This is a genomic window from Edaphosphingomonas laterariae, assembly GCF_900188165.1.
Taxonomy (GTDB): Bacteria; Pseudomonadota; Alphaproteobacteria; order Sphingomonadales; family Sphingomonadaceae; genus Sphingomonas_E; species Sphingomonas_E laterariae.
On sequence record NZ_FZOS01000014.1, the window covers coordinates 1 to 56,983 of the forward strand.

Sequence of the window (56,983 nt, forward strand, 5' to 3'; positions counted from 1 at the left end):
CCCGTTACGACAAGCTCGCCGCCAACTTCCTCGGCTTCGTCAAACTCGCCAGCATCATGCTCTGGATCAAATAATTAAATCGTCACTACAGCCTAACGCTTCAGGCGTGCCCGATCTCGGGCGCGAGCAGGCGAACGTCGACGCCGGTCGCCGCGAAGGCCGCCGGCCAGCGTTGCTCGACGGGCGTATCGAACAGCAGCTTTTCACTGGCGGGCGCGGTGAACCAGGCGTTGCCGGTCATCTCCTCCTCAAGCTGGCCCGGGGCCCAGCCGGCATAGCCGAGCGCCACCAGCCAGCGCGACGGGCCCTTGCCAGCGGCAATGGCGCGCAGCACGTCCAGCGTCGAGGTAAGCCCCCAGGCCCCGCCGACATGCAGCGTATCCTGCCCGCCCCAATCGAGGCCATGGAGCACGAAGCCCCGCTGCGGCTCCACCGGCCCGCCGGCATGGATCGCCGCATCGGGCGCTTCGCCGGGGTCGATATCCAGTTGCGCCAGCAGATCGTGCAGGCGGATGCGCGGCATCAGCCGGCCGATACCGATGCCCAGCGCCCCTTCCTCGTCATGCGCGCACATCGCGATGACGGCCCGGGAAAAACGCGGATCGCCCATTCCGGGCAGCGCAAGCAGCAATTGGCCGCTGAGAAAGGCAGGCGCGTTCATCCTGTCATCTACAAACATGGACGAGGAAAGGTCCACTGCCCACGCCTCCGCTCACCGCAACTTCCGCACCGTGCCGCATGCGTCCGCGTTCGACCCCGCTTCAAACTGCAACCCCACTGGCGTAGATCAATCCCGACTCTTGACCAGAAAGGATGCCGATATGACGATCAAGGCGGGCGACAAGCTTCCCGAAACCACCTTCACCAAGCCCACCGAGAACGGGCCGGAAGCCGTGCCCAGCACCGATTTCTTCGCCGGCCGCAAGGTTGCGCTGTTCTCCGTCCCCGGCGCCTTCACGCCCACCTGCTCAGCCAAGCACCTGCCCGGCTTCATCGACAAGGCCGATGAACTGAAGGCCAAGGGCGTGGACGAGATCGCCTGCACGGCCGTCAACGACGTGTTCGTGATGGGCGCCTGGGGCAAGGGCGCCGGCGCCGAAGGCAAGGTGACGATGCTGGCCGACGGCAATGGCGACTTCGCGAACGCGGTCGGCCTCACCATGGACGGCAGCAAGTTCGGCCTCGGCACGCGCGGCCAGCGTTTCTCGATGATCGTCGACAATGGCGTCGTGACCGAGCTCAACGTCGAACAGCCGGGCGAGTTCAAGGTCAGCACGGCGGAGCATATGCTCGGCCAGCTCTGACGGTGATCGGGCCGCCGCCTCGGGGTGGCGGCCCACAAGATATGGGAGAAGGGCCATCGCGACCAAAGCCAGCCTCGCCCTCGTCGATCAGCTCAACGCCCATTATCGCGCCTCGGTCGAAGCGTTGCGCACCGCGCTCGGCCGCTATGTCGCGACGGGCGAAACCCCGGACGCCGCCGCGCGCGCCGCAGGGCTTTTCGCTTATCCCGAACTCCATCTGCGCTATGACGGCGCGACGCGGCATCATCCGATGCGGGCCTTCGGGCGCCTTACGGCCGCCGGCCATTACGCCATTTCCGTCACCCAGCCGGGCATGTTTCGCGAATATCTGGCCGAACAGATCGACCTGCTCGTCGCCGATTTCGGCGCGGCGGTGGAAGTGTCGCGCGGCCGGCAGGAAATCCCCTACCCCTATGTGCTCGACGCCGGCCACGACGTCGATCTGACGGGCGCCGCCGCGGCCGAACTCGCGCGCGTCTTCCCGTCGCACGAACTCCGCCATATCGGCGATGAAGTCGCGGATGGCCTGTGGCGTTCCGTCCCTGGCGAGCCGCGTCCGCTGGCGCTGTTCGATGCCCAGCGCGTCGATTTCTCGATCGCGCGGCTGCGCCATTATACCGGCACGCCAACGGCCCATGTGCAGAACTACATCCTGTTCACCAATTACCATCGCTATGTCGATGAATTCGTGCGCTGGGCCTGCACTCAGCTAACCGAAGACGGCCCCTATCGCCTGTTGAGCTGCGCGGGCGGGCTTGAATTGAACGCCGGCAATGCCGATCCGGATCGGGCGATCTCCGACAGTGCATGGCGCCGGCACCAGATGCCCGCTTATCACCTCGTCGCGCCGGATCATTCGGGCATCACGCTGGTGAATATCGGCGTCGGCCCGTCCAACGCCAAGACGATCACCGATCATCTTGCCGTGATGCGCCCGGAAGCCTGGCTGATGATCGGCCATTGCGGCGGCCTGCGCCCCAGCCAGCGGATCGGCGACTATGTGCTCGCCCACGCATATCTGCGCGACGATCATGTGCTGGACGACGTGCTGCCCCCCGAAATCCCGATCCCCGCGATCGCGGAGGTTCAGCAGGCCCTGTCCGCCGCCGCCGAGCAGGTATCGGGCGAACCCGCCGAACAGCTGAAGCGGCGGCTGCGGACCGGCACAGTCGTCACCACCGACGATCGCAACTGGGAACTGCGCTACACCCGCTCCGCGCTGCGCTTCAACCAGAGCCGCGCCGTCGCGATCGACATGGAATCGGCGACGCTTGCCGCGCAGGGTTATCGCTTCCGCGTGCCCTATGGCACCCTGCTCTGCGTGTCCGACAAGCCGATCCACGGCGAAATCAAGCTACCGGGCCAGGCCAACCGTTTCTACGAACGGGCGATCAGCGAACATCTGCGCATCGGCATTGCCGCGATCGACGAACTGCGCCGGACGGGTGAGCGCCTCCACAGCCGCAAGCTGCGCGCCTTCGACGAGCCGCCCTTCCGATAGGTGATGAAGTCCGCTGCGGAAGCATCGGATATGTGGCGCGACTCGCTGTCATTCACTCTTTAGCGAATGTCCCGGCGCGCGCACTGCCGCTTGGGACAATGCCAACCGTGCCAAGCTGGGGCAGCGCCGGAGGCTCCGTTATATAACCGATTGACTCGATCGGAAATTTATCGCCCCAAACGAATGCGACGCGCGGCACATCGAACAATGCACGCCCCAAGCCCCTAGAAAAAAACCAACATCAAATAAGACTCGCGAATGAATATCCGCGCCGAATTGCAACGAATATCTCCCTCGCCTCCTTGGCGTTGACAGCCGGCTTCGTCGATCTGGAAACGAAATAATCCTGTCGATCACCATTGGCATGAATGTTACATTTATCGGACGACGCAGAAGGGATGTCTGATGATGTTTACACGTCAATTCAAGGCATTGCGCCTCTTGTCCGTTGCCGCTTTGCCGATCGCGCTGCTCGCGGCAGCCCCCGCGCAAGCCGAAGTCCGCCAAGTCGACGGGCACCTCTGGACGAAATCCACGGCCGAGCAGAAGCAGGCCTATCTCGTCGGGGTGTCGAACGTCCTGGCGGTCAACCATGCGCTGCAGGTGAAGAAGGGAACGGCGGACGATCAGGCGCCGCTATCCCAATATCTTCGCGCCGTGGATGCGGAATCGATGGCAACGATCCAGCAGCGGCTGGACAGCTGGTATGCATCGAACCCGTCGCGCCTGGATACGCCTGTTCTGGGCGTCTTCTGGATGGGGGTCGTCAAGGCCGGACGTTGAGGCCGGGCGCCGGCTTCGGCCGACACGCTTAGCTCTCATCGCAGGATAGGGATACAAGGCCATGAAGAAACCGGTCAAATCCATCATCGCCGGCACGTTGCTGCTGGTCCTCGCCGCCTGTGCCACCACCAAGGGCGCAGCCGTCGGCGCGGGCATTGGCGCCATCGCGGGCGATGCCGGCAAGGGCGCCGCGATCGGCGCCAGCGCGGGCGCGGTTGTCGACATCATCGATTGACGGCGGAAACCGGGCGTCGGCCATTGCCGGCGCCTGACTGCCGCTCGCACACGCCCATCTGTCCCCTTGCCTCGCCGCCAGCGCGGCCCTAGCCAGACGCATATGCTGGCGGGCACCCGCCCGTGCCGGCAAGTGCGGGGGCAAGATGCGCGACTGGGGCGAAAACGACATACCTGACCTTACCGGCAAGCGGGCGCTGATCACCGGCGCTGCCAGCGGCATCGGCTATGAAGCGGCACGGGCGCTTGCCGAACATGGCGCGGAGGTGATCGTCGTCGATCGCAACGAAGAACTCGGCCGCGCCGTGGCCGAGCGCATTCGCCCGCTTCGCTCCGACGCCCATGCCTCCTTTCGCATGCTCGATCTGGGTCGCCTGGAGTCGGTGAAGGATTTCGCCGCTGCGCTGGTCGCCGAAGGCCGCCCGATCGACATCCTGATCAACAATGCCGGCATCCAGCCGATCAGCCAGCGCCGCACCAGCGCCGACGGGTTCGAACTCACCTTCGCCATCGGCCATCTCGGCCATTTCGCGCTGACCGGCGGGTTGCTGCCCTTGCTGCGAGCCGCACCGGCGCCGCGCGTGGTGACGGTATCCAGCATGGTGCACGGCCGTGGCCATATCGACTGGGACGACCTTCAGATCGAGCGCGGCTATCGTTCCCAGCGCGCCTATAACCAGACCAAGCTCGCCAACCTGCTCTTCGCGCGCGAATTCCAGCGCCGCATCGATGCCAGCAACGCCGGGATCAGCAGCATGGCGGTGCATCCGGGCGTCGCGCAAACCTCGATCGGCGCCAATCGCAGCCAATTGGGCAAGTTCAGGATGGGCGACCATATCGTCAGCTCGATCCTGTCGGTGGTGATGCCCTATCTTGGCCAGCCGGCGTCGGCCGGCGCGCTGCCGACGCTGTTTGCGGCGACCGCGCCCGAGGCAGAGGCCGGCGGTTTCTATGGCCCCAACGGCGTCGGTGAAATGAAGGGGCCGCCCGCCCCCGCCACCATCAAGCGGCCGGGACAGGACATGGATGCCGCGCGGCGCCTGTGGGACGTGACGGAACAGATGACCGGCGTCAGCTTCCCACTCTGATCGGCCACGCCGATCGCCCGCACTGATCCGCCCGCCGTGATCGGTTACGCCCGCTTCAGGCCGCCAACCGCTGCGCGTCGAAGCGGGAACGGGCTTCCTGCAATTCGGCCAGATTGTCCTTCGTCCACTGGCAGATCACGCGCGCCGCCGAAAGAAAGGTCTGCCCCAGATCGGTGAGCGCATATTCCACTTGCGGCGGCGCGGTCGGCAGCACGGTGCGATCGACCATGCCGTGGCGCTCAAGCCCACGCAGCGTCTGCGCCAGCATCTTCTGGCTGATCGGCATGGCGCGGCGCCGCAGTTCGGAGAAACGCAGCGGCCCGTCGCCCAGCGTATAGACCAGCAGCAGCGTCCACTTGTCGCCCACGAGATCCATGATCTCCAGCGTCAGCGCCGGATAATCGTCCTGCATCATCGGTCGCATCCCATGGTTTCCAAAAAGTAACCTTCACCCCAAAAGGTGCCTAGTTGCCACTGGTTCGTGCGTAGCATAGCCTCCCGGAAAATACGAACAGTCCTATCGGGAGAGTCATTTTGATCGACTTTGCGGGAAAGATTGCGCTCGTCACGGGCGGCGGCGTCGGCATCGGCCGCGCCACGTGCGAAGCCTTCGCCAAGGCCGGCGCCACGGTCGTCACGATCGAGAAGGATGCAGAGCGCGCGGCCGACGTGCGCTCGGCACTGGGCGACAGCCATGTCGTCATTGAAGGCGACGTCACGGTGCAGGCCGATGTCGACGCGCTGGCCAAGACGATCACCGATCGCTTCGGCGGGCTGGACGTGCTGGTCAACAATGTCGGCGACTTCCTGATGATCGTGAAGCGCTTCGAGGATCACACGGACGAGGATATCGAACGCCTCTACGCCACCAATATGCGCCAGATCTTCTCGGTCACGCGCGCGATGATCCCGCTGATCCGCAAGCGCGGGCCGGGCGGCAGCATCATCAGCGTTTCGTCGATCGAAGGCTTCCGCGGCATTCCGTTCAACAGCGTCTATTCGGCGTTCAAGACCGGCGTCACGGGTTTCACCAAGAGCCTCGCGCTCGATCTGGCGCCCGAAGGCATCCGCGTGAACCTGATCGCGCCGGAAACCACCGATACGCCGCAGGTGGCCATCAGCCAGTATATCAAGCCGGAGTTCAAGGACTCGATCAAGCAGTGGATCCCGCTCGGCCGCTTCGGCACGCCGGAGGACATGGCGGGCGGCATCCTGTTCCTGGCGAGCCCGCTCGCGTCGTGGATGACGGGCACCGCGCTCAACATCGATGGCGGCGCGCTGGCGGCATCGGGCTGGTACCGCACGGCGGAAGGCAAGTGGACCAACGTCCCCGTCATTCCCACCGACGGCCTTATTTTCTGATCTGAACACCGGAGACAAAGCAATGAAGATCCTCGTCGTCGGCGGCGCCGGCATGATCGGCGGCCACGCCGCCCTGCACCTGAAGTCCAAGGGCCACGATGTCAGCATCGCCGGCCGCACCCCGCCGACCCCGGGCACGCCGCTGGGCGACCTGCCTTTCATCAAGGTCGACTATATCAACGACACCGCCTTCCCCGCCGGGTTCGACGCGCTGGTTTTCTGCGCCGGGCAGGACGTGCGCCATATTCCGGAAGGCGAGGATAACGAAACCTACTGGAAGAAGGTCAATTCGGTCGCGGTGCCGCGCTTCTTCAAGCTGGCGAAGGATGCCGGCGTAAAGGTGGCCGTGAACGTCGGCAGCTTCTATCCGCAGGCAGCCCCCCATCTCGTCGCCGGCAACCGCTATGTCGAATCGCGCAAGGACAGCTGCGAAGGCATTCGCGCGCTGAACGACGCGGGCTTCAAGACGGTCAGCGTCAACGCGCCCTTCGTGGTCGGCACCGTGCCGGGCCTCATCGTCCCGATGTTCGTCGCCTACACCCAATATGCGCAGGGCAAGTTCGCCCCGATGCCGGAATTCGCACCAGGCGGCGGCGTCAACTTCATCTCCACCCAGTCGCTGGCCGAAGCGGTGGAAGGCGCGCTGGAACGCGGCGAAGGTGGCAAGGCCTATCTGGTGGGCGACGAAAACCTCTCCTACCAGGATTATTTCGGCCTGTTCTTCAAGGCGGCCGGCCGCGATGTGCCGCCGGTGCTCGATCAGGAACATCCGATGCTGCCGGATGCGGCGATCTTCGCCGGCCGCGGCAACGATCTGTTCTACGAACCCGATGCCGCCGAAACCGCGACGCTCGGCTACCGCCGCAACGACATCGCGCGGACGGTGAACGAAATCGTCAACCAGTATAAGGACATGTAAGCGATGGCCGGGCGGATCGCAGGAAAGACGGCGCTGGTTACCGGCGCCAGCGGCGGCATCGGCGCGGCGACCGCGATCCGCCTAGCATCCGAAGGCGCGGTCGTGGTGTGCCACGGCCGCAACGAAGGCCGCACCGTCGCCACGGCGGAGGCCATTCGCGCCCAGGGCGGTACGGCGCATGTGGTGATCGGCGAGCTTTCCGGCGATGCCGGCCCCGCCGCGATCGTCGATGCGACGCGTGCGGCCGTCAGCGACGTCGATATCCTCGTCAACAATGCCGGCGGCGAATCGGCAGGCGGCGGCACGGCCGGCTGGTTCGACACCAGCCCGGCCGACTGGCTTGCGACCTATGATTCCAACGTCGGATCGATGATCCGCCTGATCCACGCCTTCACGTCCGCCATGCGGGAACGGCGTTGGGGCCGGCTGATCCAGCTTTCCAGCGGCGTGGTCGACGTTTCGATGCCGATCATCCCCGATTATCAGGGCGCCAAGGCCGCAATCCGCAACCTCACGGTCAGCCTGTCCAAGGCCCTGTCGGGCACGGGCATCACCGCCAACAGCGTCAGCCCCGGCTTCGTGCTGACCGACGGCAACCGGCCGTGGATCATTGGCATGGCCGAACGCAACGGCATCACCGGCGGCTGGGAAGAAATCGAACGCTGGGCGGTGCGCAAGTTCGTGCCCAACCACAGCGGACGCCTCGGCCGGCCGGAAGATATTGCCAACACCATTGCATTCCTTGCCGATCCCGCTTCAGATTACGTCAACGGTACGGACATCCTGGTCGATGGCGGCCACTGACGTTTGAAGAACCGCCACGGCCTCCAGCTCCGGCCATAACGGGGAGAGGCGAATGACGGGCGTTCTGGAAGGGCTGAAGGTCCTCGATCTCACGCGCGGTATTGCTGGCGCGATGGCGACGATGCTGCTGACGGATCATGGCGGCACCGTCACCCGCATCGAACAGGCGGGCGCTGATCCGGGTGAAGACGTCCTCCAGGGCGGCCGTATCTGGCATCGTGGCAAGGCCAGCGCGGTGTTCGATTTCCACGATCCCGACGATCTGGAAACCATCCGCCGGCTAGCGATCGCCGCTGATATTCTGGTGGAGGATTTCGCACCGGGGCAAAGCGCCGAATATGGGCTGGAACCTGCTGCGCTGGCGGCCGCCAATCCGCGCCTGATCCATGTTTCGATCACCGGCTATGGCCCCGACACCGCCGATGCCGAGCGGCCGGCGATCGACGCGCTGGTCCAGGCCCGGCTGGGGTTGATGCACGAAGCGCGCGGCTGGGATGGCGGCTCCATCCAGCGCGTCATCGGCCGCGATGCCGATCCATCCGGCGTCAAACCGGTTCCAGACGCGATCCGCACCGGCTCCGCCCGCTCCGGCCCGATCTTTTCGGCAAGCCCCGCCCCCAGTGTCTCCGCCGCCTATCTCGCCGTGCTGGGCGCGTCCGCGGCGCTGCGCGCACGCGAGCTTTGCGGGCTTGGCCAGCATGTCGCGACGTCGCTGATGCAGGGCGCGATCCTCTATCAATCCTGCGGCTGGCAGCGCCCCGAGCGGCCCGATGCCCCCGGCTACATGCTGCCCGCGCTCGATCGCCGGCAGGGCTGGGGTATCGTCAAGACCGCCGATCGCTGGGTCTGCACATGGACCAACCCGCCCGACTGGGCGATCGCCGCAGCGCAGGGCGACGAACTGGTCCGCCCCGACCCGGAGGAGGTAAAGGCCCGCGTGATGGCGCGCAACGGCGCCGCCGGGCGTACGGCGGGCATGCCCAGCCTGGACAACCAGCTTGCGGCACTGGCGGAAGCCGCACCTTATTATGCCAAGTTCCCCGCCGCCGATTGGGCCCGCCTAGCCGCCGAATGCGACAGCTGCGTGCAGCCGATCCGCCCGGCCGAGGAAGCCCTGCTCGATCCGTTGCTGATCGCCGACGGCTCGGTCGCGATCGTCGAGGACGAGGAACTGGGGCCGCTGCATCAGGCCGGCATCCTGTTCAGGCTCCACGACTGCCCGGTTCGCCTCAAGGCCCCTGCCCGGCCGCGCGGCGCCGACACCCGCGCAGTCCAGATGATCGCCGGAACCGCGATGCCGCCGCCCGTGCAGCCGATGAAGGCCGATCTGTCGCGCGGGCCGTTGACCGGCATCCGCGTCGTCGATCTCGGGCTGGCCGTCGCCGGCCCATGGGGGGCGCAGTTGCTCGGCGATCTTGGCGCCGATGTCATCAAGATCGATGGATCCCGCCAGGGCTTCTGGATGCCGACATCGATGGCGCTGGCGATGAACCGCACCAAGCGCAGCGCCCGAATCGAACTGAAGGACGCCGAAGGCTATGCCGCCGTCCGCCGCCTGATCGACGGCGCGGACGTGGTGATCCACAATATGCGCAAGGGCGTCGCCGAACGACTGGGCGTCGATTATGCGACGCTGAAGGCCACCAATCCCGGTCTGATCTATTGCCATACGCGCGGGTTCGAGGATGGGCCGCGCGCCGGACTGATCGGCCATGATCAGGCGGCGAATTCGCTCGGCGGCTCGGTTTGGGAAGATGGCGGCATGGATAATGGCGGCCGCCCCTTCTTCGGCGCATTGACCGGCGGCGATCTCGGCAATGGCTATTTCGCGGCGATCGCCATCACCCTCGCGCTCTATCATCGCCAGCGCACCGGGCGCGGTCAGATGGTCGACACCTCGATCCTCAACGCGTCGCTGTTCAACAACAGCCGCGTTTTCACGACGCCGGAGGGTCGCCGGTTCGATCGGCCCAGGCTGGATGCGGACCAATTGGGACTATCGGCCCTCTATCGCCTCTATCGCGCCGCCGATGGCTGGTTGTGCCTGGCCGTGCTGTCCGACGCCCATTGGCAGGCGCTTACCCGCGCCATCCCCGGTTTGGCGAGCGACCCGCGCTTCGCCACGGCGGGCCTTCGTGCCGATAATGACGCGATTCTGGCGAACCGGCTGGCGGACTGGTTTGTCGACCAGCCATCCGACACCGCCTTTGCCCGCCTCGATGCGGCGGGCGTGCCCTGTGAGATCGCCGATGCCGAATATTCGCGGCGTATCTTCGACGATGCCGACCTGATGGCGCGCGGCTGGGTCGCCCGCACCGAAGGGCACCCCACGCTCGGCACGCTCGATCTGTTCGGCATCGGGCTGGATTTTTCACGCACGCCGATCCGTCCGGGTGGCGCACCGCCGACTTTCGGCCAGCAGACACGCGAAATCCTTGCCGAAGCAGGGTTGGACCAAGGCGCGATCGATGGGCTCTATGCGCGCAGCGCGGCGGGTGGGTGATCCCCACCCGGCGGGCGTCGTGCCATAGGCACATCACCCATCTTTTTGCGCTACTGCGTTTTCCCGGCCAGCAGACGATTCCATCCGCCGCGGAATCGCTCTAGAGATTGCCGCGCACCATGACCGACACCGATCCCGCCCTTGCCGATCCGACAACCGACGCCCCCGCGCGCGTGCTGATCGTCGAAGACGATCCGGGCATGCGGGTGCTGCTCGTCCGCGCACTGCACGGCGAAGGGATCGAGGCGTTGGGCGCCCGCGACGAGAAAGAAGCGTGGCCGCTGCTCGATGCCGGCGGCATCGATCTCGTCATGCTCGACGTGATGCTGCCCGGCCGGTCCGGGCTTGATCTGATCGGCGACATCCGCGCCCGCCACCCGGGCATTCCGATCATCATGGTCAGCGCGCTGGGTGGCGAGGCGGATCGCATCGCCGGGCTCGATCGCGGCGCGGACGACTATGTCGCCAAGCCGTTCAGCCGGGGCGAACTGCTCGCCCGCGTCCGCGCCGCCCTGCGCCGCGCCCGCACGCCGGTGGTGACGACGGCGTCGCGCGGCGATATCGCCCGCTTCGCCGGCTGGACGCTCGATCTGCGCCGTCGCACCCTGCTCGCGCCCGATGGCGCCGCCGTCGAACTGTCGGGCGCAGAGCATGATCTGCTCGCCATCCTTGTCCAGCAGCCGCATCGGATCATCGGCCGCGAACGCCTGCTCGAACTGTCGCGCGCGCGCCGCGCGCAGGCATCGGACCGCAGCATCGACGTGCTGGTCAGCCGGTTGCGGCGCAAGCTGGGCGACGTTGACAATGGCGAGGATCTGATCCGCACGGTGCGCGGCCGCGGCTATATGCTGGCCGCCGACGTGGAACGGAGCTGACGCGCCGGTGGGAAAGATCACGCGCCTGCTATCCTTCGGGCTGGCAGGGCAGATCGCGCTTGTCGTGTTCGTCACGACGGCCTTGTCCTTCTTCGGCAGCGAATTGCTCTACAAACGCGCCGAAGCCGATCTGGTCGCGTCCAGCCAGGCGGAGCGGATCGCCGGCCGGCTCGTGCTGGCCGACCGGCTGATCGGCGCGCTCCCCCCGGAACGGCGCAGTGCCGCCGCGACCGAATTGTCGACCGACAGCCTGCGGTTGCGCTGGCCGGCGGAGGCGACAACCATCGGCGCCACCCGGCCCCACGGCATCGGCGCGCGCCTCACGCAGCTCGAGCCGCGTCTCGCCGGGCATGACATCCATCTTGCCGAGCAACCGGGCGGCGGCGTCGGCGGAACCATCCGGCTGGCCGACGGATCGCGCCTGGGCTTCCGCACCGAAGGCCGCACGGCGCGCGTGCCGACGCTCGGCAACCATCTGGTTTCGCTTCTGATGTTGACGGGCGGCGTGCTGCTGGCGACGCTGCTGCTGCTGCGCGCGCTGGCCGAGCCGTTGCGCGCGCTGGCCCGCGCAACGGCCCGCGCCGGGCTCGGCGAACCGATCACGGTGCCGGAGGAAGGCCCCGAGGAGGTGATCAGCCTCGCCCGTGCCGTCAACGCCATGCAGGCGCGGCTGATCGCGCTGGTCGACGATCGCACGCAGGCACTGGCCGCCGTTTCGCACGACCTGCTGACGCCGATCGCCCGGCTGCGGCTGCGTGCCGGTGCGCTGGAACCGGGAGAGACGCGCGACGCGATCCTGCGCGACGTGGACGAGATGCAGGCCTTCATGACCTCCGTGCTCGGCTATCTGCGCGGTGCGGAGCCGGAAGCCGCGCGACCGATCGACCTTGCTTCGACGATCATGACCATCGTCGACGATGCCGCCGATACGGGCGCCGATGCCGAATATGACGGGCCCGATCGCCTGTCCGCCACGCTGCCGCCGCTTCGCATCCGCAGCGCGGTTGCCAATCTGGTCGAAAATGCGCTGCGCCATGCCGGCCAGGCCCGCGTATCGCTGGCACGCACCGACGATGCCATTCGCATCACCGTGGACGATGACGGGCCGGGCATCGCGGAAGGCGAGATGGAAAGCGTGTTCGAACCCTTTCGCCGCCTCGATGCCTCGCGCAGCCGGGAAAGCGGCGGCGCCGGCCTCGGCCTCGCCATCGTGAAGCGCGCGCTGGAAGGGATCGGCCGGGTCACGCTGGCCAATCGGCCGAAAGGCGGCCTGCGCGCCACGATCGTCATTCCCGTCGTCAAATGATAGCTGCAAACGTCGCCGCAAAAGCAATCCCATGTGGCGGCGCTGCCATTTCCTCTGTTAGCAAGGAACCATGCCCGGAATGACAGCAACCTCCGCCGCCCGTGAAATCCTGACGCGGCTCCATGACGTGATGGCCGCGCGCACCAATGCGCAGGCCAAGCTCAACCAGGTCGTGAATATCATCGGCGAGGCGCTGTCGAGCGAGGTCTGTTCGATCTATCTGCTGCGCGATGGCCTGCTGGAACTTTATGCGACCCGCGGCCTGAAGCAGGAAGCCGTCCACGTTACGCGGCTGGCACTGGGCGAAGGCCTTGTCGGCCACATCGCGCAGGAAGTGAAGACGCTCAACCTGGACGAAGCGACGAGCCATCCCGACTTCGCCTACAAGCCGGAAACCGGCGAAGAACTTTATCACAGCTTCGCCGGGGTGCCGATCGTCCGGCGCGAGCGCGCGGTGGGCGTGCTTGCGGTCCAGCATGCCGAACCGCGCCGCTATGACGAGGTGGAGATCGAGGCGCTGCAGACGGTCGCCATGGTGCTGGCCGAACTGATCGCCGGCGCCGAACTGATCGACGAGGCGGTGCGCGGCGGCAGCGCGCGCGATGCGGGGCCGGTGCGGCTGGCGGGCCTGAAGCTCGTCGAAGGCATGGGCCGTGGCCACGCCGTGTTCCACCAGCCGCGCGTCCATATCGAACATACCGTGGCGGAGGATACCGAGGCCGAACGCCAGCGCGTCTATGCCGCCTTCCGCCAGATGCGCGAACAGATCGAGCGCATGACCAGCCAGGCCGAATTCGGCACGGCGGGCGAGCATCAGGACGTGCTCGAAACCTACAAGATGTTCGCCTATGACGAAGGCTGGAGCCGCCGGATCAACGAGGCGATCGACAGCGGCCTGACCGCCGAGGCGGCGATCGAACGCGTCCAGCAGCGCACCCGGATGCGGATGCGCGAGATCAGCGATCCGCTGCTGGCCGATCGCATGCACGATCTCGAAGATCTGTCGAACCGCCTGCTCCGCATCGTGTCCGGCCAGCTCGGCACCGCCGCCCAGATGGGTCTGCGCCAGGATTCGATCCTCGTCGCCCGCAATCTCGGCCCCGCCGAACTGCTCGAATATGATCGGCGGCGGCTGAAGGGCGTCGTGCTTGAGGAAGGCTCGCTCACCGCGCATGTGACGATCGTCGCGCGCGCCATGGGCGTGCCCGTGCTCGGTCGCGTCCGCGATATTCGCCAGGTCGTTCAGGAAGGCGATCTGATCCTGCTCGATAGCGCGCAGGATACCGTGTTCGTCCGACCGACATCGCCGATGGAAGAGGCGTTCGACGCGAAGCTCGTCCTCGGCCAGAAGCGCCGCGCCGAATTCGCCGCGATGCGCGATCTGCCGCCCGTCACCGTCGATGGGCGGCGCATCACCCTGATGGTCAATGCCGGCCTGCGCGACGACGTGGCCGCGCTGGACATCACCGGAGCGGACGGCATCGGCCTGTTCCGCACCGAATTCCAGTTCCTCGTCTCGGCAACGCTGCCCCAGCGCGAACGCCAGCAGCGCCTGTATCGCGATGTGCTCGATGCGGCGGGCGATCGCCCGGTGATCTTCCGCACGGTCGATATCGGCGGCGACAAGACGCTGCCCTATATGAACCAGGGCGATCTTGCCGAGGAGGAAAATCCGGCAATGGGCTGGCGCGCGATCCGCCTGGCACTGGATCGCGATGCGCTGATGAAGGCGCAGGCCCGGGCGCTGATCGAGGCGGCCGCCGGCCGCGTCCTTTACGTCATGTTCCCCATGGTATCGGAACCCTGGGAATTCGATGCCGCGCAGGCGCTGTTTGAAACGCAGCGCCGGTGGATCGCAGATCGCAACCGCCTTCTGCCGACCGCCATTCGTTACGGCACGATGCTGGAAGTGCCGGCGCTCGCCGAAATGCTCGACGTTCTGCTTCCCCGGCTCGATTTCCTGTCGATCGGCACCAATGATCTGACCCAGTTCCTGTTCGCTGCAGACCGTTCGCACCCCAAGCTTGCCGAACGGTTCGACTGGCTCTCCCCCGCCATATTGCGCTTCCTGTCGCGGGTAACGAACACCACCGATAAGGCGGGCATCCCGGTCGGCGTGTGCGGCGAAATGGGCGGACGTTCGCTCGAAGCCATGGCGCTCGTCGGGCTCGGCATCGAACGGCTGTCGATCACCCCGGCGGCGATCGGCCCGGTCAAGGCGATGATCCGCACGCTCGACGCAGCAAAGCTCCGCGCGGCCATGGCGGGCTGGCTTGCCGAAGGCGCCCATGACATGCGCGATCGGCTGACCACCTGGGCGGATGCCGAAGGCGTCACGATCGGCTGAAGCCTCACGATTATTGGCGGCGTCAAACCGGATTTGGATTTGACGTCGCCGTTCGCATTTGTGACAAGAGTAACGGGTGGCGCTCGATTTTTGGGCCGTCGGGACGTTGCACCCTGGAGGTCGCATGAATGAAACGGCCGGCGATTTCGCCGTGGATGCTCCCTTTACCGTAGGCGCGCGGCTGGCGGAGGCGCGCAAGGCGCAGTCGCTTGACCTCGCAGATATTGCGCAGCGAACCCGCGTGCCGCTGCGCCATCTCGAAGCGATCGAGGCGGGCGATTATGCCGCCCTGCCCGCCATCCCCTACAGCGTCGGTTTCGTTCGCGCCTTTGCCCAGATCGTCGGTCTCGACTCCAGCACGCTCGCCCGTGAATTCCGTGAGGAAATGGGCGGCGGCGCGCCTGAGCGCGTGATCCCGGAACCGTTCGAACCCGCCGATCCGGCGCGCGTGCCGTCGCGCTTCCTCGTCACCGTCGCCATCGTGCTCGCGCTGGTGCTGGGCGGGGCTTACACGCTGTGGCGCAGCGGCATCTTCGGCGGTTCGTCGGGCGATCGCGCCGAAGCCGGTAGCAGCACCCCGCCGGTCGAAACTGCCGCTCGGCCGGCGACCGCCCCGGTGGAGCCTGCGGCGCCCATCGCAGCAGCAGCCGGCCCCGTGGTCATCACCGCGCTCGAACCGGTATGGGTCCGCGTCTATGAGGCCGGTGGCACGCCGCGCCTGGTCGAAAAGAACATGGCCGTCGGCGAAACCTGGACGGTGCCCGCAACCGCCGTCGATCCCCAGATCCTCACCGGCCGGCCGCAGGCGTTGCGCGTCACCGTGGGCGCAACCGTGATCCCGCCGCTCGGCGCGCCCGAACGCACGATACGCGATGTCAGCCTGAAGGCCGATGCGCTGCTCGCCCGGACGACGCCGCAAGCGGCCACCACCGCCACGGCACCCGCCGTTCAGCCCATTCCTTAAGACGATCCGACGGATCGGGGCTTGCTTCATCGCGGCGACAGCCGCCATGTGCGATTGCATCCGACACTATCAACAGAATGCGAGGGGTTACATCATGCGTTTGGCGATCACGGCAGCTCTGCTGCTCGCGACGACGGCCGCGCCCGTGCTGGCACAACAACAGCCGGCCCAGCTTAGTCCGCGCGTCGACAAGCTGGAACGCGAGATGCGCGCCGTGCAGCGCAAGGTTTTCCCCGGCGGCAACCAGCAATATTTCGAACCGGAAATCGCACCGACCGCCCCCGCAGCGCCCGCTGGCGGCGTTCCGGCCAGCAACCCCGTGGCCGATCTGGCCGGCCGGGTCAGTTCGCTGGAACAGGAACTCGCGCGCCTGACGGGGCAGATGGAACAGAATAGTTTCAAGCTGCGCCAGCTTGAAGAACAGATGAACCGGTTCAAGGGCGATGCCGAATTCCGGCTGAACACGCTGGAAGGCAATCCGCAGCCCGGCGGCGCAGGCGCCACCCCGCCCGTCGTCGCGCCGCCCGCACCCGGCAAGCCCGCGCCCACGCCGACAACTGAAACCCCGCCCCCGGCGACATCCACCCGCCCGTCCTCCGGCGATGCTGGCGAAGACGCCTATCTTGCCGGCTATGATCTTTGGGCCGCGAAGAAATATCCGGACGCGGAAAAGTCGCTGCGCGCCTTCATCGCGAAATATCCCAGCCACAAGCGGCAGACCTTCGCCCGCAACCTGCTCGGCCGCACGCTGCTCGACAGTGGCCAGCCGGCCAAGGCGGCGCAGGAGTTTCTGGAAAATTACAAGAAGCTGCCGCGCGGCGAACGCGCGCCCGACAGCCTCTATTATCTCGGCCAGTCGCTGATGACGTTGAAGCCGCCAAAGGCCAGCCAGGCCTGCGAAGTCTATCGCGAGCTTGACGATGTCTATGGCACCACCATCACCGCGCCGCTGAAGGACCGGGTCTCCAAGGCGAAGACCGCGGCCAAGTGCGCGGCTTAGCCCGATCGCCGCGATGGCGGTGGCGCCGGACCTGATCGATCGCTTCCGCGCGGACCTTGCCGCGCTGGTTGGCTGGCAGGACCATCTTCGCCTCGGCATCGCGGTTTCGGGTGGGGCCGACAGCCTGGCCCTGTTGCTGATCGCCAGCGAAGCCCTGCCCGACCGCATCGCCGCCGCCACCGTCGATCACGGCCTGCGCGCTGGGGCGGCCGAAGAAGCCCAATTCGTCGCCGCCATCTGCGCCGAACGCGCCATCCCGCACACGACCTTGACGGTAGCCGTCGAGGCGGCGGGCGACGGCCTTCAGGCGGCCGCCCGTCACGCGCGCTATGTCGCGCTGGAAGCCTGGCGCCGCGAAAGCGGTCTGTCGCTGGTCGCCACCGCCCATCATGCCGACGATCAGGCCGAAACGCTGCTGATGCGCGCCAGCCGTGGCGCCGGCGTCTCCGGCCTTGCTGGCATTCGGGCCGTCAACGGCACGCTCGTCCGCCCGCTGCTCGGCTGGCGGCGGGCCGAACTTGAGAGCGTCGTCCGGGCGGCCGGGCTCACCTTCGTCGACGATCCATCGAACCGCGACCCGCGTTTCGACCGCAGCCGGATGCGCCAGCTGCTTGCCGACGCGCCCGACCTCGACGTTGCCGGCCTGGCTTCATCCGCCGCCAATCTTGCCGCCGCAGCGCAAGCGCTCGACTGGGTGGCCGATCGCTTATGGATCGAACGGGTGTCGGCCGGGCCTGCGGAGGTGCGAATCGACGCTGCGGAACTGCCTGCGGAACTGGTCCACCGCCTCGTCCGGCGGGCCCTGTCCGTGCTGGGCTATCAGGGACGGGCCGACAAAATCGCCCCCCTGATTGCCCGACTCAATGCCGGCCAGCCCGCATCGATCGGCGCGATTCTGGCGCGCCCCGGCGCACACTGGGTGTTTTCACCCGCCCCGCCCCGCCGATTCCCCTGAAAATCTGGCCCGAGCGACCCGCGTTGCATTGCCATTAACCGGCAAGCGCCTATCTTGGGGCGAGTAGAAAGGTCGGAGTAGCATGGGCGACGAAAAGGAACCGCAGGGCAACCCCTGGATGAAGAGCCTCCTCATCTGGGTCGGCATCCTGCTCGCACTGGTTGCCTTCGTGTCGATGTTCGACAGCTCGTCGCGTCGAACCGATGCGAACGCCATCCCTTATTCCGAGTTTCTGAACCGGGTGGAGGAAGGCAGCGTCAAGGACGTCGAGATCGCGGGTGACGTCGTCACCGGCAAGCTTTCGAACGACCAGACGTTCCGCACCATCGCCCCGGCCGATCCCCAGCTTGTCGAGCGTCTTGCCGCCAAGGGCGTCAGCTTCCGCGCCAAGGCGGAGGAGCAGGCCAGCTTCTGGATGATCCTGCTCTATCAGTCGCTGCCCTTCCTCCTCATCCTCGGCATCGCCTTCTTCGTGATGCGCCAGATGCAGAAGAATGCGGGCTCGGGCGCGATGGGGTTCGGCAAGAGCCGCGCCAAAATGCTCACCGAAAAGCATGGCCGCGTCACCTTTGACGATGTTGCCGGCATCGACGAGGCGCGCGAGGAGCTTCAGGAAATCGTCGACTTCCTGAAGGATCCGACCAAGTTCGCCCGTCTCGGCGGCAAGATTCCGAAGGGTGCTCTGCTGGTCGGCTCGCCCGGCACCGGCAAGACGCTGCTGGCCCGCGCGATCGCGGGTGAAGCCAACGTCCCCTTCTTCACCATTTCGGGTTCGGACTTCGTCGAAATGTTCGTCGGCGTGGGCGCAAGCCGTGTCCGCGACATGTTCGAACAGGCGAAGAAGAACGCGCCCTGCATCGTCTTCATCGACGAAATCGACGCCGTCGGCCGCCATCGCGGTGCCGGCCTCGGCAACGGCAATGACGAGCGCGAACAGACGCTCAACCAGCTCTTGGTCGAGATGGACGGGTTCGAGGCGAACGAAGGCATCATCATCGTCGCGGCCACCAACCGCCCCGACGTGCTCGATCCCGCGCTGCTGCGTCCGGGCCGCTTTGACCGCCAGGTCGTCGTGCCGCGCCCGGATATCGAGGGCCGCCAGAAGATTCTCGAAGTCCATATGAAGAAGACGCCGCTCGCCCCGGACGTCGATGCCCGCACCATCGCGCGCGGCACGCCGGGCTTCTCGGGCGCCGATCTCGCCAACCTCGTCAACGAGGCCGCGCTCCTCGCCGCGCGCAAGGGCAAGCGCCTTGTCGCGATGAAGGAGTTCGAGGAAGCCAAGGACAAGGTCATGATGGGCGCCGAGCGCAAGTCCATGGTGATGACCGAGGACGAAAAGAAGGCGACCGCCTATCACGAGGCCGGCCACGCGCTCGTCTCGCTCCATGTCGATGGTTGCGATCCGCTCCACAAGGTGACGATCATCCCGCGCGGCCGCGCGCTGGGCGTGACCTGGAATCTGCCGGAGCGCGACCGTTATTCCATGTCGATGAAGCAGATGAAGGCGCGGCTTGCGCTGTGCTTCGGCGGCCGCATCGCCGAACAGCTGATCTACGGCAAGGACGCGCTCAACACCGGCGCTTCCAACGACATCCAGCAGGCCACCGACATGGCCCGTTCGATGGTGATGGAATATGGCATGTCCGAGCGCCTCGGCTGGCTGCGCTATCGCGACAATCAGGACGAGGTGTTCCTCGGCCATTCGGTCGCACGCTCGCAAACGGTGTCGGAAGAGACCGCACGCCTGATCGATCAGGAAGTTCGCCGCTTCGTGGAAGAAGGCGAAACCACCGCGCGCCAGGTGCTGACCGAAAATCTCGACGAGCTTCACCGCCTCGCCGAAGCGCTGCTGGAATATGAGACGCTGAACGGCGAAGAATCCAAGCGCGCGATCAAGGGCGAAAGCATCGGCCGCGACGAAAGCGGCGGCCACCGCCATGTCCAGATCGGTGCCGGCGGATCTTCGATCCCGAAGAGCAAGCGGCCCGGTGGCGGCTGGGGCGACGCGGCTCCGCAGGGCGCCTGATCGTCCCCGAAAAGCTTGAGTGATTGTCTTGTCGCCCCGGCCCGTTAGGCTGGGGCGACTTGCTTTTGGGGGATCAGCCGTGCCGATTTTCTGCGACGAAAGCGGAGCGCCGGCCACCGGCGCGATGACAGTGGCGGCTGTCGCCATTACGGATCAGGGCGCCGAGGCTCTGCTCAGCCGCTTTCACGCCATCACGGGATCAGGCGGAGAACTGAAGGGCAGCCGCATCGACATGGCCGAACGCGCGCTGGTCTTCGAATTTCTGGAACGCTTTGGTGGCACTGCCGTGATCAGCGTGGGCAAGCCCGTGCGCGAACCTGGGCACGATGCCGGCAAGCTCGATCTCGACACCTATGGTGCATTGCTGGCCGATGCGATCGGCGCGCATTTGCCGGATGCACCGGGCCCGGTGACAGCGTTGGTGGACGACGGCCGCTATGATCCCGCGACGCTGGCGCAAATCCGCGGCAGGGTGGAACAATTGATCGATCGCCACGATCCCGCATCATGGGCGGGCCTGCGCGACAGCCGGCGCACGGCGGGGATCCAGATCGCGGATGTGATGGCGAACAGCGCCTGGAACGTCGCGATCGGCAGTCCGCGCAGCAAGCGTATCGCTGCCATCATGGAGCCGTTCATCGCGAATGGCGTGGTAAGGGTGCGAACGATCTGAAAGCGTCGATCGCGGGTATTCGCTAATCGCCTGGCGATCCCGGTGCGAACACCGGGACCGCCAGGAACGACCAGATCAGTTGCTGACCGACTTGTCGTCATCGTCGTCGGCAATGACGACGATGCCGGCGATCACGGCCACAGCGGCCAGACCGGCGAGGATCAGGCTGGTGCCAGCAAGCTTGCTGTCGTCCTGCGTGGTCGCGCCAGTGCGCTGCACGTTGCCGCCGAGCGACAGCTTGGCAGCCGACGAGGCGGCCAGAGCCGGCGTCGCAACAGTCATAAGAGCAGCGACCGAAGCCGCCACGAAACCCAACTTCTTCATAACCAATACCTCAAATTCAGCGTCAGCTGTCATTTAGACCCAGCCCGATTACAGAACTGGCGGGGCTTCGTATCAGGAGAATATAGGAAGCGAAATGCTGTTAGTGCCTACACCGCAAGAAAATTTTGCGGCGCGCAAATCAGACACAGCTGTTGCGCCCGACGCTCCCAGATTTTCATAAGATCGTCGCGATATTCAATCTGCCAGCACTCACGCAGCCTACCTGCCAATATCGGCCATGTCGAAAGGCACCGTCTGGTAGATTTCGTTGATCCAGTTGCCGAACAGCAGATGGGCATGGCTGCGCCAGCTGTTGACGGGCGGCCGCGCCGGATCATCATCGGGGAAGTAGTTCGCCGGCACGCCGATGCCGATTCCGCGCGTCACATCGCGGGCATATTCGTCCGCCAGCGACGCCGTGTCATATTCGACATGGTTGAACATGTGCAGACCGCCCCGCGCCGCGTCCTCGACAAGGCAAGGCCCCGCTTCGTCGCTTTCCGCCAGGATCGAAAGCCCGGCTACCGCCGCGATGTCCGTGCGCCGCACCTCGGTCCAGCGGGATACCGGCACGCCGAACCCGTCGGACAGCCCGCGCATATAGGCCGAATCCGGTTCCAGGTTGCGATGGCTGAACACGCCGAATGCCTTGGCGGCCAGTTCATGCTTGGGAATGCCATGGAAATGGTGGAGCGCCGCCTGCGCTGCCCAGCAGATCATGAACGATCGGTGGACATGGGTTTGCGTCCAATCGAAGATCCGACGCAATTCGTCCCAGTAACGCACTTCCTCGAATGGCAGGCGCTCCACCGGCGCGCCGGTGATCACGAAGCCGTCGAACTGCTCCGAACGCACATCCTCCCACGGGCGATAGAAAGCGGCCATGTGGTCGGCTGCCGTGTTGCGCGGCGTGTGGCTGGTGATCCGCACCAGCGTCAATTCCACCTGTAGCGGCGTGGCGCCGATTAGCCGGGCGATCTGCGTCTCCGTGCTGATCTTGTTGGGCATCAGGTTGAGCAACCCGATCCTCAGCGGCCGGATATCCTGACGGATGGCATCGGTTTCCCGCATAACGACCACGCCTTCCGACTGCAAAGTGCGGAATGCTGGCAGGTCGTCGGGAATCTTGATCGGCATGTGCGCGTCCTTGTGCGGTGAGACGGACGCTTGGTGGCTTGATCCGCTTGGTTGCCGGTCGGGCCACATCCTCCCGAAAAGGGAGTGCCACCTTGCCCGGAAAGGCAGGTTGGCGTTGGGCGTCGCCCCAACTCTTGATGTGGGGTGACTTCTATTGCGCCGGCGCGGCTTTTGCAATCACCCTCGTCGCCATTGAAACGAGGCCCGCACACGCCACATCGGCTGGATCGGAGACATCTCCATGTCCGTCGAACTCAACCACACGATCATCTGGTGCCACGACAACAAGGCATCGTCCGCCTTCCTGGCCGATCTGCTCGGCCTGCCGCCGCCGCGCCCCTTCGCCCATTTCATGGTCGTCGATCTCGCCAACCACGTCTCGCTCGATTTCATGGAGAAAGACGGGCCTGTATCAACCCAGCATTACGCCTTTCTGGTCGGCGAGGCGGAGTTCGACGCCGCCTTCGACCGGATCAAGGCGCTAGACCTCGACTATTGGGCCGACCCTGCCCGCACCCGGCCGGGTGAGATCAACCGCCATGACGGCGGGCGCGGCGTTTATTTCCCCGATCCCGACGGGCATCTGCTGGAAATCATCACCCGCCCCTATGGCGGCTGAATTCAGGCCTGCGCGAAGAATTTGGTGCCCATCACGCCGATCACGATCAGCGCCATGAACGCCGCCTGCGCCGCATTCACCTTCTCACCGAACAATATGACGCCGAAGATGATTACGCCGACGGCGCCCAGCCCCGTCCAGATCGCATAGGCCGTACCCGCCGAAAGCCCCCGCATCGCGAGCGCCAGCAGACCCATGTTGACGAAACTCAACGTCACCGGGACAACCGATGCCTGCCAACTGCCCTGAACCGCCGCCCATTTCAGGCTGAGCGCCCAGCAAATTTCAGTGATCACGGCGATGCCGAGGATGACCCATGCCATCGGATTGCTCCTGTCGATGGGCTCGGACTGGATGTGCCGCCGCCGGAAACCCACAAGAGACGGACGCGCGCGGCTCCCTATCGCCTGCCACCCCATATTGTCCAGCGTGAGTGGCCTATCGCTCCATCAGGCGCGGCATCAGTTCCACGAAGTTGCAGGGGCGATGGCGGCTGTCGAGTTGCGACGCGAGGATCCCGTCCCACCCATCCTTCACCGCGCCGGTGGAGCCGGGCAGCGCGAACAGATAGGTGCCCCGCGCAACGCCGGCGCAAGCGCGCGACTGGATGGTGGACGTGCCGATCGTCTGAAAACTGAGCCAGCGAAACAGTTCGCCAAACCCCGGTATCTCCTTGTCCCACACGCGCGCCAGTGCCTCGGGCGTCACATCCCGCCCCGTCACGCCGGTGCCGCCCGTCGTGATCACGCAATCCACCTGCGGATCGTCGATCCAGCCATGCAGGCGCGCCACGATCAGATCGATCTCGTCCCTGACGATCGCGCGCTGGGCGAGGACATGGCCCGCGCCTTCCAGCCGTGCCACCAATGTGTCGCCGGACCGGTCTTCCGCCAGATCGCGCGTGTCGGAAATCGTCAGGACAGCGATACGGACGGGCTTGAACGTCCGCCCTTCGTCAATCGGCACTCGCGACCCCGCTGATCGGATCGAGCCGCACCGCCGTTCGGCCCGGCATGCCGGGGAAGCGCGGCCACATGCCCTGCGCCATCGCCTTCAAGCTCGCCGATTGTTCGCCGGCCTGCCGCTGATACATCCAATAGTTGCGCAGCACGATCGCAACATAAGCGCGCGTCTCGCGGAACGGGATGGATTCGATGAACAGCAGCGGATCGCCATTGTCGCGCCGGCGATCGTTCCAGCGCTGAACGGAGCCCGGCCCCGCATTATAGGCCGCGATCACCTTGGGCAGCAGCCCGCCGGTTGCCGAAAAATCGCGCAATTCTTCCAGATAGAATTGCCCATATTCGATATTGGTGCGCGGATCGTTCAGGCTGCCGACGCTCTCACCCTTGCGCCGCGCGATCTGCGCCGCCGTTCCCGGCATCACCTGCATCAGGCCGCGCGCGCCCGCCGGGCTCACCGCATCGGCGCGGAACTGCGATTCCTGCAGCGCATGGGCGAAGACCAGCGACTTATCGACGCGCCAGCCGCCCTGCGGATTCCAGCCGGGCGCCGGATAGCGGCTCGCCATCGAAACCCGCGCGCCGACCGGCCCGTTCTGCGACAGCCAGATCTGCGTCGACGGAAGGTTCAGCCGCGCGGCAAGGTGCATCAGCGCCTCATGGTCGTTGCAATCGCCGATCTTCGCCTGATAGCGCAGCACGCTATCCGCCATGTCGGTTTCGCCGATTTCCGCCAGCGCCGCCGCCACACGCGCATTGCCGCGCTTCGAAATCGTCGTCCAGTCGGCTTGGATGAAGCCTGGCCGCACATCGGGGGCCGGCGTCGCGCGGCCCAATGCCGCGTCGGCCATCAGGCCATAAAAGGTCTCGCTCATCCGCGCCGCGCTGCGCAAACGGGCCTGCACCTTTTCCGGCCGGCCACAGCTCATGTCGGCGCGCGCGGCCCAGAACAGGCCCGCCGCCATCATCTCGGGATCGCGCGAACGCGATGCGACCGTGCCGAACGCGTCCGACGCCGCCGCGCAATCGCGCTGTCGCCATGCCGCCAGCCCGGCAACCCAATTGGCTTCGACCACCCAGTCGCCATAACCCGCCTGCGCCGGCGTCGCGACGCGGCGGGCGGCGGCGTCATCGCCGACCAGAAAATAGGCCCAGGCCACGCGCTGCTGCCATTCGGTGCGCGCCTCGGGCGTCAGCATGTCGGCGCTGGCCGAAAGCAGCGCCTCCGCCTCGGCCGCGCGATCGTCGCGCAACAGAGGCTGGATGCGCTGGGCCAGCGAAGCCGCCGCCGCATCGCTGCGCAACGATCGCGCCGTGGCGCGGCGCGGCGCGGCCGGCAGCCGCCGCATATCCTGCTGCACCGGCAGTGTCGGCAGTGCCGTCTCGCCTCGGCCCTGCAGGATACGGACGATCGCGGCCGCCTGCGGCAATTCGGGATTGGCCTCGATCAGCGCGATCAACTGGCTGCTTTCCACCTTGGGCGAACCCTTGGCGAGATAGAGTTCGGCCCGGGCATAGGGCGTGAGCAGCCCGCTTGGCATCGCATCGAGCCGCGCCGCCGCATTATCCCATTCGCCACCGCGGATCGCGGCAAAGGCCGCCCGGTAATTGGAGCGTTGCTGCGCATCGAGCTGGGTTGGGACCGCACCGACAGGCGGCGCCTTCAGGCCGATGGCCGGCGGGGTCAGCGCCTCGGTCGCGGCGAGTGCCGGGCCTGCGACGCTCAGCGCCAGTGCACAGGCAAGTGCTCGGACGGGGGTCAACGGCTCAACTCCTCAAGCAACAGGCGCAAATCCTTCCAGGCATCCGCCTTGCGGGCGGGTTGCTGGAGCAGGAAGCGCGGATGGAAGGTCGCGATCACCGGCACATTATGCCCCTCGCGGTTAAGCTGGTGTACGCGGCCACGCGCCTCCGCAAGACTCATCCCGAGAAATGCACGGCTTGCCGCGTCACCCAACACCAATAGCATGCGGGGGGCGGCAAGATCGACATGGCGATGCGCTATTTCGGTCCAACGGCCGAGCGCGCCTGCCTGCGGGCGGCCACCCGGCACGCGCGCCGGCGTCATCGCGGCAAGATAGATCGACGCGCGGTCGCGGCCGATCGCAGCGAGCATCCGATCGAACAGGCGCCCCGCCTCACCGGCAACCAGTTGGCCCGCCTCGGCATCGCCGGCCTCCGGCTGATCGGTGATCAGCATCAGGCCTGACGCTACGGCACCCTCGGGCAACAGCCGCCCGTCGGGGCGGCCGAAGATCGCGTCTTCGGCATAAAGCGCATGGATGGCTTCCAGCGAATCAATCGCCGGCCGCTTGCTCGCAGCTTGCGCATTCGCGGCGTCGATGGTGGTGGTGACGGCGGCACGGGGCGGCGCCAGCCAGTCACGCGGCTGATCGTCGACCAGCACGTCGACGCCGGCCTCGCTCCACCAGTCGAGCGCGCTCAACACGTCGCTGGTCATCGAACGGACCAGCCCGTCTTGGCCCCAAAAAACAATATCTGTGCCCTTCCCCACATGTCTAACATAAGCTCCCTAGTTGACGGCCGGGTCAATCCAAGGCCATCGGCTTTCTGGCTGGACCGTTCGCGCTATGCGGTAATTGGACGGAACGAGCGCGAAAGGAAGGACTGAGTAATGACGACCCGCGAATCCATGACCTACGACGTCGTGATCGTCGGCGCCGGCCCAGCGGGTCTGGCCGCGGCTATCCGGCTGAAGCAGCTCGCGGCGCAGGCCGGACGTGAACTGGCCGTCTGCGTGCTCGAAAAGGGTTCCGAGGTCGGCGCGCATATTCTTTCGGGCGCCGTGGTCGATCCCAAAGCGCTGGATGAGCTGATCCCCAACTGGCGCGAGCTGGATAGCCCGATGACGGTGCCGGTGGTTCAGAACCATCACTGGATCCTGACGGAAAAGAAGCAGTTTGCGATGCCGCACCTGCTGATGCCGCCGTTCATGAACAACAAGGGCACCTATACCGTCAGCCTCGGCAATCTGTGCCGCTGGCTGGCCAGCCAGGCCGAAGCGCTGGGCGTTGAAATCTTCCCGGGCTTCGCCGCCGCCGAAGTGCTGTTCCACGAAGATGGATCGGTGAAGGGCGTCGCTACCGGCGACATGGGCATTTCGCGCGAGGGCGAGCACAAGCCGGATTACCAGCCCGGCATGGAATTGCACGCCCAATACACCTTCTTCGCCGAAGGCGTGCGCGGCCACCTTTCCAAGGAACTGAAGCGCATTTTCGATCTGGAGGCGGACAGCCAGCCCCAGACCTATGCGATCGGCATCAAGGAATTGTGGGACATCCCGGCCGACAAGCATGTGCCGGGCCGCGTGATCCACACGCAGGGCTGGCCGCTTACCGATGAAGTCGGCGGCGGCTTCCTTTATCATCAGGCGAACAACCAGGTCGCGCTCGGCTTCGTCGTCGGCCTCGGCTACAAGAACCCGCACCTTTCGCCGTTCGAGGAATTCCAGCGCTGGAAGCAGCATCCGGCGATCCGCGCGGAAATCGAAGGCGGTCGCCGCGTCTCTTATGGCGCGCGCGCGATCAACGAAGGCGGCTGGCAGGCCGTCTGCAAGCTGATCTTCCCGGGCGGCGCGCTGATCGGCTGCTCCGCCGGCTTCGTCAACGTGCCGCGCATCAAGGGCAGCCACACCGCCATGAAGTCCGGCATGCTGGCGGCCGAGGCGGCGTTCGACGAGATCCTGTCGGGCCGCGGCAACAAGGAACTGGCCTCCTATCCGGACGCGCTCAACGCCAGCTGGGTCGCCAAGGAGCTCAAGATGGTTCGCAATGCCGAACCCGCCATCTCGAAGTTCGGGCCGGTCATGGGCACGCTCTATGCCGGTGTCGACATGTGGCTCCACCAGCTCGGCATCACGCTGCCGTGGACGCTCAAGACGCACCGCGACAATGAAGGGCTGTGGCGCAAGGATGTCGCGCGCAAGATCGACTATCCCAAGCCCGACGGCGTGATCAGCTTCGATCGCCTGTCGTCGGTGTTCCTGTCGAACACCAACCATGAAGAAGATCAGCCCATCCACCTGACGCTGAAGGACGCGTCGGTGCCGGTGGAGGTCAACCTCAAGCTCTATGATGCGCCGGAACAGCGTTATTGCCCGGCCGGCGTTTACGAGATCGTCGGCCAGGACGTGAACGAGCCGCGCCTGCAGATCAACGCGCAGAACTGCGTCCACTGCAAGACCTGCGACATCAAGGATCCGACCCAGAACATCAACTGGGTGGTGCCGGAGGGCGGCGGCGGCCCCAATTATCCGAACATGTGATGGAATGATCGCCCCGGCCCTGCCGGGGCGATCTGTTTCAGCAGGTCAGCGGCAGGTGTAGCCGCCGTCCACCGGCAGCGCGACGCCGGTGATATATTCCGCTTCGTCGGACAGCAGGAACAACGCCGCGTTGGCGACCTCCACCGCCCGCGCGGGACGGCCGAGCGGAATCGACGCGAGCAGCTTCGCCTCGAACGCCTTGGGATCGCCGCCGGACGCGAAGAATTGCGGCAGCATCGGCGTATCGGTGATGCCCGGGCAGACGACGTTGACGCGCACATTATCCGCCGCGAAACGCTGGGCGAGCGACTTGGCATAGCCGACCACGGCGAACTTTTCGGCCGAATAGACCGGGCTGCCCATCGAACCGACCAGACCCGCGGTCGATCCGGTGAACAGGATCGCGCCACCCCCGCGACGACGCATATGGCCCACCGCCTCGCCCGCGATCAGCATGGTCGACGTGATGTTCAGCGTGATCGTGCGGTCCAGCGCTTCAAGGTCGATGCCTTCCACCACGCCATCGGCGGGAATGCCCGCATGGCTCCACAACAGATCCAGCCCGCCCAGCAGTTCGGCCGCTTCGTGCACCACGCTGCGGCACCGATCCCGATCGAGCAGATTGGCCTGGATCGGCTTCACGCTCGGGCCGATTTCCGCAACCAGCGCGTCCAGACCGGCCTGATCGATATCGACGGCGGCCACCGTCGCGCCTTCGCGGACAAACGCCTTCACCCCTTCGCGGCCCATGCCCGAGGCCGCCGCCGTCACCATCACCAACTTATTAGCAAGTCTCATCAAACCTCTCCTGTCTTTATCTTTATTCGTCAGCAGGCCGGGTCGAGACGGCGGGCGTCAGTCGCGCATCGCCATGCCGCCATTGACGCTGATCACCTGGCCCGTGATCCATTCCGCATCGTCGGACATCAGGAAGGCCGACATGGCGGCAAGATCCTCGGGCTTGCCCAGTCGGGGCGACGCCGCCCGCTTCAGGCCCGCTTCCATATATTCGTCGTTCAGATGTTCGCGCGCGGCCTCGGTCAACACCAGGCCCGGGCACACGACATTCGCGCGGATGCCCTGCTTGCCGTAGCGCGCCGCCACATGGCGCATCAGCGCGTGGACGCCGTTCTTCGCCACCGGATAGGCCACCTGCCACGGCGCGCCGCCATAAGCCGCGCCGGAACTGGTGTAGAGCATCGCGCCACCGCCCTGTTCGAGCATGACGGGCACGGCTGCCTGCGTGCAGATCAGATAGGATTTGAGGTTCAATTCGATCGAACGGTCGAACACCGCAAGGTCGATCGTCAGCGCATCGATATCGCCCTGCGTGCCGCCCGCCGCATTGGCGTGGAAATAATCAAGCCGGCCATAGGTATCGAGGCAGGTCTTCACCATCGCCTGCACCGATGCCGGATCGCAGATATCGAGCGCGAAGCCCGTCGCCTTGCCACCGGCATCGCGAATGCGCTGCGCCGTCGCTTCCGCCCACTCACCCTGAATGTCGCCGATCACCACGGCCGCGCCTTCTTCGGCCAGGCGAGTCGCCGTTGCCGCACCGATGCCGCGTCCACCGCCGGCGATCACGCCAGCCTTGCCGTTCAAACCACGCATATCCAGGCCCTCCTCTCGGTCGGCCGGTACGGCCGCCCTTTATTACTGGACCATGGTCTATATTTTTATCACGGTCTAATTCAAGCGCGGTGACGCAGCATCGCGGCGATCCAGCACGCCGCCTCGCCCAGCCGTTCCTGCAAGGGATAATTTTCGTCGAGCCGCCAGTTGTGGACCATGCCGACGAAGATGCCCGTCATCATTTCCGCAACGACATGGCGGTCATGCGCCTGCGCCGGCGTCGGCTCAACTTCGGTATCGAGCAAGCGCTCGAACGCCGCCGTCAGCCGTTCGATCCGGCCGAGCACGCCCGTCTCGTTCCACCCCATTTCCGAATAACCGACAACGGGACGCAGCTTCACCGCCTCGCGCTCCATCGCCGCGCCGGTTTCCACAAAGGCGCGCCGGATGCGTTCGGCCACATCGCCCGTTGCCGACCAATAGCTGCTGATGCGCGAATAGAAGCGCTCCTGCATCTCCGTGACGAGGAGGTCGAGTATCTCGCCCTTGCCGGTGAAATAATTGAACAGCGTCGCGCGGGACACTTCGGCCGCCGCCGCGATCCCTTCCATCGTGGTGCCGTGGACGCCATCGCGCGCAAAGCCGATGCGGGCAGCGTCGAGAATGGCGGCGCGGGTGCGGATCTTGTTCAGTTCGCGACGGGACATGGCTTGGGACATGCGACCACCGATAAGGCCTAGACTTGGACGATGGTATAAAATTATGCTCGCTGCAAACAGAGCGATTGGCACGCGGCGATAACAGCCTCGGCCGGGCGTACAACACATGATTGGAGAGAGATGGCCATGGCCTCACAGGGCGCATCGCCCGCGGCCCGGGATGCGCGCGCGTCCGGGCGAGTCGGCAGTGCATGGTATGCGCTTGCCGTCCTGCTGATCATCTACGGCTTCAACTATGCCGATCGCTACCTGATCGCCGGCCTGGCCGAACCGATCCGTCACGATCTGGGGCTGGACGATGCCTTTATCGGCCTGCTGATGGGGCCGGCCTTCGCATTGCTCTATTCGATCGCGGCGGTGCCGATCGCATGGCTGGCCGATCGCTACAGCCGCATCACCATCCTGTCGGTGGGGTGCCTGGTCTGGAGCCTGTTCACCTTCCTGTCCGGCCTGGCCAATGACGGATGGACGCTGGCGGCGATGCGGGTCGGCGTCGGCATTGGCGAGGCGGCGTTCGTGGCGCCGGCTTATTCCGTGCTCGCAGACCGCTTCGCGCCCGAACGCCGTGGCCTCGCCTTCGCGATCCTCGGCCTTGGCATCTATCTCGGCCAGATGGGTGGCTATGTCGTCGGCCCGGCGATCGCCGCGCATGGCGATTGGCGCGATGCATTCTTCTGGGTCGGCGGGATCGGCGGGGCGATCGGCCTGATCGCCTGGATGACCGTTACGGAACCGAAACGCGGCGTCCACGCCGATCGCACGCAAGCCCAGCCGGTCGAGCGGCCGGCCTTGTGGACGACCTTCCTCACCCTGTGGAGGCGCCGGGTCTATCGCCAGATGAATATCGGGCTTGTCCTCGGCACCTTCTCCGGCACGGCGTTCGGCATGTGGGCGCCCAGCCTGCTCGTCCGTCGATTCGATGTGCCGCTCGCCGAAGCCACCGGCCTGTTCGGCACGGCCTTCGGCCTGTCGGCGATCGTGGGCATGATCGGTTTCGGCGCGGTCAGCGATCGCCTCGTTCGCCGCGATGGGCGCTGGCCGCTGCGCATGGCCGCCATCGCCCTCACCATCGCCACATTGTCGATCACCGGCGCGACGCTCGCCCCCAGCCTGACCGTCGTGACGCTGCTCGCCATTCCCAGCGGCCTGCTGGGTGGTGGTTGGGCCGTCGGCGTGATGACGCCGTTGCAACAGGTGCTGGACGATCGCATCCGCGCCACCGGCACCGCATTGTTCACGCTGGTGAACATGCTGTTCGGTATGCTCACGGCCCCCTATGTCGTAGGACAATTGAGCGATCCGCTCGGCGGCGAGGCGCAGGGCCTGCAAACGGCCTTGCTGATCGTCATCATGGCCGGATTCCCGGGTGCATTGCTGCTGTGGCGCGCCGCGGACGAATTGGTGCGGTTCAAGCGCACGGGAGAATGAGATGACCGAAACGATCCGGCTGGCCCATCATGTCGGCGGCCGCGCCGTCGATGGCGCGATGACGTTCAGCCAGGCGAGCCCGTCCAACCCCGATGATCTTGTCGTCGAAGGGCCCGAAGCCGATGCCGCGCTGGTGGCGGAGGCGGTCGCGAACGCCCGCTCGGCGGTCGACGCGCTCGATCAGGTGGGTATCGAGGCCCGCGCCGACGCGCTTTCCCGCATCGGGCGGACGCTGCTCGCCAATGCCGATCGCCTTGCCCTGCTGGCGACCCGCGAAACGGGCAAGACCATCAACGACGCCAAAGGTGAAGTCGTCCGCGCCGCGCGCACCTTCGATTTCTTCGCGGGCGAAGCCCTGCGCAATATCGGCGAGCGTTTCGCATCGACACGGCCGGGCGCCATGGTCGAGGTGGATTATGCGCCGGTCGGCGTGGTCGCCGCGATCACGCCGTGGAACTTCCCGTTCGCCATCCCGGCGTGGAAGATCGCGCCGGCCATCGCCTTCGGCAATGCCGTGGTGTGGAAGCCGTCCGAAATCGCCTCCGCCTCCGCCGATGCCTTCCGCGCTATCCTGGCCGAAGCCGGCCTGCCGGTCGGCACCGTCGAAATGCTGCTCGGCGCCGGTGGCGCGGGCGCGGCGCTGACGGGCGCTGATGGTGTGGACGCGATCAGCTTCACCGGCTCCGTCGCCACCGGCAATCGTGTCGTGCGCGCGGCCGCGGAGAAAGGCGTTCGCGCCCAGATGGAAATGGGCGGCGTCAACGGCCTCATCATCCTCGATGATGCCAATCTCGACGTCGCGGTCGATTGCGCGATCAACGGCGCCTATTTCAACGCCGGGCAACGCTGCACCGCCACGTCGCGCATCATCATCACCGATGGCATCGCCGATCGCTTCATCGCCGCCTTCATCGAACGCGCAAAAGCGTTGAAGATCGGCGATCCGCGCGATCCGCAGACGCAGATCGGGTCGCTCGCGGCCTTCAAGCAGAAAACGCTGATCGCATCGCAGGTGGAACAGGCGGAAGCGGCCGGGTTCAAGCCGCTGATCGGCGGCAGCGCCGATGCCCGCCCCCACGCCTTTTTCGCGCCCACCCTGTTCGACAACGCCGCCCCTGCCTCGCTGCTCGGTCAGGAGGAGATATTCGGCCCGGTCGCCGGAATCTTCCGCGTCCGCGATTTCGAGGAAGCGATGACTGTCCTCAACAACAATCGCTACGGCCTTTCGTCGTCGATCTGCACGCGATCGCTGGTCCATGCCGAACAGTTCAAGCGCCGCGCCCGCACCGGCATGCGGATGGTGAACATGCCGACGGCCGGTGCCGACTATCACGCCCCGTTCGGCGGGGTCGGCATCTCCAGCTTCGGCCCGCGCGAACAGGGCCGCGCCGCCCGCACCTTCTACACGACGCTTCACACCACCTATCAACTGGCGGTCTGATACGAAAAAGGGGCGCCGGCAGCCGCCGACGCCCCCTTTTTGCTATTTCGGAAGGCCGATCAGATGTGGATCGGCTTGCCGGTCACGGCCATCGCCGCTTCCTTGATCGCCTCGCTGTGCGTCGGGTGCGCATGGCAGGTGTAAGCGATGTCTTCACTCGACGCGCCGAATTCCATCGCCTGCGCCGCCTGCGCGATCATCGTGCCGGCAACGGTGGCGATGATCCACACGCCCAGCGCCTTGTCGGTTTCGGCATCCGCGATGATCTTCACGAAGCCATCCGGCTCGTGATTGGTCTTGGCGCGGCTGTTCGCCAGCATCGGGAACTTGCCGACCTTGACGGCGCCGCGCTCCTTGGCGGCTTCCTCGGTCAGGCCCACGCCCGCGATTTCCGGCTTGGTGTAGACCACCGAGGGGATCACGTCGTGGTTCACGATGCCGGTCAGGCCCGCGATATTCTCGGCCACCGCAATGCCTTCGTCCTCGGCCTTATGCGCCAGCATCGGGCCGGGGATGACATCGCCGATTGCCCAGACGCCCGTAACCTTGGTGCCGAACTCATGGTCGGTTTCGATCTGACCGCGCGCGTTCAGCTCCAGGCCGATCTTGTCGAGGCCCAGGCCCTCGGTGTTCGGACGACGGCCGATCGACACCAGCACGACATCGGCTTCGATCGTCTCGGCCGCGCCACCGGCGGCGGGTTCGACGGTCAGGGTCACGCCCGACTTGCCGACTTCGGCGCCCGTCACCTTGGTGCCGAGCTTATATTCGAAGCCCTGCTTCTTGAAGATCTTGTTGGCTTCCTTGCGGACTTCGCCATCCATGCCGGGCAGGATCTGGTCGAGATATTCGACCACCGTCACCTTGGCACCCAGGCGCTTCCACACCGAACCCAGCTCCAGGCCGATGACGCCGCCGCCGACGACGACGAGATGGCCGGGAACCTTGTCCAGTTCCAGCGCGCCGGTCGAATCGACGATCTTGCCGCCCGCATTGTCCACGGCAACGCCCGGCAGCGGGGTGACCGACGAACCGGTGGCGATGATGATGTTCTTCGCCGTCACCTTCTTGCCGGCGACATCGACGGTGTTCGCGCCGGTGAAGGTCGCACGGCCCTTCAGCCACTCGACCTTGTTCTTCTTGAACAGATATTCGATGCCGCCCGTCAGGCCCTTCACGGCATCCTTGCGCTGGCCCTGCATGGTACCGAGGTCCAGGCTCATCTTGTCGATCTTGACGCCCAGCTTGGCGAGCGCGCCGCTGGCGGCCTCGTCATAAAGCTCCGACGCGTGCAGCAGCGCCTTGGACGGGATACAGCCGACGTTGAGGCAGGTGCCGCCCAGCGTCTCGCGGCTTTCGGCACAGGCCGTCTTCAGGCCCAGCTGCGCGGCGCGGATCGCAGCCACATAGCCGCCGGGACCGGCACCGATGACGAGAACGTCGAAATCATAATCGGACATGGGAAAACTTCCTTCCACGCCACGCCGGCACCAACAGACCGGCACCTCGTATCACAGAGTACATCCCTGAAACACGAGGCCCCGGCTTTCGCCGGGGCAACGGTTTGAACTTAGAGGTCGATCAGCAGGCGGGTCGGATCCTCGATCGCTTCCTTGATGCGAACGAGGAAGGTGACGGCTTCACGGCCATCGACCAGACGGTGATCGTAGCTGAGCGCGAGATACATCATCGGGCGCGCGACGATCTGGCCGTCGCGGACCACCGGGCGCTCCTCGATGCGGTGCAGGCCCAGCACGGCCGACTGGCCGAGGTTGATGATCGGGCTCGACAGAAGCGAGCCGAACACGCCACCGTTCGAGATGGTGAAGGTGCCGCCCTTCATCTCCTCGATCTTCAGCGTGCCATCCTTGGCGCGCTTGCCGAAATCGGCGATCGTCTTTTCGATGCCCGCGAAGCTCAGCTTGTCGGCATCGCGAACGACTGGAACGACCAGGCCCTGCGGCGCGGACACCGCGACCGAGATGTCGGCATAATCGCGATAGACGATCTCGTCGCCTTCGATCGCTGCATTCACCGCCGGCACGTCGCGCAGCGCAAGCACGGCCGCCTTGGCGAAGAAGCTCATGAAGCCGAGGCGGATGCCGTGCTTCTTCTCGAACAGGTCCTTGTAACGGTTGCGGGCGTCCATCACGGCCGTCATGTCGACGTCGTTATAGGTCGTCAGCATCGCGGTCGTGTTCTGCGATTCCTTGAGGCGCGACGCGATCGTCTGGCGCAGGCGCGTCATGCGGACGCGTTCTTCCTTGCGCGCACCGGCGGCGACAGCGGCAACCGGCGCCCCAGCGGCCGGGGCCGAAACCGCGACCGGCTTCGCCTGACCCTGCGCCTTGGCGGCGGCGAGCACGTCATCCTTGGTCAGGCGACCATCCTTGCCGGTGCCACGGATCTTCGACGGATCGAGGCCATGTTCCAGCACGACGCGGCGCACGGCCGGCGACAGCGTCTTGGGATCGTCGTCGCCATCCACCGGCGCGGCGGCGGGCTCGGTGGGGGCGGCCGCTTCGGCCTGGCCCACGGCATTGCGATCGGCAACCGCCGGGGTGGCGGCCGACGCGGCGGACGCACCTTCGTTGACCAGCGCGATCACGGCGCCGACTTCGACCGTGTCGCCTTCGGCCACGGCCTGTTCGCCCATCACGCCATCGACCGGCGAGTTGACCTCGACGGCGACCTTGTCGGTTTCGAGGCTGGCGATCGGCTCGTCGGCCTTCACTGCCTCACCCGGCGCCTTCAGCCACTGGCCAAGCGTCGCTTCGGTGATCGATTCGCCCAGCGTGGGCACCTTGACTTCGGTTGCCATGTCTCAGTTCGCCTTCACTTCATGGCCAAGCGCTTCCGCAACGAGCGCCGCCTGCTGTTCCACATGCTTGCGTGCGAGGCCGGTGGCCGTCGCGGCAGACGCCTTGCGGCCCGCGTAGATCGCGCGCGCCGGGCCGGTGCCCGCCTCCTTCAGGCATTCCTCCAGGAGCGGTTCGACGAAGAACCACGACCCATTATTCTTGGGTTCTTCCTGCGCCCACACCACGGTTTCGAGGTTGGGCATCCGCGCCAGCCGCTTGGCGAGCGGTTCCGCCGGGAACGGGTAGATCTGCTCGATACGGATGATCGTCGTGTTCTTGTCGCCAGCCGCGTCGCGCGCTTCGGCGAGGTCGTAGAACACCTTGCCCGAACACAGGACGACGCGCTTCACATCCTGATCCGCCGGAGCATTGGGATCCGAAAGGATGCGCTTGAAGTGGCTTTCGCCCATGAACTCGTCGATCGTCGACACGGCGGACTTGTGCCGCAGCAGCGACTTCGGCGTCATGATCACCATGGGCTTGCGGAAGTTGCGATGCATCTGCCGGCGCAGCACGTGGAAATAATTGGCCGGCGTGGTGATGTTGCACACCTGCATATTATCTTCGGCGCAAAGCTGCAGATAGCGTTCCAGGCGGGCGGACGAATGTTCCGGCCCCTGCCCTTCATAGCCATGCGGCAGCAGCATGACGAGGCCGTTGGCACGCAGCCACTTGGCTTCGCCGGCGGCGATGAACTGATCGATCATCACCTGCGCGCCGTTGGCGAAATCGCCGAACTGCGCTTCCCACAGCACCAGCGTGTTGGGGGCCGCAGACGCATAGCCATATTCGAAGCCCAGCACGCCGAACTCGCTGAGCGGGCTGTCCAGAACCTGGAAGCGCCGGTCGAGCGTCGACAGCGGGATATACTTATGGCCGTCCTTCTGGTCGGTCCACGCCGCATGCCGCTGGCTGAACGTGCCACGGCCGCAATCCTGCCCCGACAGGCGGACCGGGTGGCCTTCCAGCAGCAGCGAACCGAAGGCCAGCGCCTCGGCGGTCGCCCAGTCGAAGCCCTCGCCGGTCTCGAACATCGCCTTCTTGGCGTCGAGAATGCGGTTTAGCGTTTTGTGGATGTTGAAATCGGCCGGAACCGTCGTCAGCACATCCTTCAGCTTGTCCAACTGGTCCGGCTTGATGCCCGTGATGGCCGCACGGCGTTCGGTCATCGCTTCGCGCGGGGCGGCAAAGCCGCTCCAGTCGCCTTCGAACCAGTCGGCCTTGTTGACCCGGAAGCCCTTGGCCGCGTCGAACTCGCCCTCGAGCATCTTCACGAAGCCGTCGACTTCCTGATCGAACCAGGCCTGATCGATCACGCCTTCCGCCTTCAGGCGGCCGGCATAGAGGTCCGAGATCGCCGGATGCTTGCGGATCGCATCATACATCAGCGGCTGGGTGAAGCCCGGCTCGTCGCCTTCGTTGTGGCCGAAGCGGCGATAGCACCACATGTCGATCACCACGTCGCGCTTGAACGCGACGCGAAACTCGGTGGCGAGCTTGCAGGCGAAGGTCACGGCTTCGGGATCGTCGCCGTTGACGTGGATGATCGGCGCCTGGACCATCTTCGCGATATCCGACGGATAAGGCGAGGAGCGCGCGAATTGCGGGCTGGTGGTGAAGCCGACCTGGTTGTTGATCACGAAATGGATCGTGCCGCCGGTATTGTATCCGGGCAGGCCCGAAAAGCCGAAGCATTCCATGATGATGCCCTGCCCCGCAAAGGCGGCGTCGCCATGCAGCAGGATCGGCAGCACCTTGTTGCGTTCAAGGTCATCGAGCTTGGTCTGCTTCGCGCGCGACTTGCCGAGCACGACCGGATCGACCGCTTCGAGGTGCGACGGGTTCGGCGCAAGGCTCAGGTGGACGACATTGCCGTCGAACTCACGGTCGGTGGACGTACCAAGGTGGTACTTCACGTCGCCCGAACCGCCGACATCTTCCGGGTTGGCGGAGCCGCCGGCAAATTCGCTGAAGATCGCCCGGTAGGGCTTTTCCATGACGTTCGCGAGCACGTTCAGGCGGCCACGATGGGCCATGCCGATCACGACTTCGGTCACGCCGCCCAGGCCACCATATTTGATGACGCTTTCGAGCGCGGGGATCATCGATTCACCGCCATCGAGGCCGAAACGCTTGGTGCCGACATACTTGCGGCCCAGGAAGCGCTCCCACTGCTCGGCGTGGATCACCTTCGACAGGATCGCCTTCTTGCCGAGATCGGTGAAGTGGATCTCCTTGTCGCGGCCTTCCATGCGCTCCTGGAGGAAGCGGCGCTCCTCGATGTCGGAGATGTGCATATATTCGAGGCCGACATGCCCGCAGTAGTTCTTCTGCAGGATGGCGACGATCTCGCGGATCGTCGCGCGTTCCAGGCCCAGCGTGCCGCCGAGATGGATCGGGCGATCGAGGTCCGCCGCGAAGAAGCCGTGGAATTCCGGCGTCAGATCGGCCGGCAATTCGCGCGTGGCGAGGCCCAGCGGGTCGAGCGCCGCGCCGAGATGGCCGCGCACCCGGTAGGAACGGATGAGCATGACCGCGCGGATCGAATCCGCCACCGCCTGTGCGATGTCCGCCGTCGACACGGCGGGCTGCGGCGCGGCGGCCGGAGCCGCCTTGCCCGCTGCCGGCGCCTTGGGAGGCAGCGCCGACTGCGTGGGATCGAAGCCCGCAGTGATCGTGTCGGTTTCGGTCAGCGGCCAGTTCGACCGTGCCCAGGAAGGCTGGCTGATGGTGTTGGCCAGCCCTTCGAAATACATGCGCCAGCCTGGCTCCACCGATGCCGGATCTGCCTCATAGCGCCGGTACAGCGCCTCCACGAAGGAAGGGCTGACCCCTTCCAATCCGTCGAAACCCACACCTTCGATACCCATTTTGCCGTCCTCGCGCGGCAGCCCGCGCATTGGTTGCAGTCGCGACGCCTAAACGCCACGGATGATGAACACATCATTTAGGACGGAAAACGGTTCGTCCAAACCGTTTCCCGCCCCCAAAGATTTCGCGAGATGGCCTTCCCCCTCCCCGAGCAAGGCCATCAGCTTTTTCAGCCCTTCAGCACCTCGACGAGCGTGGTGCCGAGTTCCGACGGGCTGGCCGCAACGCGGATGCCCGCAGCTTCCATCGCCGCGATCTTGTCTTCCGCGCCGCCCTGGCCACCCGAAACGATCGCACCGGCATGGCCCATGCGACGGCCCGGAGGCGCCGTGCGGCCCGCGATGAAGCCGGCCATCGGCTTCTTGCGGCCACGCTTGGCCTCGTCGATCAGGAACTGGGCGGCTTCCTCTTCGGCCGAGCCGCCGATTTCACCGATCATGATGATCGACTTGGTTTCATCGTCGGCCAGGAACAGTTCGAGGACGTCGATGAAGTTGGTGCCGTTCACCGGATCGCCGCCGATGCCGACAGCCGTCGTCTGGCCAAGGCCCGCGTTGGAGGTCTGGAACACGGCTTCATAGGTAAGCGTGCCCGAACGGGAAACAACGCCCACCGAGCCCTTCTTGAAGATCGAGCCCGGCATGATGCCGATCTTGCACTCGTTCGGGGTCAGCACGCCCGGGCAGTTCGGGCCGATCAGGCGCGACTTGGAACCCTGCAGCGCGCGCTTCACGCGCACCATGTCCAGCACCGGAATGCCTTCGGTGATGCAGACGATCAGCGGCACTTCGGCGTCGATCGCTTCGAGGATCGAATCCGCGGCGAAGGGCGGCGGAACGTAGATCACGCTGGCATCGGCGCCCGTGGCGTGCACGGCTTCGTGCACGGTGTCGAAGTTCGGCAGGCCGAGGTGGGTGGTGCCACCCTTACCGGGGGTGACGCCCGCAACCATCTGCGTGCCATAAGCCAGCGCCTGTTCCGTGTGGAAGCTGCCGGTGTTGCCGGTCATACCCTGGGTAATGACCTTGGTGTTCTTGTTGATGAGGATCGACATCGGATGTGTTCGCCCTTTGTTGGGGAAGCCGAGAAATTAAGCGAGGGTCGGATCGATGCCCTTGCAGGCGACGAGCAGTTCCTTGACCGCGTCGACCGAGACCTGAAGATTGGCCTTGGCTTCGCCGTCCAGTTCGATCTCGACGATCTGTTCGACGCCGTCCTTGCCGATGATCACCGGCACGCCGACATAAAGGCCGTCGAGGCCATATTTGCCATCGACATAGGCCGCGCAGGGCAGCAGGCGCTTCTGGTCGTTCAGATAGGCTTCGGCCATCGCGATACCGCTGGTCGCCGGCGCATAATAAGCCGAGCCGGTCTTGAGCAGGCCGACGATCTCGCCGCCGCCCGAACGGGTGCGCTGCACGATCGCGTCAATGCGCTCCTGGGTGGAACGGCCCTGCTTGATGAGGTCCGGAACCGGAATGCCGGCGACGGTCGAATACTGGACGACCGGGACCATCGTGTCGCCGTGGCCGCCGAGCACGAACGTGTTCACGTCGCGCACCGAAACCTGGAATTCATCGGCGAGGAAGTGGCTGAAGCGCGCCGAATCGAGCACGCCGGCCATGCCGACGACCTTGTTGTGCGGCAGGCCCGAAAATTCGCGCAGCGCCCACACCATCGCGTCGAGCGGGTTGGTGATGCAGATCACGAACGCGTTCGGCGCATTGTTCTTGATGCCTTCGCCGACGGCCTTCATCACCTTCAGGTTGATGCCGAGCAGATCGTCGCGGCTCATGCCCGGCTTGCGGGCGACACCGGCGGTGACGATGATGACGTCCGCGCCCGCGATGTCGGCATAGTCGTTCGAACCGGTGATCTTGGCGTCGAAGCCTTCGACCGGGCCGCACTGGCTGAGATCGAGCGCCTTGCCCTGGGGCACGCCTTCGACGACGTCGAACAGGACGATATCGCCCAGTTCCTTGATCGCCGCGAGATGGGCGAGCGTGCCGCCGATATTGCCTGCGCCAATGAGCGCGATCTTCTTCCTGGACATGCGCGTGCCCTCATTTCCGGTTCGAGTTGGCTTTGAAAGGCGTCCGCGCCGTTGCGTCCGCCCATGAAACGGCGTCCGCTTAGACCCATGGGACGGATCGGGCAACCGCCCGCGACGGCGATCAGGACAGTTTTTGTTGCGCCTGCTGCCATCGCCGCTTTTCAAAACTGTCCGATGCGGACTTATTGACAACAAAAGCCAGCCGTCATGTCCCCTGAAATGCGGGCGCTAACCCCCGGCCCGCCGCGCGGCGGCGCAGCAAAGGCCGCCTTCAGGCGTCGATCGCGGCTTCGTCCATCTGCGCGGCGTTCGCCTGAATGAAGGCGAATCGGTGCTCGGGATTCTTGCCCATCAGCCGATCGACAAGGTCGCGCACGCTTTGGCGCTCCTCATATTCCTGCGGCAGCACGACTCGCGTCATGCTCCGCTTGGCCGGGTCCATCGTGGTTTCGCGCAGCTGCTGGGGGTTCATTTCGCCCAGACCCTTGAAGCGGCTGACCTCGACCTTCTTGCCCTTGAACTCGGTCGCTTCCAGCTCCGCGCGATGGGCATCGTCGCGCGCATAGGCGCTCTTGGTGCCCGCCGTCAGGCGATAGAGCGGCGGCTGGGCGAGATAGAGATGCCCGCGCCGGACGACCTCCGCCATCTCCTGAAAGAAGAAGGTCATCAGCAAGGTCGCGATATGCGCGCCATCCACGTCGGCGTCGCTCATCACCACGATGCGCTCATAACGCAGCAGATCGGGGTTGCACTTCTCGCGCACGCCACAGCCCAGTGCCTGAATGAGATCCGCGATTTCCTGATTGGCGAGGATCTTGGCCGATGACGCGGAGGCAACATTGAGGATCTTGCCCCGGATCGGCAGGATCGCCTGCGTCTTGCGATCGCGCGCCTGCTTGGCCGAACCGCCGGCCGAATCGCCTTCGACGATGAACAATTCGGTGCCGGCCGGATCATCATTGGCGCAATCGGTGAGCTTGCCCGGCAAACGCAGCTTGCGCCCGGCGGTCGCCGTCTTGCGCTTCACCTCGCGCTCGGCCTTGCGGCGCAGGCGCTCGTCCATGCGATCGAGCACATAGCCGAGCAGCGCCTTGCCGCGCTCCATATTGTCGGCAAGGAAATGGTCGAAATGGTCGCGCACCGCCTTTTCAACCAGTCCGGCCGCCTCGGGGCTGGTCAGGCGATCCTTGGTCTGGCTCTGGAATTGCGGATCGCGGATGAAGACCGAAAGCATCAGCTCCGATCCCGTCATCACGTCGTCCGCCGTCAGATCCTTGGCCTTTTTCTGGCCGACGAGATCGGCAAAGGCGCGCATGCCCTTCACCAACCCGGAACGCAGGCCGTTTTCATGCGTGCCGCCATCGGGCGTCGGGATGGTGTTGCAATAATAGGAATAGCTGCCGTCCGACCATAATGGCCAGGCGACCGCCCATTCGACCGAGCCCTGCGCGTTCGGGAAATCCTGCTTGCCCGAAAAGAAGTTGGCGGTCGCGCATTCGCGGCCGGCAATCTGTTCCTGCAGATGATCGGCCAGGCCGCCCGGAAACTGGAACACCGCTTCGGCCGGCGTGTCGTCGCCGATCAGCGACGGATCGCAGCGCCAGCGGATTTCGACGCCAGCATAAAGATAGGCCTTGGACCGCGCGAGCCGATAGAGCCGCCCCGGCCGGAAATGCGCCGCCGCGCCGAAGATATCCGGGTCAGGGATGAAGGAGACGCTTGTGCCGCGCCGATTGGGCGCCGCGCCCACCACCTCCAGCTTCGACGTCGGATGCCCGCGCGAAAATGTCTGGCGGAAAAGTTCGCGATTGCGCGCCACTTCCACCACCGTATCGGTGGAAAGCGCGTTGACCACGCTAACGCCCACGCCGTGCAGGCCGCCGCTGGTGGCATAGGCCTTGTCGCTGAACTTACCGCCCGAATGCAGCGTCGTCAGGATCACTTCCAGCGCCGACTTGTCCGGGAATTTCGGATGCGGGTCGACAGGGATGCCGCGGCCATTGTCGGCGATGGTGATGCGGTTGCCCGCCGCCAGTGTCACTTCGATCCGCGTGGCATGGCCGGCAACGGCCTCGTCCATCGCATTGTCGAGCACTTCGGCGGCAAGGTGATGGAAGGCGCGCTCGTCCGTGCCGCCGATATACATGCCCGGCCGGCGCCGGACAGGCTCCAGCCCCTCCAGCACCTCGATCGCCGAGGCGTCGTAATTTCCGGAGCTGGTGGACGGGGTGGAAGCGAAGAGATCGTCAGCCATGGCGGAACGTATAGGGGGTGGTTCGATGCTCGACCAGCCCCGCCAACGCCGGCGATGCGATCATATCGCGATGGAGCGCGATTTGACGGCCGATGCAATCATCGGCCGGCCCGGAAATCGCGGCATGACAAAATGATAGAAGGGCTTATCCGATGCGACGGGATCGGAAACCGCCTCAATCGCCCAGCTTGTCGAGCTTGGCCTGCAGGCCGGCAAGCTGCGCCTTCAGCACGGCCAGCTCATCATCCCGCGAAGCGGCCGGGGCCGCCGTGTTGCCATCGTCCGCCGGGCCATTCTTCTTCGGCTGGAAGGCGCTGGCCGCCGCCTCGAACATGTCCATGTTGCGCTTGGCAAGCTCCGCGAACGGGCCGCCGGCAAACGCCCCTTCCATCGCCTGGCGGAACTGCGTCTGGTTGCGGCGGAAGGCATCCATCGACGCTTCCAGATATTGCGGCACCATCGACTGCATGGAATCGCCGTACATCGAAATCAGCTGGCGCAGGAAATTCACCGGCAGCATTGTCTGCCCGCGATTTTCCTCCTCCATGATGATCTGGGTGAGGACGTTGTGGGTGATGTCTTCTTCCGACTTGGCGTCGATCACCTTGAAATCACGGCCTTCGCGCGTCATCTGGGCCAGATGGTCGAGCGTGATGTAGCTCGACGTCTCGGTATTATAGAGCCGACGATTGGCGTATTTTTTGATGATGACCGTGCCCGAACCGCCCGAAGCTTTCCCCATCGACGCGCCCTTTCCCGAAGTTTGCGGCAGCGTAGCATCTTTTCTTGACGCACCGCAACACAGGCCGCGCCCCCTGCCCCTGTTCCTGGACATGCTGCGCAGCGAAACCGCGGAAAACCCCGATCGCCTGCGCGCCGCGCTGGTCGGCCTGCGCCGCTATCAATCCGCGCCGCGCACCGCGCGGCCGCCTGAAATGCCGGTGGTGGCCAAAGCCGGCCGCGCCATGCTGCGCGATTATGGCGGATCGGGTGCGGTGACGGTGTTCGTCCCCTCGCTGATCAACCCGCCCCATGTGCTCGATCTGTCGCCGCAAAACTCGTTGCTGCGCTGGCTTGCCGCACAAGGAACGCGGCCCTTGCTGCTCGACTGGGGGCACCCCGGCGAAACCGACCGCAACATGGATATGGGCGGCCATGTCGAAGAACTGCTGGTCCCGCTGCTGGAACAGATTGGCGAACCCGCCGCGCTGGCCGGTTACTGCCTGGGCGGCACCATCGCCCTCGCCGCGGCAACGATCTACCCGGTAAGGGCGCTCGCGCTGATTGCGGCGCCGTGGCATTTCAGCGGCTTTCCCGATGCCGCCCGCCGCGATCTCGCCGGGCTGTGGCAGGCGGTGGAACCCACCGCACAGGCGCTGGGCGTCCTGCCGATGGAAGCCCTGCAGGCGAGCTTCTGGCGCCTCGACCCCGCGCGCACGATCCGCAAGTTCGAGGATTTCGGCCGACTGGCCGATGGCGATCCGCGCATCGATGCGTTCATCGCGCTCGAAGACTGGGCGAATGACGGCCCGCCCCTTACCCTTGCCGCCGGCCGTCAATTGCTGGTCGATCTGTTCGGTGCCGACATCACCGGCCAGGGCAAATGGACGGTCGCCGGCCGCCCCGTCGATCCAGCGGCGACCGCCTGCCCCGTGCTCGACATCGCGTCGCTCACCGATCGCATCGTGCCCGCCGCCAGTGCCGCCGGCATAGGCGAATCGCTTCCGCTCAACCTCGGCCATGTCGGCATGATCGTGGGCAGCCGTGGCCGGAACGCGCTGTGGGAGCCGCTCGCACGCTGGCTTTCGCAACCGCGAAAGAGGTGATAGTCGCGCTGCCGAAAGATCACCGAGAAGAATAAGCATCATCGTTCGCACAGGAGCTCCGTCATGACCGACGTCGTCATCACCGCCGCAAAGCGCACGCCCGTGGGCAGCTTTCTCGGCGCCTTCGCCAGCACGCCCGCGCATGAGCTTGGTCGCATCGCGATCGAAGCCGCGCTCGCCCAGGCCGGTGTCGATGCCGCGGATGTCGACGAAGTGATCCTCGGGCAGGTGCTGGCCACCGGGCAGGGCCAGAATCCGGCGCGGCAGGCGGCCGTGAACGCGGGCATCCCCGTCGAAAAGACCGCTGTCGGCATCAACCAGCTTTGCGGTTCGGGGCTGCGCGCCGTGGCGCTTGCTGCGCAGGCCGTCCGCCTCGGCGATGCGAAGATCGTCGTCGCCGGCGGGCAGGAGAATATGTCGCTCGCCCCGCACGGCCAGTATCTGCGCGCCGGCACCAAGATGGGCGCGGTCAGCTTCTACGATACGATGCTGCACGATGGCCTGACGGATGCCTTCAACAATTATCATATGGGCGTCACCGCCGAAAATCTGGCCGAGAAGTACCAGGTCACCCGCGCCGAGCAGGACACCTTCGCTGTGCGCAGCCAGAACCGCGCCGAAAAGGCCCGCGCCGACGGCCGCTTCAAGGACGAGATCGTTCCCGTCACCGTCAAGGGCCGCAAGGGCGACACCATCGTCGCTGACGACGAATATATCCGCGCCGGCGCCACGCTGGATGCGCTGCAGACCCTGAAGCCCGCGTTCAAGAAGGACGGCAGCGTCACCGCCGGCAACGCCAGCGGCATCAACGACGGCGCGGCCGCCGTGGTCGTCATGTCGGCCGATGAAGCCGCGAAGCGCGGTGCCAAGGTGCTCGGCAAGATCGTGTCCTGGGCCACCTGCGGCGTCGATCCCGCGATCATGGGTATCGGCCCCGCGCCGGCCAGCCGCATCGCGCTGGAAAAGGCGGGCTGGACGCTCGCCGACGTCGATCTGATCGAAGCGAACGAAGCCTTCGCCGCGCAGTCGCTGTCGGTCGGCAAGGAACTCGGCTGGGATGCCGAGAAGGTCAACGTCAATGGCGGCGCGATCGCCATCGGCCACCCGATCGGCGCCAGCGGCGCCCGCGTGCTGACCACGCTGCTCTACGAAATGGAAAAGCGCGACGCCAAGAAGGGCCTCGTCACCCTGTGCATCGGCGGCGGCATGGGCATCGCCATGTGCATCGAACGGTAAGCAAATGATTCTGCGCAGGCCGCGTCCACCGGATGCGGCCTGCCTCTCAAGCCCCCTGCACCTCAAGTCCGGCGCAATATCGCCGGGGCAATGTCAGCTTTAGCGGATAGGCCCGTCGGCGCGCCCCTGGACGAACTGGTCCACATAAGGGTTGCCGGATTCATAGAGCTGGTCGCGCGGGCCGCACCAGATGATCTCGCCCTGATACAGCATCGCCACGCGGTGCGCGATCTTGCGGGCCGACGCCATGTCGTGGGTGATCGTCACCGCCGTCGCGCCCAGATCCTCGACAAGGCTGGTGATCAGATCGTTGATCACGTCGGCGCGGATCGGGTCCAGCCCCGTCGTGGGTTCGTCGAAGAAGATGATCTCCGGCCGGGGCGCGATCGCGCGGGCCAGCGCCACGCGCTTCTGCATGCCGCCGGAAAGCTCGCTCGGCCGCAGGTTGAGCACTTGCCGGCCCAGCCCCACCTTCTCCAGATTTTCTTCCGCGATCGCCTTCATCCGGGCCGCGCTGCGGTTGCGGCCCCGCGTCAGTGCGAAGGTCACGTTGCGCCACACCGGCAGGGAATCGAACAAAGCCCCGCCCTGGAACAGCATGCCGAACTTGGCCCGCACGCGCGCCATGTCGCGCTCGCTCAACCGCGTGATGTCCTCGCCATCGATGCGGATCGATCCGGCGTCGGGGCGGATCAGGCCAAGGATGCATTTCAGCATCACCGATTTGCCGCTGCCGGACTGGCCGATCACGGTCAGCGATTCGCCCGGCGCGATCGCCAGCGACACGCCGTCGAGCACGCGGTTCGCGCCGAAGGCCTTGCTCAGCCCGTCAAGCTCGATCTTGGGAACGGCGCTCATCCGAACGCCATCACGGTGATCAGCAGGTTGGAAACGAGGATCAGGATGAACGCGCTCACCACCGCGTCGCGCGTCGCCTCGCCCACGCCGGCCGCGCCGCCACCGGCCCGGAAGCCGTGATAGCAGCCCATCAGCGCGATGAAGAAACCGAACACTCCGGCCTTCACCAGCGCCATGCCGAAATCGCTCCACTCCAGGAACTGGCGCGTCACCCGCAGATAGCCGGTGGCGTTGAATCCCAGCTTGTAGACGGCGATCAGATAGCCGCCGAAAATACCGATGGCATTGGCCACCAGCACCATCAGCGGCAACGCGATCACGCAGGCCAGCAATCGCGGGGCGATCAGATAGCGATAGGGATCGGTGCGCAGCGTCGTCAGCGCGTCCAGCTGCTCGGTCACGCGCATGGTGCCCAGCTCGGCCGCCATCGCCGATGACACGCGCCCCGCCACCATCAGGCCCACCAGCACCGGCCCCAGTTCACGGACGATGCCGATCACCACGATCGCCGGAACCGTCGATGTCGCGTTGAAGCGCGTGCCGGCGGTAAAGGTCTGCTGCGCCAATGCGGCGCCGGTGAAAACCGCGGTCAGGCCGACAACCGGAAGCGAAAACCAGCCGATATGGGCAAGCTGTTCGAACAGCTTGTTCGGATAATAAGGCGGGGTCAGCCCGCGCCGCAGCGTCTGGACGCCGAACAATGCGGTGCGGCCGACGGCGGCAAGCCAGCCGACCGCGATCCGCCCGATGGCGGCGAACAACGCTATGATCGGCCCGGCCGGGGAAGAATTTGTCATAACCAGCAACGCTGATAGCGGCGGCCGAGCGATGTCAGCAACTCATATTGCGACAATCCCGTGACCGCAGAAACGGATGGCAGGTCGTAGGCGATCTCCAGCCAGTCGCCTTCAGCCAGATCGGGCGCGCTGGTGACGTCCACCGCCAGCAGGTCCATCGAAACCCGGCCGAGCACCGGGCACGCCACATCGCCGGCCAGCGCCTGCCCCCGCCCTTCGCCGAACGCCCGCAAATAGCCGTCGGCATAGCCAATGTTCAGGATCGCCACGCGCGCCGCCGCCGGCGTGGTATAGATCGCGCCATAGCCCACCGCCCCGCCCTGCGGCACGATGCGGATCTGCAGGATCTGCGCATGGGGGCGGACGACCTTGCGGATATACCCTTCGGCGCCCGGCGCGGGGATACCGCCATAAAGGCCAAGGCCGGGCCGCGTCAGGCCGAAGGCGTAACGCTGCCCCAGGCAGATGCCCGCGGAATTGGCGAGGCTGTAGCGCCGCGCGGGCACGGCCGCCTTGACGCTGCGGAAGGTGAAGAGCTGCTGCTCGTTCATCGGATGGCCGGGCTCGTCGGCGCAGGCCAGGTGGCTCAGCAGCGTATCGATTTCCAACCCGTCGAGCACGCCGGATCGCGCCTCTTCCGGGCTCAGGCCGAGCCGGTTCATGCCGGTATCGATCATCACGTCGCAGGCCCGGCCCGGCGCCGTCGCCTTCCACCGCGCCACCATCGCCGCGCTGTTCAGCACCGGCCGCGCGCTGCTGGCGATCGCCGCCGGAACGTCCGCCTCGCGCAGGCCGTGCAACACCGATAGCGACAAGCCGTCGGGCAACGGCCCCAGCGCCGCCGCTTCCGCCCAGGTGGCGACGAAGAAGTCGCGGCAGCCCGCCTCGGCCAGCCGGCGCACCACTTCGCGCGCGCCCAGCCCATAGCCGTCCGCTTTTACCGCCGCTCCGCACAGAGCACGGCCGCTCGCCTCCGCAAACCAGCGCCAGTTGGCGACAAGGGCGGCGGTATCGAGGTCGAGGCGAAGCGGGAGATCAGGCGCAGTCACGGCCAAGCCGATAGGCAGGCGCAGGGCCAAGGGCAACCATGTCGTGGCGCGATCAGATCTCGTATTCGATCTGCCACTCCGGCTCGTTCCACGCCATCGGCCGGGATTCGCGCGCACGCGGGCTCGGCTGGCGCGCCGCCATCTGGGCGTGGAGCCGCTTCACCGCATTGCTGCCGGTGCGCACGCAAAAGGCCGGCACCACCGCATGAACCAGACAGGCGATGCCGCTTGTCACCATCGTCACCCCGAACCGGGAAGCGACGCCGAAATGCTCGAAATAGCTTTCGTTGACGCTGCGTGGATGGGCAAGGAACAGGCGATCGAACATGACGACTCCGTAACGCGGATGATCGGGCTTGGGCGCCCTAATGCCATGGCAAGGCCCGCCGGTCGACCTTGGCGGCGCGGGATGTGACAAAGCGCACGCGCCAAACGCGCCGAATTAGGCTATGCACGCGGCTTCATCCGTCGAGCCGAGAGGGCGTGATGACCGCAAGCGACGCCGCCGCCACCGCACCTGACGCCGCCATCGGGCCAGTCCGCCAGAGCGAGATCTATCTTGCCGGCCGGTTGCCGGAACCGCCGGTCGATCCCGATGCGCTGCGCGCCGCCGCCGAAGCCGCCCTCCCCGAAGCCGCCTTCGCCTATATCGATGGCGGCGCGGGCACCGGATCGACCATGGCCGAAAACCGCCACGCGCTCGATCGCTGGCGGATCGTGCCCCGGATGCTGGCCAGCGCGGAACAGCGCCATAGCGGCGTCGATCTGTTCGGCCGCGCCTTGCGCTCGCCCCTGCTCCTCGCGCCGATCGGCGTTCAGGAACTGGCGCATGCCGATGGCGATCTCGCCACCGCGCGCGCCGCCGCCACCGAACAGGTGCCGATGATATTTTCCAACCAGGCGTCGGTGCCGATGGAAGAAACCGCCGAAGCCATGGGCGACGCACCCCGCTGGTTCCAGCTCTATTGGAGCCGATCGGACGATCTGATCGCCAGCCTGATCGCGCGCGCGGAGGACGCGGGGTGCGACGCGATCGTCGTCACGCTCGATACCCCGCTGCTCGGCTGGCGCAACCGCGATCTCGATCTCGCGTCGCTGCCCTTCCTTCACGCCAAGGGCATCGCCCAATATCTGTCCGATCCCGTGTTCCGCGCGATGTTGAGCGATCCGCCGGAGGACGATCCGATGGCAGCGATTGCCCGCTTCCTGGCGATCTACACCAATCCCGCGATCGGCTGGGCGGACCTTCCTGCGCTGTGCGCGCGATGCCGGCTGCCGGTGCTGGTGAAAGGCATTCTCGATCCCGCCGACGCCGAACGCGCGATCGACGCCGGGGTCGACGGCATTATCGTGTCCAATCATGGCGGGCGGCAGGTGGATGGCGCGGTCGGCGCCGCCGATGCGCTGGAACGGATCGTCGCCGCCGTCGGCACCAATGTGCCCATATTGTTCGATAGCGGCATCCGCAGCGGGGCGGACATGTTCCGCGCCCTGGCGCTGGGCGCGCGCGCCGTGCTGATCGGCCGCCCCTATATCTACGGGCTGGCGGTTGCGGGTGAAGCCGGCGTCCGCGCCGTGATCCGCAACCTGCTCGCCGAATTCGATCTGACGATGGCGCTGGCAGGCTGCCGCACCATCGCCGAGATCGACCGCAGCCGGATCATCCGCAGGGAATGATCCAGCCCGGCATCACACCATGTAGGAACCGCCATTGACGGTCAGCACGCTGCCCGTCGCATAGCTAGCGTCGTCCGAAGCGAGGAAGGCCACCGCCGCCGCCACTTCGTCGGGACGCGCCATGCGGCCAAGCGGGATCGCCGCTTCCATCGCCTGCACCATCGTATCCGGCACGCTCTGCATGATCGGCGTGTTGGTCGGGCCGGGATGGACCGCATTGACGCGGATGCCACGCGACGAAAGCTCACGCGCGAGGCCGCGCGTCAGGCCGACCACGCCGGCCTTGCTCGTCACATAATGCATCGGTCCTTCGCCCGACGCGGCCGAGGTCGACGCGATGTTGACGATGCTGCCGCCATGATTTCCGGCAGCCATCAGCCGCACGGCGGCGCGGCTGCAGAAGAAGGCGCCGTCGAGATTGACGCCGATCACCTTGTGCCAGCCGGCATCCGACATGTGGATCAGCTGGTCGGGATGCGCGGTCGGCGTTTCGCCGCGCGCGATCTGCGCATGGCGTTCGGCCTGTCCGGCATACATCTGGTCGCTGCCATCATCCGGCCCCCGGCCGGTGCCGGCATTGTTGACCAGAATATCGACCCCGCCGAATGCATCGGCGACCTTCGCGAACACCGCGTCGACGGACGCGCTGTCGGAAACGTCGCAGGCGAAGCCCAGATGGCCCTCGCCGGCCAGCGTCGCCTTCGCCGCCGCCTCGTCCATGTCGAGAACCGCGACGCGCGCGCCTTCGGCCGCCAGACGCTCGGCAATCGCCTTGCCGATGCCCTGCGCGCCGCCGGTGACGACCGCGCGCTTGCCCTGCAACTTCCCGCTCATGACGGCATGTAGAGCTGCATGGTCTTGCCACCGTCCACCGGCAGCGCGACGCCCGTCACATAGCTCGACTCGTCCGACGCGAGGAACAGAACCGCCTGCGCCAGTTCCTTCGGATCGCCGCTGCGCTCCATCGGGATCGCGGCGGTGGTCGCCTTGGCGGCGGCCGGCGCATATTCCTGGAACTGCAGCGTCGCCGGCGTGGCGATCTGCCCCGGCACGATGCTGTTGACGCGCACGCCATGCGGTGCGCCTTCGATCGCCGCGCAGGCCGAGAAGTGGATCAGCGCCGCCTTCGATGCCGAATAGCTCGGCATGCCCGGCATCGCGCGCATGCCGCACGCGGACGAGATGTTAACGATCGAACCGCGCCCGGCGGCGACCATCAGCTTCATCGCCTCACGCGTGCCGACGAACACCGCTTCGCCATTGACCGAGAAATCGCGGCGCCAGTCCTCGATCGTCAGGTCGACGAGCGACTTGTAGGTGGCCGACATGGCGTTGTTGATCAGCACGTCCAGCCGGCCATGGCGCTTGGCGACATCGGCGATCAGCGCCGCATAGGCGTCGAGGTCCGACACGTCGAGCCGGTGCGCTTCCACCGATCCGCCCGCAGCGGCGATCGCCGCGCGCGTTTCTTCCAGCGGTTCGGGCCGGCGCGCGGCGATGACGACATGGCCGCCTTCCGCTGCAATCAGTTCCGCCGTCGCCCGGCCAATGCCTTCGCTGGCGCCGGTGATCAGCACGATCTTGTCGCGCATCCTGCCCATCTCAATCTCCTGCAATAAATCATGTCCGATCGGGCAAGCCCGACCGCGCGCGGCCGTGCTGCACGATTTCGCGATGGAAGCGAAGCGGAGAGTCTATTCCAAAAGCGCCAAATTTACACTGCGATCCAAATTTCGTCCGAAGCCGGCGAAAAATCGGACGGCCAGCGTTCAGAGGCGGCGGAGCTTCAGCCAGTCGACGCCATGATCGGCGCGCTTGTGCAGGATCACGTCGGCGCGCGATCGCGACGGCAGGATATTCTCGCGCAGATTGGGGCCGTTGATCCGGCTCCACAAGTTCATCGCGAACGCCTCGGATTCCTCCAGCGGAACGCTTGCCATGTGGTGGAAATAGGATGCCGGGTTCTGGAACGCGGTCCGCTGCAGCAGCAGGAAGCGTTCGAGATACCAGCGCTCGATATTCTGTTCCTCGGCATCGATATAGATCGAAATGTCGAAGAAATCCGATGCCGTGAACACCGGCGCATGGGCCTTTTCGATGCCTGCGCCGAGTTGCAGGACGTTCAGCCCCTCGAAGATCAGGATGTCCGGCCGGTCGACGACATGTTCCTCGCCCGCCAAAATGTCATAGGCCTGGTGCGAATAAACGGGCGATACGGCCCGCCCTGTCGCCCGCATGTCGGACAGGAAGCAGATCATGCGCTTGACGTCATAGCTTTCGGGAAAGCCCTTGCGCCCCATCAGCCCGCGCTTTTCCAGCTCGCGCGTCGGGAACAGGAAACCGTCGGTGGTGACGAGATCCACCTTGGGATGATCCGGCCAGCGCGAAAGCAGCGCGCGCAGCAACCGCGCAACGGTGCTCTTGCCCACCGCCACGCTGCCCGCCACCGCCACGATATAGGGCCGTGGCCAGCTCGGCCGGCCGACGAAATCGTCGGTCACACGGGCAAGCCCGCGCGATGCCGCGACGTGAAGGTTGATCAGGCGGGTCAGCGGGAGGAACACCTCCTCCACCTCGTCCATCGATGTCGGCTCGTTGGTGCCGCGCAACGCCTCCACCTCGGCCTCGCTCAACATCATCGGCACGCTGGAGCGCAGGCGCGCCCACTCCGCACGGCTGAACACCGAATGGCTCTCGCTTTCCATTTGCGCGCTTTGCGCAGACGTGGCGCCATCAGGCAAGACCAACCATGCGATTCGACCGTGCCGTTGCAGGACGGACGCACCTGGTTCCGGGGGGCATACACGATGACCAACCTTGCCGATCTTTCCGCCATCGATCTTCTGGCCGGCTATCGCGCCGGCGATTTTTCGCCAAGCGAAGCCATGGAAGCGGTGATCGCCCGTGCCGATGCGTGCGAACCCCGGCTCGCCGCGCTCTATGCTTATGATCCCGGTGCCGCTCGCCTCGCCGCCGCGCAGTCCACGGTGCGCTGGCACTCCGGTGCGCCCGTCCGCCCGCTCGATGGCGTGCCGGTCACGGTGAAGGAATTGATCGCAACGCAGGGCGTGCCCGTGCCGCTTGGCACCGCCGCCACCGATCTGGTTCCCGCCCCCGCCGATGCGCCTGCCGCCGCCCGGCTGCGCGAAGCCGGCGCCATCATCTTCGCCAAGACCACCGTGCCCGATTACGCGATGCTGTCGTCCGGCCTGTCGAGCTTTCATCCGCTCACCCGCAACCCCTGGCACCTCGATCGCAATCCGGGCGGCTCCAGCGCCGGCGCGGCCGCCGCGTCGGCCGCCGGCTACGGGCCGCTCCATGTCGGCACCGATATCGGCGGATCGATACGCCTGCCCGCCGGCTGGTGCGGCATCTTCGGGCTCAAGCCCAGCTTCGGCCGCGTGCCCGTCGATCCGCCCTATATCGGCCGGGTGGCCGGGCCGATGACGCGCACGGTTGCTGATTCCGCCCTGCTGATGGGCACGCTCAGCCAGCCCGATTATCGCGATCATATGGCCCTGCCGCCCGGCGCGATCGACTGGTCGGCGATCGACATGGATGTCGCGGGCCTGCGCATCGGGCTGATGATGGATGCCGGCTGCGGCCTGCCCGTCGATCCCGCGATCGCCGCTGCCGTGACCGCCGCGGCCAGGGCGCTGGAAGCGGCGGGCGCCTTCGTCGAGCCCGTCGCGCCCATCATCAGCCGCGAAATGCTCGACGGGCTCGATCGCTTCTGGCGAACCCGTTTCTGGTCGGACGTATCGCAAATGCCGGACGCGCGGCGCAACCGCATCCTGCCCTTCATCCGCCAATGGGTCGAAGGCGCCGACGGCATCGGCGGCGTCGATGTCTATCGCGGCTTTGCCCAGATCGACGCCATGGCATCCGCAGCGCATCGCGCGCTCGAACCCTTCGATTTCCTGATTTCGCCGACGGCGCCGATCGCAGCCTTCGCGGCCGAAGCCGCGAGCCCGACCGGCGATCCGGCTCGGCCGTTCGAACATATCGCCTTCACGGTCGCCTTCAACATGTCGGGCCAGCCAGCCGGATCGGTGAATTGCGGCTTCACCGCCGAAGGTCTGCCCATCGGCCTGCAAATCGTTGCCAGGCGCTTCGACGATATGGGCGTCCTGCGTCTCGCCCAATGGATCGAGGCTACGGGGCTGGGCGCCCGGCCCTGGCCTGACCTGGCTTAATCCGCGCGCGGCTTTGCCGGCGTCATGTCCAGTTCGGCGGCGATCAATTCCGCCGTGATGTTCCAGGCGGCACTGCCGGGCGCGATCAGTTCGACATGGCCTTCGTCCGGCACGGTGATCAGCATCGGCTTCACCCCCTTGGCCGCCAGCTTGCGCGCATATGCCGCCGCCATCGCCGGCGGCGCGATCTTATCCTCGGCCGCGTTGACCAGTATCTGCTTCGCCCCGCCCTGCACCATGGCCGGCGGCGAAGTATCGCGAAAGCGATCGGGGCGAAGCTGCGTCATCGGGCCGGCCATCGCCTTCGCCCCCGCGCTTAGGTCGCAGGGCCGGCTGCGATCCGCGATTTCCGCTTCCAGATCGGGCACGCCGCCAAGGCTGAAAACGCTGTTGATCGCCACCGGCCGCTGCGCACGAAGCGGCCCGTTGCCGGCGATCGCCGGCCGCGCCGCCAGCCACAGGCCGAGATGCCCGCCCGCCGAATGGCCGACCACGACGATGCGATCCGCCTTCAGGCGAAACAGCGGTGCCAGCCGGCGCAGCGCGTCTCCCGCCGCAGCGATATCCTGATAGGTGCCGGGATAGCCGCCCCCCGGCCGATCGACACCGCGATATTCCACGTTCCAGACCGCGATGCCGCGCCGGGCGAGATCATCCGCCATCCAGTTCATCACGGTGCGATCGGCAACGCCGGTGCGCCAGCAGCCGCCATGGATGGCCATCACCACCGGAAAAGGCCCCTGCCCCGGCGGCAACCACAGTTCGGCGAATTGCAGGTCGCTTTTGCCATAAGCCAGCCGCGCCGATGGTTCGGGCCGTGGCCGGCTGGCCAGGTCCGACCATTGCATCGGGGCGGCAAAGGCCGCCGCGGATATCGCGGCGGCCATGATCGTGGGAATGCAGCGTCGCAAAAAGCTCATCGCGCCAGCATGATGCAACTCAGTCCTGCGGCAAAGCGGCAATCATGTCGCTGGCCGCCAGCCACGAAAAGACGGCGCAGGAGCCGATTGGGTTGCCCCCGCCCGGATAGGTCTGCCCGCTGGCCGCCGCCATGGAATTGCCTGCCGCGTAAAGGCCGCGGATCGGGGTTCCATCCCCCCGCAGCACGCGCGCCTTGCCATCCGTGCGCAAGCCGCCCTTGGTGCCGAGATCGGAGATGGAGAAGGCCGCCGCATGGAAAGGCCCGGCCTTGATCGGCACCAGCGGTGATCCGCCGCCCTCGCCCATGAAAAAGCGGTCATAGGCCTCTCCACCCCGGTCGAAATCGGCATCCTTGCCGGCGTCGCAAAACCCGTTCCAGCGCGCCACCGTGGCGGCCAGCCGGTCCGCCGGCACGCCGATCTCGGCCGCGAGCCCCTCTATGCTGTCGGCCTGCTTGCGATAGCCGGCGGCGACATAGGCTTCGCGCTCCACCAGCGGTACGGTGGGAAAGATCACCGGCGGCTCGATCCCGGCGCTGCTATCATAGACCATCCAGAATGGCCGGGTCAGCCGACCATCCTCCTCGGCCTTGATGATTTCGCGGCCCAGCCGGTCATAAGCGGCCGACTCATTGGCGAACCGCTCACCATTGGCGTCGACGAAGATGCCGCCCGTGAAGCCGAGCGAGAATGTGGCGCGGCCGTCGGGGTGCAGGATACCCGGCGACCACCAGGCCTCGCCCATCAGGTCGACATCGGCGCCGATCTCCATCCCCGCCGCGATCGCGCGGCCGAAATTGCCGGGGGCACCCACGCAGCCGGAAATCTCACCCGGCACGCCGAAGCGGGATCGCATCTCGGCATTGCGTTCGAACCCGCCGGCGGCGGCCAGCACGCCCCTTCTGGCCCGGATGCGCCAGGGCTGACCCTGCTTGCGGACGACGACGCCGGTCACGGCGCCATCCTCCACCACATAATCCTCGAACGGCGTTTCCAGCCGCAGCTCCGCCCTGGGCTGATCGCGCAAGGCCAGCAACAGCCGGCCGATCAGCGCCTGCCCCGCTTCCAGTTCCTCCGGCAGCGGCGCGCCGATACGTTCGACCGGCAGCACCGGGCGCAGCACATTGCGCAGATCGCCCAGCGTATCGACCGCCAGATTGGCAGGGCAGATATGCCGCCCGCCGGCGCGGGCCTTGGCCGCCTTGCCGTAATAGTCCGGCCACGGATAGACGACGAACTCCAGATGCG

General features: G+C 66.0%; 52 protein-coding genes and 1 riboswitch (1 of these 53 cut by a window edge). Of the genes, 25 read left to right on the forward strand and 27 right to left on the reverse strand.

Annotated elements, in window-relative coordinates:
• Positions 1–100: 100 nt before the first annotated feature.
• The gene (locus tag CHB74_RS12920; protein WP_089220045.1) at positions 101–661 is read right to left on the reverse strand and encodes a YqgE/AlgH family protein; all 561 of its coding nucleotides are present in this window, start codon (positions 659–661) and stop codon (positions 101–103) included.
• A 160-nt stretch (positions 662–821) separates the two neighbouring features.
• On the opposite strand from CHB74_RS12920, the gene CHB74_RS12925 reads away from it, so the two are divergent.
• The 5 genes from CHB74_RS12925 (at position 822) to CHB74_RS12940 (ending at position 4,910) form a co-directional block, all read left to right on the forward strand.
• A complete protein-coding gene (locus CHB74_RS12925; RefSeq protein WP_089220046.1) occupies positions 822–1,304 on the forward strand; it encodes a peroxiredoxin in 483 nt (160 codons plus the stop codon).
• A 55-nt stretch (positions 1,305–1,359) separates the two neighbouring features.
• A complete protein-coding gene (locus CHB74_RS12930; protein ID WP_089220047.1) occupies positions 1,360–2,805 on the forward strand; it encodes an AMP nucleosidase in 1,446 nt (481 codons plus the stop codon).
• A gap of 405 nt (positions 2,806–3,210) precedes the next feature.
• Complete coding sequence (locus tag CHB74_RS12935) at positions 3,211–3,588, forward strand: hypothetical protein (protein ID WP_144033794.1); 378 nt, start codon at positions 3,211–3,213, stop codon at positions 3,586–3,588.
• A 61-nt stretch (positions 3,589–3,649) separates the two neighbouring features.
• Positions 3,650–3,823 carry a hypothetical protein gene (locus CHB74_RS22035; protein ID WP_179220833.1) on the forward strand — a complete coding sequence of 58 codons (174 nt, stop codon included), beginning with the start codon at positions 3,650–3,652 and terminating at the stop codon, positions 3,821–3,823.
• A gap of 145 nt (positions 3,824–3,968) precedes the next feature.
• The gene (locus CHB74_RS12940; protein ID WP_089220049.1) at positions 3,969–4,910 is read left to right on the forward strand and encodes an SDR family oxidoreductase; all 942 of its coding nucleotides are present in this window, start codon (positions 3,969–3,971) and stop codon (positions 4,908–4,910) included.
• 55 nt (positions 4,911–4,965) lie between these two features.
• On the opposite strand, the gene CHB74_RS12945 is transcribed toward CHB74_RS12940, so the two are convergent.
• Complete coding sequence (locus CHB74_RS12945; protein WP_089220050.1) at positions 4,966–5,325, reverse strand: winged helix-turn-helix transcriptional regulator; 360 nt, start codon at positions 5,323–5,325, stop codon at positions 4,966–4,968.
• 119 nt (positions 5,326–5,444) lie between these two features.
• On the opposite strand from CHB74_RS12945, the gene CHB74_RS12950 reads away from it, so the two are divergent.
• The 12 genes from CHB74_RS12950 (at position 5,445) to CHB74_RS13005 (ending at position 20,647) form a co-directional block, all read left to right on the forward strand.
• Positions 5,445–6,272: an SDR family NAD(P)-dependent oxidoreductase gene (locus tag CHB74_RS12950; protein ID WP_089220051.1), complete on the forward strand. Its 828-nt coding sequence runs from the start codon at positions 5,445–5,447 to the stop codon at positions 6,270–6,272.
• Positions 6,273–6,294: 22 nt separating this feature from the next.
• Entirely contained in the window at positions 6,295–7,191 is an 897-nt protein-coding gene (locus CHB74_RS12955) for an NAD-dependent epimerase/dehydratase family protein (RefSeq protein ID WP_089220052.1), read from the forward strand.
• A gap of 3 nt (positions 7,192–7,194) precedes the next feature.
• Positions 7,195–7,995: an SDR family NAD(P)-dependent oxidoreductase gene (locus CHB74_RS12960; protein ID WP_089220053.1), complete on the forward strand. Its 801-nt coding sequence runs from the start codon at positions 7,195–7,197 to the stop codon at positions 7,993–7,995.
• 52 nt (positions 7,996–8,047) lie between these two features.
• A complete protein-coding gene (locus CHB74_RS12965; RefSeq protein ID WP_089220054.1) occupies positions 8,048–10,498 on the forward strand; it encodes a CoA transferase in 2,451 nt (816 codons plus the stop codon).
• A 119-nt stretch (positions 10,499–10,617) separates the two neighbouring features.
• The gene (locus CHB74_RS12970; protein ID WP_089220055.1) at positions 10,618–11,373 is read left to right on the forward strand and encodes a response regulator transcription factor; all 756 of its coding nucleotides are present in this window, start codon (positions 10,618–10,620) and stop codon (positions 11,371–11,373) included.
• A gap of 7 nt (positions 11,374–11,380) precedes the next feature.
• Positions 11,381–12,679 (forward strand): ATP-binding protein, encoded by a 1,299-nt coding sequence (locus tag CHB74_RS12975; RefSeq protein ID WP_089220056.1) that lies wholly within the window; start codon positions 11,381–11,383, stop codon positions 12,677–12,679.
• A 70-nt stretch (positions 12,680–12,749) separates the two neighbouring features.
• Positions 12,750–15,026: a phosphoenolpyruvate--protein phosphotransferase gene (ptsP, locus tag CHB74_RS12980; protein ID WP_089220057.1), complete on the forward strand. Its 2,277-nt coding sequence runs from the start codon at positions 12,750–12,752 to the stop codon at positions 15,024–15,026.
• A gap of 124 nt (positions 15,027–15,150) precedes the next feature.
• Positions 15,151–15,990 (forward strand): helix-turn-helix domain-containing protein, encoded by an 840-nt coding sequence (locus tag CHB74_RS12985; protein WP_089220058.1) that lies wholly within the window; start codon positions 15,151–15,153, stop codon positions 15,988–15,990.
• 94 nt (positions 15,991–16,084) lie between these two features.
• Positions 16,085–16,990, forward strand: coding sequence for a YbgF trimerization domain-containing protein (locus tag CHB74_RS12990; protein ID WP_089220059.1), 906 nt, complete (start codon positions 16,085–16,087; stop codon positions 16,988–16,990).
• A 13-nt stretch (positions 16,991–17,003) separates the two neighbouring features.
• Entirely contained in the window at positions 17,004–17,945 is a 942-nt protein-coding gene (gene tilS, locus CHB74_RS12995; RefSeq protein WP_089220060.1) for a tRNA lysidine(34) synthetase TilS, read from the forward strand.
• A gap of 82 nt (positions 17,946–18,027) precedes the next feature.
• The gene (gene ftsH / locus CHB74_RS13000; protein ID WP_089220061.1) at positions 18,028–19,974 is read left to right on the forward strand and encodes an ATP-dependent zinc metalloprotease FtsH; all 1,947 of its coding nucleotides are present in this window, start codon (positions 18,028–18,030) and stop codon (positions 19,972–19,974) included.
• Between the two features lie 79 nt (positions 19,975–20,053).
• Complete coding sequence (locus CHB74_RS13005) at positions 20,054–20,647, forward strand: hypothetical protein (RefSeq protein WP_089220062.1); 594 nt, start codon at positions 20,054–20,056, stop codon at positions 20,645–20,647.
• 75 nt (positions 20,648–20,722) lie between these two features.
• Here CHB74_RS13005 and CHB74_RS13010 read toward each other — a convergent pair whose 3' ends face one another.
• Positions 20,723–21,004: a hypothetical protein gene (locus CHB74_RS13010; RefSeq protein ID WP_245842894.1), complete on the reverse strand. Its 282-nt coding sequence runs from the start codon at positions 21,002–21,004 to the stop codon at positions 20,723–20,725.
• A 186-nt stretch (positions 21,005–21,190) separates the two neighbouring features.
• Positions 21,191–22,108, reverse strand: coding sequence for a homoserine O-succinyltransferase (locus tag CHB74_RS13015; protein ID WP_089220064.1), 918 nt, complete (start codon positions 22,106–22,108; stop codon positions 21,191–21,193).
• Between the two features lie 37 nt (positions 22,109–22,145).
• Positions 22,146–22,254, reverse strand: a riboswitch (SAM-I-IV-variant riboswitch).
• A 95-nt stretch (positions 22,255–22,349) separates the two neighbouring features.
• Here CHB74_RS13015 and CHB74_RS13020 point away from each other — a divergent pair.
• The gene (locus tag CHB74_RS13020; protein ID WP_089220065.1) at positions 22,350–22,727 is read left to right on the forward strand and encodes a VOC family protein; all 378 of its coding nucleotides are present in this window, start codon (positions 22,350–22,352) and stop codon (positions 22,725–22,727) included.
• Between the two features lie 2 nt (positions 22,728–22,729).
• On the opposite strand, the gene CHB74_RS13025 is transcribed toward CHB74_RS13020, so the two are convergent.
• The 4 genes from CHB74_RS13025 to CHB74_RS13040 all read right to left on the reverse strand — a co-directional run bounded on the left by CHB74_RS13025 (position 22,730) and on the right by CHB74_RS13040 (position 26,150).
• On the reverse strand, positions 22,730–23,050 hold the full coding sequence (locus CHB74_RS13025) for a DMT family transporter (protein WP_089220066.1): 321 nt from the start codon (positions 23,048–23,050) through the stop codon (positions 22,730–22,732).
• A 115-nt stretch (positions 23,051–23,165) separates the two neighbouring features.
• Complete coding sequence (moaB, locus tag CHB74_RS13030) at positions 23,166–23,693, reverse strand: molybdenum cofactor biosynthesis protein B (protein WP_089220067.1); 528 nt, start codon at positions 23,691–23,693, stop codon at positions 23,166–23,168.
• Positions 23,683–25,452: a lytic transglycosylase domain-containing protein gene (locus tag CHB74_RS13035; protein ID WP_089220068.1), complete on the reverse strand. Its 1,770-nt coding sequence runs from the start codon at positions 25,450–25,452 to the stop codon at positions 23,683–23,685. The genes moaB and CHB74_RS13035 overlap by 11 nt, the downstream gene beginning before the upstream one ends.
• Entirely contained in the window at positions 25,449–26,150 is a 702-nt protein-coding gene (locus tag CHB74_RS13040; protein WP_089220069.1) for a uracil-DNA glycosylase, read from the reverse strand. Before CHB74_RS13040 ends, CHB74_RS13035 begins: the two co-directional genes overlap by 4 nt.
• Before the next feature lie 174 nt (positions 26,151–26,324).
• Here CHB74_RS13040 and CHB74_RS13045 point away from each other — a divergent pair, with 174 nt between their 5' ends.
• Positions 26,325–27,974: an electron transfer flavoprotein-ubiquinone oxidoreductase gene (locus CHB74_RS13045; protein ID WP_089220070.1), complete on the forward strand. Its 1,650-nt coding sequence runs from the start codon at positions 26,325–26,327 to the stop codon at positions 27,972–27,974.
• 45 nt (positions 27,975–28,019) lie between these two features.
• Here the strand turns inward: CHB74_RS13045 and CHB74_RS13050 are convergent, their stop codons facing one another.
• From CHB74_RS13050 to CHB74_RS13060, 3 genes are all read right to left on the reverse strand, one after another.
• A complete protein-coding gene (locus CHB74_RS13050) occupies positions 28,020–28,772 on the reverse strand; it encodes an SDR family NAD(P)-dependent oxidoreductase (protein ID WP_089220071.1) in 753 nt (250 codons plus the stop codon).
• 57 nt (positions 28,773–28,829) lie between these two features.
• Entirely contained in the window at positions 28,830–29,588 is a 759-nt protein-coding gene (locus CHB74_RS13055; RefSeq protein ID WP_179220834.1) for an SDR family NAD(P)-dependent oxidoreductase, read from the reverse strand.
• Positions 29,589–29,668: 80 nt separating this feature from the next.
• The gene (locus tag CHB74_RS13060) at positions 29,669–30,256 is read right to left on the reverse strand and encodes a TetR/AcrR family transcriptional regulator (RefSeq protein WP_218821433.1); all 588 of its coding nucleotides are present in this window, start codon (positions 30,254–30,256) and stop codon (positions 29,669–29,671) included.
• A gap of 138 nt (positions 30,257–30,394) precedes the next feature.
• Here CHB74_RS13060 and CHB74_RS13065 point away from each other — a divergent pair, with 138 nt between their 5' ends.
• Together CHB74_RS13065 and CHB74_RS13070 are read left to right on the forward strand one after the other, a co-directional pair.
• Positions 30,395–31,696: a spinster family MFS transporter gene (locus CHB74_RS13065; RefSeq protein WP_179220835.1), complete on the forward strand. Its 1,302-nt coding sequence runs from the start codon at positions 30,395–30,397 to the stop codon at positions 31,694–31,696.
• A 1-nt stretch (position 31,697) separates the two neighbouring features.
• A complete protein-coding gene (locus CHB74_RS13070; RefSeq protein ID WP_089220075.1) occupies positions 31,698–33,137 on the forward strand; it encodes an aldehyde dehydrogenase family protein in 1,440 nt (479 codons plus the stop codon).
• Between the two features lie 59 nt (positions 33,138–33,196).
• Here the strand turns inward: CHB74_RS13070 and lpdA are convergent, their stop codons facing one another.
• From lpdA to phaR, 7 genes are all read right to left on the reverse strand, one after another.
• On the reverse strand, positions 33,197–34,597 hold the full coding sequence (gene lpdA, locus CHB74_RS13075) for a dihydrolipoyl dehydrogenase (protein WP_089220076.1): 1,401 nt from the start codon (positions 34,595–34,597) through the stop codon (positions 33,197–33,199).
• A 110-nt stretch (positions 34,598–34,707) separates the two neighbouring features.
• A complete protein-coding gene (odhB, locus tag CHB74_RS13080; protein ID WP_089220077.1) occupies positions 34,708–35,958 on the reverse strand; it encodes a 2-oxoglutarate dehydrogenase complex dihydrolipoyllysine-residue succinyltransferase in 1,251 nt (416 codons plus the stop codon).
• A 3-nt stretch (positions 35,959–35,961) separates the two neighbouring features.
• Positions 35,962–38,868 (reverse strand): 2-oxoglutarate dehydrogenase E1 component, encoded by a 2,907-nt coding sequence (locus CHB74_RS13085; protein WP_089220121.1) that lies wholly within the window; start codon positions 38,866–38,868, stop codon positions 35,962–35,964.
• 170 nt (positions 38,869–39,038) lie between these two features.
• Complete coding sequence (sucD, locus tag CHB74_RS13090; protein WP_089220078.1) at positions 39,039–39,923, reverse strand: succinate--CoA ligase subunit alpha; 885 nt, start codon at positions 39,921–39,923, stop codon at positions 39,039–39,041.
• 36 nt (positions 39,924–39,959) lie between these two features.
• Positions 39,960–40,922 (reverse strand): malate dehydrogenase, encoded by a 963-nt coding sequence (gene mdh, locus CHB74_RS13095; RefSeq protein WP_089220079.1) that lies wholly within the window; start codon positions 40,920–40,922, stop codon positions 39,960–39,962.
• A 271-nt stretch (positions 40,923–41,193) separates the two neighbouring features.
• On the reverse strand, positions 41,194–43,176 hold the full coding sequence (gene parE, locus CHB74_RS13100) for a DNA topoisomerase IV subunit B (protein ID WP_089220080.1): 1,983 nt from the start codon (positions 43,174–43,176) through the stop codon (positions 41,194–41,196).
• Between the two features lie 175 nt (positions 43,177–43,351).
• Complete coding sequence (phaR, locus tag CHB74_RS13105; RefSeq protein ID WP_089220122.1) at positions 43,352–43,918, reverse strand: polyhydroxyalkanoate synthesis repressor PhaR; 567 nt, start codon at positions 43,916–43,918, stop codon at positions 43,352–43,354.
• A gap of 91 nt (positions 43,919–44,009) precedes the next feature.
• On the opposite strand from phaR, the gene CHB74_RS13110 reads away from it, so the two are divergent.
• Positions 44,010–45,002 (forward strand): alpha/beta fold hydrolase, encoded by a 993-nt coding sequence (locus tag CHB74_RS13110; protein ID WP_179220836.1) that lies wholly within the window; start codon positions 44,010–44,012, stop codon positions 45,000–45,002.
• A 63-nt stretch (positions 45,003–45,065) separates the two neighbouring features.
• Positions 45,066–46,238: an acetyl-CoA C-acetyltransferase gene (locus CHB74_RS13115; protein ID WP_089220081.1), complete on the forward strand. Its 1,173-nt coding sequence runs from the start codon at positions 45,066–45,068 to the stop codon at positions 46,236–46,238.
• A gap of 99 nt (positions 46,239–46,337) precedes the next feature.
• On the opposite strand, the gene CHB74_RS13120 is transcribed toward CHB74_RS13115, so the two are convergent.
• From CHB74_RS13120 to CHB74_RS13135, 4 genes are read right to left on the reverse strand one after another with little or no spacing between them, the layout of a single operon-like run.
• Positions 46,338–47,096, reverse strand: a complete 759-nt coding sequence (locus CHB74_RS13120) for an ABC transporter ATP-binding protein (protein ID WP_089220082.1) — start codon at positions 47,094–47,096, stop codon at positions 46,338–46,340.
• Entirely contained in the window at positions 47,093–47,893 is an 801-nt protein-coding gene (locus tag CHB74_RS13125) for an MlaE family ABC transporter permease (protein WP_089220083.1), read from the reverse strand. Before CHB74_RS13125 ends, CHB74_RS13120 begins: the two co-directional genes overlap by 4 nt.
• Complete coding sequence (gene alr, locus CHB74_RS13130) at positions 47,890–48,942, reverse strand: alanine racemase (protein ID WP_089220124.1); 1,053 nt, start codon at positions 48,940–48,942, stop codon at positions 47,890–47,892. The genes CHB74_RS13125 and alr overlap by 4 nt, the downstream gene beginning before the upstream one ends.
• 52 nt (positions 48,943–48,994) lie before the next feature.
• Positions 48,995–49,270 carry a DUF6356 family protein gene (locus tag CHB74_RS13135; protein WP_089220084.1) on the reverse strand — a complete coding sequence of 92 codons (276 nt, stop codon included), beginning with the start codon at positions 49,268–49,270 and terminating at the stop codon, positions 48,995–48,997.
• A gap of 158 nt (positions 49,271–49,428) precedes the next feature.
• On the opposite strand from CHB74_RS13135, the gene CHB74_RS13140 reads away from it, so the two are divergent.
• Entirely contained in the window at positions 49,429–50,619 is a 1,191-nt protein-coding gene (locus tag CHB74_RS13140; RefSeq protein WP_089220085.1) for an alpha-hydroxy-acid oxidizing protein, read from the forward strand.
• Positions 50,620–50,631: 12 nt separating this feature from the next.
• On the opposite strand, the gene CHB74_RS13145 is transcribed toward CHB74_RS13140, so the two are convergent.
• The 3 genes from CHB74_RS13145 to coaA form a co-directional block, all read right to left on the reverse strand.
• On the reverse strand, positions 50,632–51,453 hold the full coding sequence (locus tag CHB74_RS13145; protein ID WP_089220086.1) for an SDR family NAD(P)-dependent oxidoreductase: 822 nt from the start codon (positions 51,451–51,453) through the stop codon (positions 50,632–50,634).
• Positions 51,450–52,220 carry an SDR family NAD(P)-dependent oxidoreductase gene (locus CHB74_RS13150; protein WP_089220087.1) on the reverse strand — a complete coding sequence of 257 codons (771 nt, stop codon included), beginning with the start codon at positions 52,218–52,220 and terminating at the stop codon, positions 51,450–51,452. The genes CHB74_RS13145 and CHB74_RS13150 overlap by 4 nt, the downstream gene beginning before the upstream one ends.
• A gap of 168 nt (positions 52,221–52,388) precedes the next feature.
• Positions 52,389–53,324 (reverse strand): type I pantothenate kinase, encoded by a 936-nt coding sequence (coaA, locus tag CHB74_RS13155; protein WP_089220088.1) that lies wholly within the window; start codon positions 53,322–53,324, stop codon positions 52,389–52,391.
• A 102-nt stretch (positions 53,325–53,426) separates the two neighbouring features.
• On the opposite strand from coaA, the gene CHB74_RS13160 reads away from it, so the two are divergent.
• The gene (locus CHB74_RS13160) at positions 53,427–54,815 is read left to right on the forward strand and encodes an amidase (protein WP_089220089.1); all 1,389 of its coding nucleotides are present in this window, start codon (positions 53,427–53,429) and stop codon (positions 54,813–54,815) included.
• Here CHB74_RS13160 and CHB74_RS13165 read toward each other — a convergent pair.
• Positions 54,812–55,663 carry an alpha/beta hydrolase gene (locus CHB74_RS13165; RefSeq protein ID WP_245842895.1) on the reverse strand — a complete coding sequence of 284 codons (852 nt, stop codon included), beginning with the start codon at positions 55,661–55,663 and terminating at the stop codon, positions 54,812–54,814. The two genes, CHB74_RS13160 and CHB74_RS13165, sit on opposite strands and share 4 nt — an antisense overlap.
• A 91-nt stretch (positions 55,664–55,754) precedes the next feature.
• A protein-coding gene (locus CHB74_RS13170; protein WP_245842897.1) for an FAD-binding protein crosses the window boundary here: on the reverse strand, positions 55,755–56,983 show its 3' portion. It continues 334 nt past the right edge of the window; the window shows 1,229 of its 1,563 coding nt (coding positions 335–1,563); its start codon lies off the right edge, out of view — the gene reads right to left on this strand; its stop codon occupies positions 55,755–55,757.

Bases quoted from the DNA above. Each gene is read 5' to 3' on its own strand.
- CHB74_RS12920 (WP_089220045.1), bottom strand. From the start codon at position 661: ATGAACGCGCCTGCCTTTCTCAGCGGCCAATTGCTGCTTGCGCTGCCC.
- CHB74_RS12925 (WP_089220046.1), top strand. From the start codon at position 822: ATGACGATCAAGGCGGGCGACAAGCTTCCCGAAACCACCTTCACCAAG.
- CHB74_RS12935 (WP_144033794.1), top strand. From the start codon at position 3,211: ATGATGTTTACACGTCAATTCAAGGCATTGCGCCTCTTGTCCGTTGCC.
- CHB74_RS22035 (WP_179220833.1), top strand. From the start codon at position 3,650: ATGAAGAAACCGGTCAAATCCATCATCGCCGGCACGTTGCTGCTGGTC.
- CHB74_RS12940 (WP_089220049.1), top strand. From the start codon at position 3,969: ATGCGCGACTGGGGCGAAAACGACATACCTGACCTTACCGGCAAGCGG.
- CHB74_RS12945 (WP_089220050.1), bottom strand. From the start codon at position 5,325: ATGATGCAGGACGATTATCCGGCGCTGACGCTGGAGATCATGGATCTC.
- CHB74_RS12955 (WP_089220052.1), top strand. From the start codon at position 6,295: ATGAAGATCCTCGTCGTCGGCGGCGCCGGCATGATCGGCGGCCACGCC.
- CHB74_RS12960 (WP_089220053.1), top strand. From the start codon at position 7,195: ATGGCCGGGCGGATCGCAGGAAAGACGGCGCTGGTTACCGGCGCCAGC.
- CHB74_RS12965 (WP_089220054.1), top strand. From the start codon at position 8,048: ATGACGGGCGTTCTGGAAGGGCTGAAGGTCCTCGATCTCACGCGCGGT.
- CHB74_RS12970 (WP_089220055.1), top strand. From the start codon at position 10,618: ATGACCGACACCGATCCCGCCCTTGCCGATCCGACAACCGACGCCCCC.
- ptsP (WP_089220057.1), top strand. From the start codon at position 12,750: ATGCCCGGAATGACAGCAACCTCCGCCGCCCGTGAAATCCTGACGCGG.
- CHB74_RS12985 (WP_089220058.1), top strand. From the start codon at position 15,151: ATGAATGAAACGGCCGGCGATTTCGCCGTGGATGCTCCCTTTACCGTA.
- CHB74_RS12990 (WP_089220059.1), top strand. From the start codon at position 16,085: ATGCGTTTGGCGATCACGGCAGCTCTGCTGCTCGCGACGACGGCCGCG.
- tilS (WP_089220060.1), top strand. From the start codon at position 17,004: ATGGCGGTGGCGCCGGACCTGATCGATCGCTTCCGCGCGGACCTTGCC.
- ftsH (WP_089220061.1), top strand. From the start codon at position 18,028: ATGGGCGACGAAAAGGAACCGCAGGGCAACCCCTGGATGAAGAGCCTC.
- CHB74_RS13010 (WP_245842894.1), bottom strand. From the start codon at position 21,004: ATGACAGCTGACGCTGAATTTGAGGTATTGGTTATGAAGAAGTTGGGT.
- CHB74_RS13015 (WP_089220064.1), bottom strand. From the start codon at position 22,108: ATGCCGATCAAGATTCCCGACGACCTGCCAGCATTCCGCACTTTGCAG.
- CHB74_RS13020 (WP_089220065.1), top strand. From the start codon at position 22,350: ATGTCCGTCGAACTCAACCACACGATCATCTGGTGCCACGACAACAAG.
- CHB74_RS13025 (WP_089220066.1), bottom strand. From the start codon at position 23,050: ATGGCATGGGTCATCCTCGGCATCGCCGTGATCACTGAAATTTGCTGG.
- CHB74_RS13040 (WP_089220069.1), bottom strand. From the start codon at position 26,150: ATGACCAGCGACGTGTTGAGCGCGCTCGACTGGTGGAGCGAGGCCGGC.
- CHB74_RS13045 (WP_089220070.1), top strand. From the start codon at position 26,325: ATGACGACCCGCGAATCCATGACCTACGACGTCGTGATCGTCGGCGCC.
- CHB74_RS13050 (WP_089220071.1), bottom strand. From the start codon at position 28,772: ATGAGACTTGCTAATAAGTTGGTGATGGTGACGGCGGCGGCCTCGGGC.
- CHB74_RS13055 (WP_179220834.1), bottom strand. From the start codon at position 29,588: ATGCGTGGTTTGAACGGCAAGGCTGGCGTGATCGCCGGCGGTGGACGC.
- CHB74_RS13060 (WP_218821433.1), bottom strand. From the start codon at position 30,256: ATGTCCCGTCGCGAACTGAACAAGATCCGCACCCGCGCCGCCATTCTC.
- CHB74_RS13065 (WP_179220835.1), top strand. From the start codon at position 30,395: ATGGCCTCACAGGGCGCATCGCCCGCGGCCCGGGATGCGCGCGCGTCC.
- CHB74_RS13070 (WP_089220075.1), top strand. From the start codon at position 31,698: ATGACCGAAACGATCCGGCTGGCCCATCATGTCGGCGGCCGCGCCGTC.
- lpdA (WP_089220076.1), bottom strand. From the start codon at position 34,597: ATGTCCGATTATGATTTCGACGTTCTCGTCATCGGTGCCGGTCCCGGC.
- odhB (WP_089220077.1), bottom strand. From the start codon at position 35,958: ATGGCAACCGAAGTCAAGGTGCCCACGCTGGGCGAATCGATCACCGAA.
- CHB74_RS13085 (WP_089220121.1), bottom strand. From the start codon at position 38,868: ATGGGTATCGAAGGTGTGGGTTTCGACGGATTGGAAGGGGTCAGCCCT.
- sucD (WP_089220078.1), bottom strand. From the start codon at position 39,923: ATGTCGATCCTCATCAACAAGAACACCAAGGTCATTACCCAGGGTATG.
- mdh (WP_089220079.1), bottom strand. From the start codon at position 40,922: ATGTCCAGGAAGAAGATCGCGCTCATTGGCGCAGGCAATATCGGCGGC.
- parE (WP_089220080.1), bottom strand. From the start codon at position 43,176: ATGGCTGACGATCTCTTCGCTTCCACCCCGTCCACCAGCTCCGGAAAT.
- phaR (WP_089220122.1), bottom strand. From the start codon at position 43,918: ATGGGGAAAGCTTCGGGCGGTTCGGGCACGGTCATCATCAAAAAATAC.
- CHB74_RS13110 (WP_179220836.1), top strand. From the start codon at position 44,010: ATGCTGCGCAGCGAAACCGCGGAAAACCCCGATCGCCTGCGCGCCGCG.
- CHB74_RS13115 (WP_089220081.1), top strand. From the start codon at position 45,066: ATGACCGACGTCGTCATCACCGCCGCAAAGCGCACGCCCGTGGGCAGC.
- CHB74_RS13120 (WP_089220082.1), bottom strand. From the start codon at position 47,096: ATGAGCGCCGTTCCCAAGATCGAGCTTGACGGGCTGAGCAAGGCCTTC.
- CHB74_RS13125 (WP_089220083.1), bottom strand. From the start codon at position 47,893: ATGACAAATTCTTCCCCGGCCGGGCCGATCATAGCGTTGTTCGCCGCC.
- CHB74_RS13135 (WP_089220084.1), bottom strand. From the start codon at position 49,270: ATGTTCGATCGCCTGTTCCTTGCCCATCCACGCAGCGTCAACGAAAGC.
- CHB74_RS13140 (WP_089220085.1), top strand. From the start codon at position 49,429: ATGACCGCAAGCGACGCCGCCGCCACCGCACCTGACGCCGCCATCGGG.
- CHB74_RS13145 (WP_089220086.1), bottom strand. From the start codon at position 51,453: ATGAGCGGGAAGTTGCAGGGCAAGCGCGCGGTCGTCACCGGCGGCGCG.
- CHB74_RS13150 (WP_089220087.1), bottom strand. From the start codon at position 52,220: ATGGGCAGGATGCGCGACAAGATCGTGCTGATCACCGGCGCCAGCGAA.
- coaA (WP_089220088.1), bottom strand. From the start codon at position 53,324: ATGGAAAGCGAGAGCCATTCGGTGTTCAGCCGTGCGGAGTGGGCGCGC.
- CHB74_RS13160 (WP_089220089.1), top strand. From the start codon at position 53,427: ATGACCAACCTTGCCGATCTTTCCGCCATCGATCTTCTGGCCGGCTAT.
- CHB74_RS13165 (WP_245842895.1), bottom strand. From the start codon at position 55,663: ATGCAATGGTCGGACCTGGCCAGCCGGCCACGGCCCGAACCATCGGCG.